The organism is Pseudomonas sp. P5_B2, from assembly GCF_056400445.1.
Genome location: NZ_JBFULH010000023.1, coordinates 1 through 54,526 on the forward strand (window position 1 = coordinate 1; position 54,526 = coordinate 54,526).

At 60.0% G+C, this 54,526-nt stretch carries 55 protein-coding genes and 1 riboswitch; of the genes, 25 read left to right on the top strand and 30 right to left on the bottom strand.

Annotated elements, in window-relative coordinates:
• Positions 1-56: 56 nt before the first annotated feature.
• Positions 57-440: an MAPEG family protein gene (locus AC1DRJ_RS04605; RefSeq protein WP_477801051.1), complete on the bottom strand. Its 384-nt coding sequence runs from the start codon at positions 438-440 to the stop codon at positions 57-59.
• A gap of 40 nt (positions 441-480) precedes the next feature.
• On the bottom strand, positions 481-1,314 hold the full coding sequence (locus AC1DRJ_RS04610; RefSeq protein ID WP_477801052.1) for an EamA family transporter: 834 nt from the start codon (positions 1,312-1,314) through the stop codon (positions 481-483).
• A 217-nt stretch (positions 1,315-1,531) separates the two neighbouring features.
• Between AC1DRJ_RS04610 and AC1DRJ_RS04615 the strand changes: the two genes are divergently transcribed.
• Positions 1,532-2,701, top strand: a complete 1,170-nt coding sequence (locus AC1DRJ_RS04615; RefSeq protein WP_477801053.1) for an MFS transporter — start codon at positions 1,532-1,534, stop codon at positions 2,699-2,701.
• Between the two features lie 120 nt (positions 2,702-2,821).
• On the opposite strand, the gene AC1DRJ_RS04620 is transcribed toward AC1DRJ_RS04615, so the two are convergent.
• Together AC1DRJ_RS04620 and AC1DRJ_RS04625 are read right to left on the bottom strand one after the other, a co-directional pair.
• Positions 2,822-3,706, bottom strand: a complete 885-nt coding sequence (locus tag AC1DRJ_RS04620) for a formate/nitrite transporter family protein (protein WP_477801054.1) — start codon at positions 3,704-3,706, stop codon at positions 2,822-2,824.
• Positions 3,707-3,911: 205 nt separating this feature from the next.
• A complete protein-coding gene (locus tag AC1DRJ_RS04625) occupies positions 3,912-4,316 on the bottom strand; it encodes an acyl-CoA thioesterase (protein ID WP_477801055.1) in 405 nt (134 codons plus the stop codon).
• Positions 4,317-4,522: 206 nt separating this feature from the next.
• A riboswitch (S-adenosyl-L-homocysteine riboswitch) is annotated at positions 4,523-4,625 on the top strand.
• Between the two features lie 23 nt (positions 4,626-4,648).
• On the opposite strand from AC1DRJ_RS04625, the gene ahcY reads away from it, so the two are divergent.
• The 4 genes from ahcY to AC1DRJ_RS04645 all read left to right on the top strand — a co-directional run bounded on the left by ahcY (position 4,649) and on the right by AC1DRJ_RS04645 (position 10,127).
• Positions 4,649-6,058 (top strand): adenosylhomocysteinase, encoded by a 1,410-nt coding sequence (gene ahcY / locus AC1DRJ_RS04630; RefSeq protein ID WP_477801056.1) that lies wholly within the window; start codon positions 4,649-4,651, stop codon positions 6,056-6,058.
• A 185-nt stretch (positions 6,059-6,243) separates the two neighbouring features.
• A complete protein-coding gene (gene metF / locus AC1DRJ_RS04635) occupies positions 6,244-7,089 on the top strand; it encodes a methylenetetrahydrofolate reductase [NAD(P)H] (RefSeq protein ID WP_477801057.1) in 846 nt (281 codons plus the stop codon).
• Between the two features lie 124 nt (positions 7,090-7,213).
• Positions 7,214-8,029 (top strand): substrate-binding periplasmic protein, encoded by an 816-nt coding sequence (locus AC1DRJ_RS04640; protein ID WP_477801058.1) that lies wholly within the window; start codon positions 7,214-7,216, stop codon positions 8,027-8,029.
• Positions 8,030-8,252: 223 nt separating this feature from the next.
• Positions 8,253-10,127, top strand: a complete 1,875-nt coding sequence (locus AC1DRJ_RS04645; protein WP_477801059.1) for a DEAD/DEAH box helicase — start codon at positions 8,253-8,255, stop codon at positions 10,125-10,127.
• A 293-nt stretch (positions 10,128-10,420) separates the two neighbouring features.
• On the opposite strand, the gene AC1DRJ_RS04650 is transcribed toward AC1DRJ_RS04645, so the two are convergent.
• The 3 genes from AC1DRJ_RS04650 to AC1DRJ_RS04660 all read right to left on the bottom strand — a co-directional run bounded on the left by AC1DRJ_RS04650 (position 10,421) and on the right by AC1DRJ_RS04660 (position 13,576).
• Entirely contained in the window at positions 10,421-11,005 is a 585-nt protein-coding gene (locus AC1DRJ_RS04650; RefSeq protein WP_477801060.1) for a YceI family protein, read from the bottom strand.
• A 32-nt stretch (positions 11,006-11,037) separates the two neighbouring features.
• Positions 11,038-11,589 carry a cytochrome b gene (locus AC1DRJ_RS04655; protein ID WP_007945455.1) on the bottom strand — a complete coding sequence of 184 codons (552 nt, stop codon included), beginning with the start codon at positions 11,587-11,589 and terminating at the stop codon, positions 11,038-11,040.
• A gap of 262 nt (positions 11,590-11,851) precedes the next feature.
• Positions 11,852-13,576, bottom strand: a complete 1,725-nt coding sequence (locus tag AC1DRJ_RS04660) for a flavin monoamine oxidase family protein (protein ID WP_477801061.1) — start codon at positions 13,574-13,576, stop codon at positions 11,852-11,854.
• Positions 13,577-13,799: 223 nt separating this feature from the next.
• Between AC1DRJ_RS04660 and AC1DRJ_RS04665 the strand changes: the two genes are divergently transcribed.
• Together AC1DRJ_RS04665 and AC1DRJ_RS04670 are read left to right on the top strand one after the other, a co-directional pair.
• A complete protein-coding gene (locus AC1DRJ_RS04665; RefSeq protein WP_477801062.1) occupies positions 13,800-15,206 on the top strand; it encodes an adenosylmethionine--8-amino-7-oxononanoate transaminase in 1,407 nt (468 codons plus the stop codon).
• Between the two features lie 225 nt (positions 15,207-15,431).
• On the top strand, positions 15,432-16,151 hold the full coding sequence (locus AC1DRJ_RS04670) for a 16S rRNA (uracil(1498)-N(3))-methyltransferase (RefSeq protein WP_477801063.1): 720 nt from the start codon (positions 15,432-15,434) through the stop codon (positions 16,149-16,151).
• A gap of 4 nt (positions 16,152-16,155) precedes the next feature.
• Here AC1DRJ_RS04670 and AC1DRJ_RS04675 read toward each other — a convergent pair whose 3' ends face one another.
• From AC1DRJ_RS04675 to AC1DRJ_RS04685, 3 genes are read right to left on the bottom strand one after another with little or no spacing between them, the layout of a single operon-like run.
• Positions 16,156-17,058 (bottom strand): transporter substrate-binding domain-containing protein, encoded by a 903-nt coding sequence (locus tag AC1DRJ_RS04675; protein WP_477801064.1) that lies wholly within the window; start codon positions 17,056-17,058, stop codon positions 16,156-16,158.
• A 37-nt stretch (positions 17,059-17,095) separates the two neighbouring features.
• Positions 17,096-17,446, bottom strand: coding sequence for a RidA family protein (locus tag AC1DRJ_RS04680; RefSeq protein WP_477801065.1), 351 nt, complete (start codon positions 17,444-17,446; stop codon positions 17,096-17,098).
• A 26-nt stretch (positions 17,447-17,472) separates the two neighbouring features.
• Complete coding sequence (locus AC1DRJ_RS04685) at positions 17,473-18,714, bottom strand: D-amino acid dehydrogenase (protein WP_477801066.1); 1,242 nt, start codon at positions 18,712-18,714, stop codon at positions 17,473-17,475.
• A gap of 109 nt (positions 18,715-18,823) precedes the next feature.
• On the opposite strand from AC1DRJ_RS04685, the gene AC1DRJ_RS04690 reads away from it, so the two are divergent.
• On the top strand, positions 18,824-19,741 hold the full coding sequence (locus AC1DRJ_RS04690) for a LysR family transcriptional regulator (protein ID WP_477801067.1): 918 nt from the start codon (positions 18,824-18,826) through the stop codon (positions 19,739-19,741).
• A gap of 18 nt (positions 19,742-19,759) precedes the next feature.
• Here the strand turns inward: AC1DRJ_RS04690 and trhA are convergent, their stop codons facing one another.
• Positions 19,760-20,377: a PAQR family membrane homeostasis protein TrhA gene (gene trhA / locus AC1DRJ_RS04695; RefSeq protein ID WP_477801068.1), complete on the bottom strand. Its 618-nt coding sequence runs from the start codon at positions 20,375-20,377 to the stop codon at positions 19,760-19,762.
• A 183-nt stretch (positions 20,378-20,560) separates the two neighbouring features.
• Here trhA and AC1DRJ_RS04700 point away from each other — a divergent pair, with 183 nt between their 5' ends.
• On the top strand, positions 20,561-21,475 hold the full coding sequence (locus tag AC1DRJ_RS04700) for a LysR family transcriptional regulator (protein ID WP_477801069.1): 915 nt from the start codon (positions 20,561-20,563) through the stop codon (positions 21,473-21,475).
• Between the two features lie 111 nt (positions 21,476-21,586).
• On the opposite strand, the gene madM is transcribed toward AC1DRJ_RS04700, so the two are convergent.
• The 11 genes from madM to AC1DRJ_RS04755 all read right to left on the bottom strand — a co-directional run bounded on the left by madM (position 21,587) and on the right by AC1DRJ_RS04755 (position 30,010).
• On the bottom strand, positions 21,587-22,351 hold the full coding sequence (madM, locus tag AC1DRJ_RS04705; protein ID WP_007945463.1) for a malonate transporter subunit MadM: 765 nt from the start codon (positions 22,349-22,351) through the stop codon (positions 21,587-21,589).
• A 1-nt stretch (position 22,352) separates the two neighbouring features.
• Positions 22,353-22,769, bottom strand: a complete 417-nt coding sequence (madL, locus tag AC1DRJ_RS04710; RefSeq protein WP_477801070.1) for a malonate transporter subunit MadL — start codon at positions 22,767-22,769, stop codon at positions 22,353-22,355.
• A 65-nt stretch (positions 22,770-22,834) separates the two neighbouring features.
• Entirely contained in the window at positions 22,835-23,746 is a 912-nt protein-coding gene (gene mdcH / locus AC1DRJ_RS04715) for a malonate decarboxylase subunit epsilon (protein WP_477801071.1), read from the bottom strand.
• Positions 23,743-24,363 (bottom strand): malonate decarboxylase holo-ACP synthase, encoded by a 621-nt coding sequence (locus tag AC1DRJ_RS04720; protein ID WP_477801072.1) that lies wholly within the window; start codon positions 24,361-24,363, stop codon positions 23,743-23,745. The genes mdcH and AC1DRJ_RS04720 overlap by 4 nt, the downstream gene beginning before the upstream one ends.
• Complete coding sequence (mdcE, locus tag AC1DRJ_RS04725) at positions 24,357-25,160, bottom strand: biotin-independent malonate decarboxylase subunit gamma (protein ID WP_477801073.1); 804 nt, start codon at positions 25,158-25,160, stop codon at positions 24,357-24,359. Before mdcE ends, AC1DRJ_RS04720 begins: the two co-directional genes overlap by 7 nt.
• On the bottom strand, positions 25,157-26,020 hold the full coding sequence (locus AC1DRJ_RS04730; protein WP_477801074.1) for a biotin-independent malonate decarboxylase subunit beta: 864 nt from the start codon (positions 26,018-26,020) through the stop codon (positions 25,157-25,159). Before AC1DRJ_RS04730 ends, mdcE begins: the two co-directional genes overlap by 4 nt.
• Entirely contained in the window at positions 26,013-26,312 is a 300-nt protein-coding gene (locus AC1DRJ_RS04735; protein ID WP_477789954.1) for a malonate decarboxylase subunit delta, read from the bottom strand. The genes AC1DRJ_RS04730 and AC1DRJ_RS04735 overlap by 8 nt, the downstream gene beginning before the upstream one ends.
• Entirely contained in the window at positions 26,312-27,175 is an 864-nt protein-coding gene (locus tag AC1DRJ_RS04740; RefSeq protein ID WP_477801075.1) for a triphosphoribosyl-dephospho-CoA synthase, read from the bottom strand. The genes AC1DRJ_RS04735 and AC1DRJ_RS04740 overlap by 1 nt, the downstream gene beginning before the upstream one ends.
• Positions 27,175-28,845 (bottom strand): malonate decarboxylase subunit alpha, encoded by a 1,671-nt coding sequence (mdcA, locus tag AC1DRJ_RS04745; protein ID WP_477801076.1) that lies wholly within the window; start codon positions 28,843-28,845, stop codon positions 27,175-27,177. The genes AC1DRJ_RS04740 and mdcA overlap by 1 nt, the downstream gene beginning before the upstream one ends.
• An 87-nt stretch (positions 28,846-28,932) precedes the next feature.
• The gene (locus tag AC1DRJ_RS04750) at positions 28,933-29,418 is read right to left on the bottom strand and encodes a hypothetical protein (protein ID WP_477801077.1); all 486 of its coding nucleotides are present in this window, start codon (positions 29,416-29,418) and stop codon (positions 28,933-28,935) included.
• Positions 29,381-30,010 (bottom strand): nucleotidyltransferase domain-containing protein, encoded by a 630-nt coding sequence (locus AC1DRJ_RS04755; protein ID WP_477801078.1) that lies wholly within the window; start codon positions 30,008-30,010, stop codon positions 29,381-29,383. Before AC1DRJ_RS04755 ends, AC1DRJ_RS04750 begins: the two co-directional genes overlap by 38 nt.
• Positions 30,011-30,443: 433 nt before the next feature.
• On the opposite strand from AC1DRJ_RS04755, the gene AC1DRJ_RS04760 reads away from it, so the two are divergent.
• The gene (locus tag AC1DRJ_RS04760; protein ID WP_477801079.1) at positions 30,444-30,824 is read left to right on the top strand and encodes a DUF6124 family protein; all 381 of its coding nucleotides are present in this window, start codon (positions 30,444-30,446) and stop codon (positions 30,822-30,824) included.
• Positions 30,825-30,990: 166 nt separating this feature from the next.
• On the opposite strand, the gene AC1DRJ_RS04765 is transcribed toward AC1DRJ_RS04760, so the two are convergent.
• The 6 genes from AC1DRJ_RS04765 to pilG all read right to left on the bottom strand — a co-directional run bounded on the left by AC1DRJ_RS04765 (position 30,991) and on the right by pilG (position 40,960).
• The gene (locus tag AC1DRJ_RS04765) at positions 30,991-31,458 is read right to left on the bottom strand and encodes a chemotaxis protein CheW (protein ID WP_477801080.1); all 468 of its coding nucleotides are present in this window, start codon (positions 31,456-31,458) and stop codon (positions 30,991-30,993) included.
• On the bottom strand, positions 31,451-37,348 hold the full coding sequence (locus AC1DRJ_RS04770; RefSeq protein WP_477801081.1) for an Hpt domain-containing protein: 5,898 nt from the start codon (positions 37,346-37,348) through the stop codon (positions 31,451-31,453). The genes AC1DRJ_RS04765 and AC1DRJ_RS04770 overlap by 8 nt, the downstream gene beginning before the upstream one ends.
• Before the next feature lie 30 nt (positions 37,349-37,378).
• Positions 37,379-39,454, bottom strand: coding sequence for a methyl-accepting chemotaxis protein (locus tag AC1DRJ_RS04775; protein WP_477801082.1), 2,076 nt, complete (start codon positions 39,452-39,454; stop codon positions 37,379-37,381).
• Positions 39,455-39,590: 136 nt separating this feature from the next.
• Positions 39,591-40,124: a chemotaxis protein CheW gene (locus AC1DRJ_RS04780; protein ID WP_477801083.1), complete on the bottom strand. Its 534-nt coding sequence runs from the start codon at positions 40,122-40,124 to the stop codon at positions 39,591-39,593.
• Positions 40,125-40,134: 10 nt separating this feature from the next.
• Positions 40,135-40,500 carry a twitching motility response regulator PilH gene (gene pilH / locus AC1DRJ_RS04785; RefSeq protein ID WP_027926574.1) on the bottom strand — a complete coding sequence of 122 codons (366 nt, stop codon included), beginning with the start codon at positions 40,498-40,500 and terminating at the stop codon, positions 40,135-40,137.
• 55 nt (positions 40,501-40,555) lie between these two features.
• Complete coding sequence (pilG, locus tag AC1DRJ_RS04790) at positions 40,556-40,960, bottom strand: twitching motility response regulator PilG (RefSeq protein ID WP_477801084.1); 405 nt, start codon at positions 40,958-40,960, stop codon at positions 40,556-40,558.
• 225 nt (positions 40,961-41,185) lie between these two features.
• Here pilG and gshB point away from each other — a divergent pair, with 225 nt between their 5' ends.
• From gshB to AC1DRJ_RS04825, 7 genes are all read left to right on the top strand, one after another.
• A complete protein-coding gene (gene gshB, locus AC1DRJ_RS04795; RefSeq protein ID WP_477801085.1) occupies positions 41,186-42,157 on the top strand; it encodes a glutathione synthase in 972 nt (323 codons plus the stop codon).
• Positions 42,158-42,263: 106 nt separating this feature from the next.
• Positions 42,264-43,163, top strand: a complete 900-nt coding sequence (locus AC1DRJ_RS04800; protein ID WP_477801086.1) for a TonB family protein — start codon at positions 42,264-42,266, stop codon at positions 43,161-43,163.
• Positions 43,164-43,342: 179 nt separating this feature from the next.
• Positions 43,343-43,915, top strand: coding sequence for a YqgE/AlgH family protein (locus tag AC1DRJ_RS04805; RefSeq protein ID WP_477801087.1), 573 nt, complete (start codon positions 43,343-43,345; stop codon positions 43,913-43,915).
• The gene (gene ruvX, locus AC1DRJ_RS04810; RefSeq protein WP_090178626.1) at positions 43,915-44,352 is read left to right on the top strand and encodes a Holliday junction resolvase RuvX; all 438 of its coding nucleotides are present in this window, start codon (positions 43,915-43,917) and stop codon (positions 44,350-44,352) included. The genes AC1DRJ_RS04805 and ruvX overlap by 1 nt, the downstream gene beginning before the upstream one ends.
• A 98-nt stretch (positions 44,353-44,450) precedes the next feature.
• On the top strand, positions 44,451-44,954 hold the full coding sequence (gene pyrR / locus AC1DRJ_RS04815) for a bifunctional pyr operon transcriptional regulator/uracil phosphoribosyltransferase PyrR (RefSeq protein WP_477801088.1): 504 nt from the start codon (positions 44,451-44,453) through the stop codon (positions 44,952-44,954).
• Positions 44,955-44,981: 27 nt separating this feature from the next.
• The gene (locus tag AC1DRJ_RS04820) at positions 44,982-45,986 is read left to right on the top strand and encodes an aspartate carbamoyltransferase catalytic subunit (RefSeq protein ID WP_477801089.1); all 1,005 of its coding nucleotides are present in this window, start codon (positions 44,982-44,984) and stop codon (positions 45,984-45,986) included.
• On the top strand, positions 45,983-47,254 hold the full coding sequence (locus tag AC1DRJ_RS04825) for a dihydroorotase (RefSeq protein WP_477801090.1): 1,272 nt from the start codon (positions 45,983-45,985) through the stop codon (positions 47,252-47,254). The genes AC1DRJ_RS04820 and AC1DRJ_RS04825 overlap by 4 nt, the downstream gene beginning before the upstream one ends.
• A gap of 169 nt (positions 47,255-47,423) precedes the next feature.
• Here the strand turns inward: AC1DRJ_RS04825 and AC1DRJ_RS04830 are convergent, their stop codons facing one another.
• The gene (locus tag AC1DRJ_RS04830) at positions 47,424-47,855 is read right to left on the bottom strand and encodes an NINE protein (RefSeq protein WP_477801091.1); all 432 of its coding nucleotides are present in this window, start codon (positions 47,853-47,855) and stop codon (positions 47,424-47,426) included.
• A 250-nt stretch (positions 47,856-48,105) separates the two neighbouring features.
• Between AC1DRJ_RS04830 and AC1DRJ_RS04835 the strand changes: the two genes are divergently transcribed.
• Positions 48,106-48,723: a C40 family peptidase gene (locus AC1DRJ_RS04835; protein WP_477801099.1), complete on the top strand. Its 618-nt coding sequence runs from the start codon at positions 48,106-48,108 to the stop codon at positions 48,721-48,723.
• 49 nt (positions 48,724-48,772) lie between these two features.
• Here the strand turns inward: AC1DRJ_RS04835 and AC1DRJ_RS04840 are convergent, their stop codons facing one another.
• Entirely contained in the window at positions 48,773-49,807 is a 1,035-nt protein-coding gene (locus tag AC1DRJ_RS04840; protein ID WP_477801092.1) for a type IV pilus twitching motility protein PilT, read from the bottom strand.
• Positions 49,808-49,864: 57 nt separating this feature from the next.
• Here AC1DRJ_RS04840 and AC1DRJ_RS04845 point away from each other — a divergent pair, with 57 nt between their 5' ends.
• The 7 genes from AC1DRJ_RS04845 to AC1DRJ_RS04875 form a co-directional block, all read left to right on the top strand.
• Positions 49,865-50,551 (top strand): YggS family pyridoxal phosphate-dependent enzyme, encoded by a 687-nt coding sequence (locus AC1DRJ_RS04845; protein ID WP_477801093.1) that lies wholly within the window; start codon positions 49,865-49,867, stop codon positions 50,549-50,551.
• Positions 50,552-50,575: 24 nt separating this feature from the next.
• Positions 50,576-51,394 carry a pyrroline-5-carboxylate reductase gene (proC, locus tag AC1DRJ_RS04850; protein WP_477801094.1) on the top strand — a complete coding sequence of 273 codons (819 nt, stop codon included), beginning with the start codon at positions 50,576-50,578 and terminating at the stop codon, positions 51,392-51,394.
• A 24-nt stretch (positions 51,395-51,418) separates the two neighbouring features.
• Complete coding sequence (locus AC1DRJ_RS04855; protein ID WP_477801095.1) at positions 51,419-52,006, top strand: YggT family protein; 588 nt, start codon at positions 51,419-51,421, stop codon at positions 52,004-52,006.
• Positions 52,006-52,296, top strand: a complete 291-nt coding sequence (locus tag AC1DRJ_RS04860; RefSeq protein ID WP_007945502.1) for a DUF167 domain-containing protein — start codon at positions 52,006-52,008, stop codon at positions 52,294-52,296. The genes AC1DRJ_RS04855 and AC1DRJ_RS04860 overlap by 1 nt, the downstream gene beginning before the upstream one ends.
• A gap of 178 nt (positions 52,297-52,474) precedes the next feature.
• A complete protein-coding gene (gene metX / locus AC1DRJ_RS04865) occupies positions 52,475-53,614 on the top strand; it encodes a homoserine O-succinyltransferase MetX (protein WP_477801096.1) in 1,140 nt (379 codons plus the stop codon).
• A 7-nt stretch (positions 53,615-53,621) separates the two neighbouring features.
• On the top strand, positions 53,622-54,242 hold the full coding sequence (gene metW / locus AC1DRJ_RS04870; protein ID WP_477801097.1) for a methionine biosynthesis protein MetW: 621 nt from the start codon (positions 53,622-53,624) through the stop codon (positions 54,240-54,242).
• A gap of 26 nt (positions 54,243-54,268) precedes the next feature.
• On the top strand, positions 54,269-54,526 hold a 258-nt coding region (locus AC1DRJ_RS04875; RefSeq protein WP_477801098.1), incomplete at its 3' end, for a DUF4426 domain-containing protein.

The following is a 54,526-nucleotide window of genomic DNA, read 5'->3' on the forward strand; positions in this document are numbered from 1 at the left end:
TCAAATGTGGGAGCGGGCTTGCTCGCGAAGGGGCCGGCAGAGTCACCGGAGTGTTGTCAGACCGACACCACAAAGAAACTGACAATCAACCCCATCCCCACAAACCACACCAACGACCRCAAAATCGCCCAGTCTGCCAGATAGCAAATGATGTACAGCAACCGGCTGGTGATGAACATCACCGACAGCACATTGATCGTCACCAACTCGGCATTTCCGGCCAGGTGCGCGACGATCACCGCCGCAGCGAATGCCGGGGTCACTTCAAAACTGTTCAGTTGTGCGGCATGCGCACGCCTGCCCAAACCCTCCAGCGAATCGAGAAAATCCCGGGGATCATGGTTGTCTTTCAACCTGTACCCGCCACTGGCCTTGGCAACACCCGTGCAGATATACGGCAGGAAAATCGCGATCAAAATGCACCACAAGGCAACCGTCATAAAGTAGTCCTTTCTTCAATTTTAGACATTCGGGTTTCGGTTAAAACTTCATCACCAACATGCCGATCAACACTAGCCCACAGGCCAGAAGTCGTGGCCGGCCGAACGGTTCCTTCAGGTAGCGCATGCCGAACAGCACCACCAGAATCACGCTGATTTCACGCAGCGCCGCGGCTTCGGCAATCGAGCCCAGCTGCATCGCCCACAGCACCAGAGCGTAACTGAACAACACGCAAAATCCGACCGCCAACCCCAGCCGCCACTGCTCGCGCCAGAACAGCATGAACGCCGGCCGTTTGCGCACCAGCGCCAATAATGGAAACGGCCAGGCGCTGAGCAGTGTGACCCAGACCAGATAATCCAGCGGGTGCGACCAGCGCCTCAATGCCTGGCCGTCGATGAAGGTATAACACCCGATGCACAGCCCGATCAGCGCCACCACCGGCAGCATCGACCAGGGCAAACGCGCACCACCCCCTCCCTGCCACAGCAGGCAAAGCATGCCGAACGGAATCAGCAAGATCCCGAAGACTTGCTGATTGGTCAGCACTTCCCCGGCGAAGATCAGCGTCAGGGCCAGCACCACCAGTGGCGACAGTCCGCGCATCAACGGATAAACCAGCCCCAGATCACCGACCCGATAGGCCTGGATCAGCAGATAGCGATAGAGCAATTCGAACGCCGCCGACGCCAGGATCCATGGCCAGATTTCAATCGGCGGCACGTTCACGAATGGCAACATCACGGCGACAAATAACATCGCCACACTGTCCATGCAGGCCACCACCAGCAAGCGTTCCGCACTGAATTTGATCAGGGTATTCCACGCTGCGTGCAACAGCGCTGCGACTAACACCAGTGCTGTTGCAAGCACGGCACACTCCTTTATTTGTTTTTGTTCCCTTCGGGAAGCGCCCAGATAATTGATTCGCCATATGTCGGCAGTGTTTATACTGCACGCGACCACGCCGCACTCAGTTGCGCACAGACTAATTCCAATAATTTCTGTCCATGCCCGCTCTCACCGAGAACGGTCATCGGCATGCGTATGCCTGATCACAGCGTCAAGACTACCGACAGAGACCTTGCGCATGCCACTCGCCTTGCTTGCCCTCGCTGTTGCCGCATTCGGCATCGGCACCACTGAATTCGTCATCATGGGCCTGTTGCCCGATGTCGCTCGCGACCTCGCCGTCAGCATTCCGAACGCCGGTTTGTTGATCACTGGTTATGCCCTGGGCGTGGTGTTCGGCGCGCCGATCCTTGCGGTCGGCACCGCCAACATGCCGCGCAAGGCGACATTGCTGGGGATGACGCTGATGTTCATCCTTGGCAACGTCTTGTGTGCCCTGGCGCCGAACTACGCCACCTTGATGGCTGCTCGCGTGGTCACTGCACTGTGCCATGGTGCGTTCTTTGGTATCGGTTCAGTGGTCGCGGCCGGCCTGGTTGCACCGAATAAACGGGCACAGGCCATTGCCATGATGTTCACCGGCCTGACGCTGGCCAATGTGCTGGGCGTGCCATTGGGCACCGCGCTTGGGCAATATGCCGGCTGGCGCTCGACCTTCTGGGCGGTCTCTGTGATTGGTGTGATTGCCGCTATCGCGCAATGGCGCTGGCTGCCGAAACACATCGCCATGGACAAGGCCAATCTCGCCAGCGAGTTCAAGGTGCTGGGCAAGGTCAATGTGTTGTTGGCGCTGGGCATGAGCGTGCTGGCGTCGACCAGTCTGTTCAGCGTGTTCACTTACATCGCGCCGATCCTGCAAGACATCACCGGCGTCAGCCCGCATGGCGTGACGATCATGCTGTTGCTGTTTGGCGTGGGTTTGACCGCAGGCAGCATGCTCGGCGGTCGACTGGCGGATAGTCGTTTATTGCCTTCACTGGTCGGTATGGCGCTGGCCGTGTTGGTGGTACTGGCGGCGTTCACCCAGACCAGCCACACGGTGATTCCGGCGGCGATCACGCTGGTGCTGTGGGGGATTTTTGCGTTCGCCCTTTGTCCGATCCTACAACTGTTGATCATCGACCAGGCGCACGAAGCGCCTAATCTCGGCTCCACGTTGAATCAGAGTGCGTTCAACCTTGGCAACGCTGCCGGTGCATGGATTGGTGGACTGGTGGTTGCCAGCGGCGCCGACCTGGCGGACTTGCCGTGGACCGGTGCGATGGTCAGCGGTTTGACCGTGCTGACGGCGCTGTTGTTTATTTACCTGCAGCGTCGTAGTGCGGCTGCGGTCAATGTGTCTGGCTGATTGACTGCTCTGCTGCTGAAATAGCTATCGTCGGCAAGCCGGTCTCGCTTCCACATGGAGAGTGTCTATTCCTGTGGGAGCAGGCCTGCTCGCGAAGAAGCTGACGCCGTGCACCTGTCTTCACCCCTCTTCGTGCTTGCGTGGATCCGGCGCCTGATCCGAACTCTTCTTCGGCGGCCCGCTCTCGCTGCGAATCTGCGCATGGCTGATCAGCGCAAAGATGCAGCTGCCGCCAATGATGTTCCCCGCCAATGTCGGCCCGGCGAACACCAGCCAGAAATCCTTCCACGGCAACTCGCCTGCAAACACCAGGTACGACACCTCGGCGGAACCGACGACGATGTGGGTGAAATCACCCAGCGCCATGAGGTAGGTGATGAGGATGATGATCCACATCTTTGCACTCTCCATGGACGGAATCATCCAGACCATGGTGGCGATCATCCAACCCGATACGATGCCCTTGGCGAACATTTGGCCGGTGTGGTTTTCCATGACTTTGCGGCCGATTTCGAGAAAAGCCAGATCGGTTTTGCTGTCGAAAATTGGCAGGTTCAGCATCACATAAGCCACCAGCAACGTGCCGCACAAGTTGCCCACCAGCACCACCGTCCACAGCCGCAACAATCGACCGAAGTTGTTCAATGTGGGTTTGGTCATGACCGGCAGCACAGCGGTCAGGGTGTTTTCGGTGAACAACTGCTGACGGGCGAGTATCACCGCGAGAAAACCGGCGCAGTAGCCGAAACTGGCGATCACCTTGAAATGCTCGCCATCCGGCAGCCGGGAGTTGAGCAACCCCATGGCCATCAGCGACAGGCCCATGGTCAGGCCCGCGGCCAGCGCCGACCACCACAGCGCCGCGACGCTGCGCTCGAGCTCCTGATCGCCTTGGGTGCGGATGATTTCGTGCAGCACCGCCGCACGGGGGGGCTGGTTTTTGTCGACTTCGTGCCGTTCTTCAGCCGAGAGGTTCGGGGTCTTGCCGTCTTTTGGGGTGTCCATAGCGTTCCTGAACCGGTGGCGTGTCATTTAGGTACGACACGCGTGGTTCGGAGCTGTTCAGTGGTGCGCTAAATCATCGCTAGCAAGTAGACCGCCTTCGCGAGCAAGCCCGCTCCCACATTAGATCTTCAGTGAACACAGCATTTGTGATCGACTGAAATTAAGTGTGGGAGCGGGCTTGCTCGCGAATGTCGCGCCACCGCTCTCACTCGGCAGCGATATCTTCCTGAAACTGGTCTTTGACGTATCTGATCTCAGTACGACCATGCGGCGCCGGCAAGCCATCTTCGCCCAGGTTGACGAACACCATCTTCTCTACCGTCAGGATGCTCTTGCGGGTGATCTTGTTACGCACTTCACACGTCAGGGTGATCGACGTGCGCCCGAACTCGGTGGCGGTGATGCCCAGCTCGATGATGTCGCCCTGGCGCGAAGCGCTGACGAAGTTGATTTCGGAAATGTACTTGGTGACGACGCGCTGGTTGCCCAGTTGGACGATGGCATAGATCGCCGCTTCTTCATCGATCCAGCGCAACAGGCTACCGCCGAACAGCGTGCCGTTAGGGTTGAGGTCTTCAGGTTTTACCCATTTGCGGGTGTGGAAATTCATATTCACTCCAGAGAAGCAGCTTTGAGCAGGCAAGCTGAAAGCTGCAAGTAAAAAGCCGGTCGACTCGTTCTTGTAGCTTGCCGCTTGCAACTGGTCGCTGCAACTCGCAACTTGTCGCTTGCGGCTTGCAACTTGAAGCTCAAAGAAAGCTATAATCGCCACCGTTTCAAAACGGTCATCTTCTGTTGATACCGTTTTCCCGCCACCTGTCCGAGGGGCGCTGCAGCAGGTTCGACCTGTCAGGCTCGGATGGGGCGTTGCTTGGCTGTGATCAGCCAGACACTAAACGCACAACGGCGCCCATTCGCATACATTACGAATGGAGGCTCTTCATGAGCGCTGTTATCACGCCTGCAGATTTTAACGATTACAAAGTGGCCGACATGTCCCTGGCTGCCTGGGGCCGTCGCGAAACCATTATCGCCGAATCCGAAATGCCTGCCCTGATGGGTCTGCGCCGCAAATACGCTGGTGAGCAGCCGCTCAAAGGCGCGAAAATCCTCGGCTGCATCCACATGACCATTCAGACTGCCGTGCTGATCGAAACCCTGGTTGCCCTGGGTGCCGAAGTGCGCTGGTCGTCCTGCAACATTTTCTCGACTCAAGACCAGGCCGCTGCCGCTATCGCTGCTGCCGGCATCGCGGTTTACGCCTGGAAAGGCGAGACTGAAGAAGAGTACGAGTGGTGCCTGGAGCAAACCATCCTGAAGGATGGCGCGCCTTGGGATGCCAACATGATCCTCGACGACGGCGGCGACCTGACCGAGTTGCTGCACAAGAAATACCCGGAGATCCTGGACCGCGTCCACGGCGTCACCGAAGAAACCACCACTGGCGTACACCGCCTGTTGGACATGCTGGCCAAGGGCGAGCTGAAAATCCCGGCCATCAACGTCAACGACTCGGTGACCAAGAGCAAAAACGATAACAAGTACGGCTGCCGTCACAGCCTGAACGATGCGATCAAGCGCGGGACCGACCACCTGCTGTCCGGCAAGCAAGCGCTGGTCATCGGTTACGGTGACGTGGGCAAGGGCTCTGCTCAGTCTCTGCGTCAGGAAGGCATGATCGTTAAAGTCTCCGAAGTTGACCCGATCTGCGCCATGCAAGCCTGCATGGACGGCTACGAGCTGGTTTCGCCGTTCATCGACGGCATCAACGACGGCACCGAAGCCAGCATCGACAAAGCACTGCTGGGCAAGATCGACCTGATCGTGACCACCACCGGCAACGTCAATGTTTGCGACTCGAACATGCTCAAAGCCCTGAAGAAGCGCGCTGTTGTCTGCAACATTGGCCACTTCGACAACGAAATCGACACCGCTTTCATGCGCAAAAACTGGGCGTGGGAAGAAGTGAAGCCACAGGTTCACAAAATCCACCGTACCGGCCCGGGCGCTTTCGACGCTCAGAACGACGACTACCTGATCCTGCTGGCCGAAGGCCGTCTGGTTAACCTGGGCAACGCCACTGGTCACCCAAGCCGCATCATGGACGGTTCGTTCGCCAACCAAGTACTGGCGCAGATATTCCTGTTCGGCCAGAAGTACGCCGACCTGTCGCCAGCCCAGAAAGCCGAGCGCCTGACCGTTGAAGTACTTCCGAAGAAACTCGACGAAGAAGTGGCCCTGGAAATGGTCCGTGGTTTCGGCGGCGTTGTGACTCAACTGACCAAGACCCAGGCCGACTACATCGGCGTGACCGTCGAAGGTCCATTCAAGCCGCACGCTTATCGCTACTGACAGCAGCTGCGAGCTACAAGCTTCAAGCGGCAAGTAAAAGCAGTTCGTTTACTTGAGATTTGAGGCTTTCAGCTTGTTTCTTCATCGCTATTACGCAGCCGCGAGTTGCATGCTTCAACTACAAGAGTCGGCGCTACGCCCTCTTGCAGCTTGAAGCTTGCAGCTTGCAGCTGGAGGTCCCCTCCATGTCCCAAGACCGTCGCTACAGCTTCGAGTTCTTCCCTACGAAGACCGATGCTGGGCATGAAAAGCTGCTCGCCACTGCCCGTCAGCTGGCCACGTACAACCCCGATTTTTTCTCCTGCACCTATGGCGCTGGCGGTTCGACCCGTGATCGCACCCTCAACACCGTGTTGCAGCTCGAAAGCGAAGTCAAAGTCCCTGCCGCACCGCATATGTCTTGCGTGGGCGACAGCAAGGACGACTTGCGCGGCCTGCTGGCCCAGTACAAGGCTGCCGGCATCAAGCGTATCGTTGCCCTGCGCGGTGACCTGCCTTCGGGCATGGGCATGGCCAGTGGTGAAATGCGCCACGCCAACGACCTGGTCGAATTCATTCGTGAAGAGACCGGCGATCATTTCCACATCGAAGTCGCCGCTTACCCGGAAATGCATCCGCAAGCGCGCAACTTCGAAGACGATATCGCCAATTTCGTGCGCAAGGCCAAAGCCGGCGCCGACAGCGCGATCACTCAGTACTTCTTCAACGCCGACAGCTACTTCTACTTTGTCGAGCGTGTACGGGCGCTGGGCGTGACTATCCCGATCGTTCCGGGGATCATGCCGATCACCAACTACAGCAAACTGGCGCGCTTCTCTGACGCCTGCGGCGCGGAAATTCCACGCTGGATTCGCAAACAGCTGGAAGCCTACGGCGACGATACCCAAAGCATTCAAGGCTTTGGTGAACAGGTCATCACCGAGATGTGCGAACGCCTGTTGCAAGGTGGCGCACCCGGCCTGCACTTCTACACACTGAATCAGGCCGAAGCGAGCCTGGCGGTGTGGAACAACCTGAAGCTGCCGCGCTAAAACAGTGCAAAACCATGAAAAGGCTCTGGCGAAATCCAGGGCCTTTTTTGTGGGAAGTGCCTTGTGCCAGAGCTTCTGGATCGGGGTTCTGGCTCTTTATGATTTCTCGTCGTAATCTCAGACCATGCCCCTGATTTCGCAATTTATGACAGTGCTTCTTTTTACTTGCCTGAGCTTTGCCGCCCGGGGCGAGAAGCTGCGCATTGTCACAGAGCCCTGGGCGCCCTACGTTTACGAGGAAAATGGCAATTTCTTAGGGCTGGATTACGAAACCACGGCCATTGTGTTCAAGCGCCTGGGGATCGAGGTGGAATGGCAGTTCCTGCCGTGGAAACGCTGCTTGTCGATGCTCGAAACCGGCCAGGCGGATGGTGCACTGGACATTTTCCACAGTGATGAGCGGGACGCGACCCTGCTCTATCCCGCTGAGCCACTCTCGGAAGTCGAATTCGTGATGTTCTACGCCAATGCCCGACCCTATCCGTTTCGCACCCTGGATGATCTGAAAGGCCTGACCATCGGCACCTCGCCGGGCTATCTCTACAGCAAGGACTTCAGCGAATCGCCGCTGTTCACCCGTGAACCGGCGCCGACCCATGAAGCCAACTTCGGTAAGCTGGTACGCGGGCGGATCGACCTGTTGATCACGGATCGCCGGGTCGGCCAACACTTGCTCGATCAACTGGGCATCCGCAACAAGATCACGGAAAACCCGGCCGTTATCAGTCACCAGAGCCAGTTTCTGGCGGTACGTAAAAATGCCGGTATGGATTTGCTGGTGCAACGTTTCGGTGCCGAACTCAAGCGTTTCAAGCGCGAGCCCGCCTACGCGGAGCTGAGCGCCCGTTACGGCGCGGAACCCGGTACGGCCATCAACGTCACCACGGCGACTGCGCCCCCTGCAAAAACCGTTGAGCAGCAGGAAAGCGGCGCGCAGTGATTGCTCTGTTATACTCCGGCCTTCCCGCCAGGCTCACGCCCGGACGCTCGGACTTGTTCAAGGCATCTAGACCCCGCTACAGCGCAGCTCTTCAGCCCGCGCGAGCACTCCAGACGAGCTTTCAAGGCCCAGCAGGACCGGACGGGATTGCGTTCCTCTTAAACGCTATTCGCGCCAGGCAAGACTCCCATTGGGCCAAGCCCTAACTAAAACAGGATTACTCATGTCCTTTGCTTCCCTCGGTCTCTCCGAGGCTTTAGTCCGCGCCATCGAGGCAGCGGGCTATACCGAGCCTACTCCGGTGCAACAGCGGGCCATTCCCGCCGTGTTGCAAGGTCGCGACCTGATGGTTGCGGCTCAGACAGGTACTGGCAAAACCGGTGGCTTCGCCCTTCCGATCCTGGAGCGGTTGTTCCCTAACGGTCACCCGGACAAATCCCAGCGTCATGGCCCGCGCCAACCGCGCGTACTGGTCCTGACCCCAACTCGCGAACTCGCAGCTCAAGTCCACGAGAGCTTCAAGGTCTATGCCCGTGACCTGAAGTTCGTCAGCGCCTGCATCTTCGGCGGCGTCGGCATGAACCCGCAGGTTCAGGCCATGTCCCGTGGTGTTGACGTGCTGGTGGCCTGCCCTGGCCGCCTGCTCGACCTCGCCGGCCAAGGCAGCGTCGATTTGTCCCACGTGGAAATTCTCGTGCTGGACGAAGCCGACCGCATGCTCGACATGGGCTTTGTCCATGACGTGAAGAAGGTGTTGGCCCGCCTGCCCGCCAAACGGCAGAACCTGCTGTTCTCGGCGACGTTCTCCAAGGACATCACCGACCTCGCCGGCAAGCTGCTGCACAACCCGGAACGCATTGAAGTCACGCCACCGAACACCACGGTCGAGCGAATCGAACAGCGCGTATTCCGTCTGGCCGCCAACCACAAGCGTTCGCTGCTGGCCCACCTGATCACCGCTGGCGCCTGGGAACAAGTGCTGGTGTTCACCCGCACCAAGCACGGCGCCAACCGCCTGGCCGAGTACCTGGACAAACACGGCCTCAGCGCCGTCGCGATCCACGGCAACAAGAGCCAGAACGCCCGCACCAAAGCCCTGGCCGATTTCAAGGCCGGTGAAGTGCGCATTCTGGTGGCCACCGACATCGCCGCTCGCGGTCTGGACATCGACCAGTTGCCACACGTGGTCAACTTCGAACTGCCGAACGTCGACGAAGACTACGTGCACCGTATCGGCCGTACTGGCCGCGCCGGTCGTTCGGGCGAGGCGATCTCGCTGGTCGCGCCGGACGAAGAGAAGTTGCTGAAAAGCATCGAGCGCATGACCAAGCAGAAGATTGCCGACGGCAACCTGATGGGCTTCGACTCAAGCGCTGTAGAAGCCGAAAAGCCTGAAGTTCGCGAGCGTCCGGATGTGCGTAACCCGCGCAATCCACGTGGCCCGCGCGGCGACGGCCCGAACGGCACCGGTGGTGGCGGCGGTCGTAAAGACAAGGGCAAGGACAAGGGTGGCAAGGAAAAACCTGCCGCCACTGGCCGTGGCGAACGTCCGGCGCGTGAACACAAGCCACGCGAAGGCACCCCGGCTCGCGAGCAACAGCGTCCGGCACCTCGCGCCGCCGCAGACCGTGCTCCGGACGAGTTCCTGGACGACGATGTCGATAACTTCGGTAACCGCGTTGATTACGTCCCTCAAGCCAAACCGGCTCAGGGTCGTGGTCGCCGTCCAGGTGCTCCGGCACAAGGCACAACCGCTGGCGCAGGTGCTCCGCGCACCGGCGGCAAGCCGCAGGGCCGCCAAAGCGGGCCGCGCAGCAGCGATGGCGCCACTACCGGCACGCCACCGGCCAAGCGCAGTGGCCCACGCAGCGGCGCTCCACGTGACGGTCAGGCCCGTCGCGAAGAAGGTCGCAACCGTCGCCCTGCTCGTGACGAGCAGCCGCGTTCGGAACCGGCCGTGCAGAACCCGCGCGGTCCTGCGCCGAAGATCATTCACAAGGAGTCGAAAACTGATCGTTTCCCGACTCCTGAGCAACTTGATCAACTGCCAGGCCGTCCGCGTGGCGAAAAACCAGCGTTGCTGACCCGCAATCGCTAAGTTTTTCCAGCCATAAAAAATGCCCCTGGTCTCACGATCAGGGGCATTTTTGTTTTCTGGAGCAGGCATAAATACTGAACTCACTAAAGATCAAATGTGGGAGCGGCGGTGCGACGATTCGACTTGCTCGCGAAAGCGGTCGGTCAGTCGACATCAATGTTGAGTGTTAAACCGCTTTCGCGAGCAAGCCCGCTCCCACAGTGGTTCGGTGGTGTATTTGAAGATTTTTATTCGGCAACAAAAAACGCCCCCGACCGTGAGATCGGGGGCGTTTTTTATGTCAGGCGCGAAAGTTATTTCGCTTTGACACCTTCAAACGTTACATAGATCTGGACTGCATCGGACGATGGGCCCAGGTCTTTCTGCTTGCCGAAATCGGAACGCTTGAGGTCGAAGGTGCCCTCGAAACCGGCACGGTAGCCGCCCCATGGATCCTTGCCTTCACCCAAGAAAGTCGCCTTGACCACGATTGGCTTGGTCACGCCAAGGATGGTCAGGTCGCCAGCCACGTCGGCAGTGTCTTTGCCAGCGGCGTTTTTGCCGGTGGGTTTGACGCTGGTGGAAACGAATGTAGCCTTACTCCCGTTCAGGAAGTCTTTGCTGGAGATGTGCTTGTCGCGCTCAGCGTTGTTGGTGAAAACGCTCGCAGTGTTCACGTTGAACTCGATCTTGCTGTCTTCTGGCTTGGCAGCATCAAAGCTGAACTTGCCGTCGATGTCCTTGAAAGTACCGGTTATGTAGCTGTAACCCAGGTGGCTGATCTTGAAATCAACGAAGGCGTGCTGGCCTTCCTTGTCGACGACGTAATCAGCCGCCATCACGTTGGCGGACAGCAGGGCCGAACCGATTGCCAGAGCAGCGAGTGTTTTTTTCAACATACTTTCTATTCCTTTGGAGTCGAGGTTGAACATCAGGCTTTGCGCCCCAGCATTCGCGTCAGGGTCACATCACGATCGATAAAGTGGTGCTTCAGTGCTGCCAACGCATGGAAGCCGGAAAAAATGACCAGCACCCACGCCAGGTACAAATGAATCACACCGGCGGTGTCTGCCTGATCCGGTAGTCCGGAAACCAGCGCAGGAACTTCAAACAGGCCAAACACCGGGATCCCGACGCCTTCTGCGGTGGAAATCAGGTAACCGGCAATCATCACAACGAACAAATTGAGATACAGAAACAAATGGCCGAATTTGGCGCCCAGGCGCGTCATGCGGCTATAGCTTTGCAGCGTAGGTGGCGGTGGGCTGATAAAGCGCCACAGCAACCGTAGGACCATGACAGCCAACAACACCAGACCAATGCTTTTGTGCAATTCCGGCGCCTCTTTGCGCCAAGTGCTGTAGTAGTCGAGATCGATCATCCACAAACCCAAAGCAAACAGACCGAAGACTGCCAGCGCCACGCCCCAGTGCATGAAGATGCTGACCCAGCCGTAGCGAGAGGTTGAGTTTCGTAGTTGCATTGCCAAGTCCTTGTAAGTGCTGGCCCAAGACTAACGAGTTATCTATCGAATTAAAGCCGAAAATTTTGCTTTGAAATATCGAGAAATACGATCAAGAGATTGAAATAGGTGTGTTAAGGAAAGATTAAAGACCACTGCGTGAGAAAAAATGCACTCCGACTAGAAAACACCTACTCCCCGGGCTTTATTCGATTCCCGCTACTGGTTTTCTTCAGGCATAAAAAAACGCGACATCTCTGCCGCGTTTTTTTAACCCCGACGCTTACTGCGCCTTGGTAACCGTTGTCGCTGTCGCAGCGGGTTTAGTCGCTGGTTTCTTCACCGGAGCCTTTTTGGCTTCGGTTTTGGCGGCAGGCTTCTTCGCCGGAGCTTTCGCCGGTGCCTTTTTGGCGGGCTCGGCTTTTACTGGCGTTGCAGGCTTCGGCGCTTCGACAGGTGCCGGTGCAGCTACCGGAGCTGGGGCCGGTGCGGGTGGAGTGACAGGCTCAGGTGCCTTGACCGGCTCTGCCTTCTTGGCGTCATCCGAACCACCGAACAGGTTGCTGAAGAAGTTACCTTTCTTCGCTGCCACCGCGCCGGCTGCCGCTGCGGTCGCCACTTTCGCCGGCTCAAACGACTTGCCCGCCGCCAAGTCTTCAACCTGACTGGCCGCACGCTGGCCGGTGCGCAATGCGCCTTCCAGGGTGCCTGGGTACAAGGTATCAGTGTGTTCGCCGGCAAAGGTTACACGCTGAATCGGTCGCTCCCACAGGCGCCAGTATTTGCTGATCTGGCCCGGACCGAAGGCCAGGTAAGCGCCGCCCATCGTAGGGTCGGTGCTGTAGCGGCGCAGTTCATAGCCGGTGAACGCACCACGCGCCTGCGGATAAAAGGCGTGCAGGCGAATCAGCACTTGATCGACGACTTGCTTGTCACCAAACGCCTGCATCACGCGTGCGTTGTCGCCAGCCAGGTTGATCACCACATTGGCGCCGCCCTTCGGTGCCGGCTCGATCCACAACATGCCAAGGCCGGTGTTACTGAAGATCTCGCCGGACATGCGGGCTTTGGGTTCCCACACCGGCGTCTTGAACTTCAGCATGATCTGGTCGTGCCAACCGTAGTTGGTGCCTTTGATGGCGTCCATATGCTTGGCATCCAGCGACGGGGTCATCTGGATCTTGCCCAGTGCGCGCAACGGCACGGCCAACACCACGTAGTCCGCTTGATAGCCGACGCTACCGACTTTGACGGTCACGCCGTCCTTGTCCTGAGTGATCGACGAGACCGGGGAGTTGGTCTTGATGGTTTTCAGCTGTTTGACGAAAGCGTCGGCCAGCATCGGGCTGCCGCCCACCAGTCGCGAAGCACGCAGATCACGATCGGATATGCCACGGTAAACACGGCCCTGTTGTGCGAAGTACAGCAACGACAGACGCGAAGGTTCGTCATAGCGGGTACGAATCTGCTGATTCACCAACTGACGGGCCGTGGTTGGCAGGTTCAGACGGTCGAGCCAGTTGGCCACGTTGATCTGGTCCAGCGCGAACAGTGTGTTGTTGGCGGCAGGGTTCTGCGGGTCGTCAATCGAGCGCGCCAGATCATCCACGGTTTTTTCGTAGCGCTTGAGCGCTTCGGCGGTGGCCGGTTGCTTGGTCGCCAGATCGGCGGCGGTGATGTACTCACCGTCGATCAGGTAGCTCGGCGTGCGCACGAATTCAGGGGCTGGCGTGGTGCTCAGCTTGAAGGTCGACACGTACTTGTTCAGCACAGGCTGAGTCTTGTCGTTACCGATCCACTCGCTGGTGGCCATGCCGGAGCGACCGCCCAGGCTCGATTTGGCTTCCAGCAGCGTGACCTGCCAGCCTTTGTTCTGCAACTCGTAAGCCGCGGTCAGGCCAGACAGCCCGCCACCGATCACGATTACGGTTTTATCCTTAGCCAGCGCAGACACGCTGAACAGCCCCAACATCACCAGCGCACAGGCGCGCAGCCAACCGACAGACATTCAGCGAACTCCGGAAATAAATGTGGAAAAAAGCAGTTTTACGAGTCAGTCGACTCCAAGAACCGCGAAGGATACGTCAGGCTTCAGACGCCCGCCAGCAACGTCTATCGGCCTATGTAAAGTAGCTCAATCGACACAATGGGTTGTCCCCACGCCACGCATTGCATAGGCTTGCGCGATTGTTTGCCCGCCTACGTCGCGGGTAGCCTCGAGGAGACAGAAAATGGGCCTGAATAAACAGTGGATGGAACGCGATCTCGCGGTGTTGTGGCATCCCTGCACCCAGATGAAAGACCACGAACAGCTGCCGTTGATCCCGATTAAACGCGGGGAAGGTGTGTGGCTGGAAGACTTCGAAGGCAAACGCTACCTCGACGCTGTCAGCTCCTGGTGGGTCAACGTGTTTGGCCACGCCAACCCGCGTATCAACCAGCGCATCAAAGACCAGGTGGATCAGCTGGAGCACGTGATCCTCGCCGGCTTCAGCCATCAGCCGGTGATCGAGCTGTCCGAGCGGCTGGTGAAAATGACCCCGGAAGGCCTGACCCGGTGCTTCTACGCCGATAACGGTTCTTCCTGCATCGAAGTCGCGCTGAAAATGAGCTTTCACTACTGGCTCAACCGTGGCCAGCCGAACAAGAAGCGCTTTGTCACCCTGACCAACAGCTACCACGGCGAAACAATGGCGGCGATGTCGGTGGGCGATGTGCCGCTGTTTACCGAAACCTACAAGGCGTTGCTGCTGGACACCATCAAGGTGCCAAGCCCCGATTGCTACCTGCGCCCGGATGGCATGAGCTGGGAAGAACACTCGCGTAATATGTTCGCCGCCATGGAACAGACGCTGGCAGAGAACCATGACAGCGTCGCGGCAGTGATCGTCGAGCCGCTGATCCAGGGCGCTGGCGGCATGCGCATGTACCACCCGGTTTACCTCAAGTTGCTGCGCGAAGCTTGCGACCGCTATGGCGTGCACTTGATCCACGACGAAATCGCCGTCGGCTTTGGCCGCACCGGCACCATGTTCGCCTGTGAACAGGCCGGTATCCGCCCGGACTTCCTTTGCCTGTCCAAGGCCCTGACCGGCGGTTACCTGCCGTTGGCGGCCTGCGTGACAACCGAGGATGTCTACAGCGCCTTCTACGATGACTACCCGACCCTGCGCGCCTTCCTGCACTCGCACAGTTACACCGGTAATCCGCTTGCCTGCGCGGCGGCCCTGGCGACGCTGGACATCTTCGAAGAAGACAACGTCATCGAGAACAACAAGGCGCTGGCCCAGCGCATGGCCTCCTCCACCGCGCACCTGGCCGACCATCCGAACGTCTCGGAAGTACGCCAGACCGGCATGGTGCTGGCCATCGAGATGGTCAAGGACAAGGCTACGAAAGAAGCCTACCCGTGGCAGGAACGTCGTGGCTTGAAGGTGTTCCAGCACGCACTGGAACGTGGTGCTTTACTACGACCGTTGGGCAGCGTTGTGTATTTCCTGCCGCCGTACGTGATTACGCCGGAGCAAATCGACTTTCTAGCCGAAGTGGCCAGCGAAGGGATCGACATCGCGACGCGCGACAGCGTCAGCGTGGCGGTGCCCAAAGACTTCCACCCCGGTTTCCGCGATCCGGGCTAGCAATCACTGAGGAACACTGTGGTGAAAGGGCTTGCCTGTGGCGAGGGGGCTTGCCCTCGTTGGGTCGCGAAGCGACCCCAAATCCGGCAACCTGGTTTCCCCAGATAAATCGCCTCAGCAGGATTTGCGACTGCTTCGCAGCCGAACTGGGGCAAGCCCCCTCGCCACAAAAAGCTACTCCGACACACTTACGATGCCGAACATTAGATTCAGTAGAGACCCAGCATGAGACTGTCCCGCTTCTTTATCGACGCCCCCCTGAGCACCGGCGAACACGAGTTGCCCGAAGCCCAGGCCCATTACATTAGCCGCGTGCTGCGCATGGCCGAGGGCGATGCGTTGCAGCTTTTCGACGGTTCGGGACACGAGTTTCGCGCCACGCTGGCGGAGGTTGGCAAGAAACGCGTCGTCGTGCAGATCGATGAAAGCTTCGCCGGGCAGATTGAATCGCCGCTGGCGATCCATCTCGGCCAAGGCCTGTCGCGTGGCGAGCGCATGGACTGGGCAATTCAGAAAGCCACCGAACTGGGCGTCACCGAAATCACCCCGATCTTCAGCGATCGCTGCGAGGTCCGGTTGAAGGACGAACGCGCCGACAAGCGCCGGACGCACTGGCGTCAAGTGGCGATCAGTGCCTGCGAGCAATGTGGGCGGTCACGGGTGCCGGTTATTCATCCGCCGCTGCTGCTGGCGGACTGGTTGAAGCAGACTGAAGCCGAATTGAAATTGGTACTGCATCCGGTGGCAGAGCCATTGGTCAGTCACGCCAAACCTTCCAGCCTGGCGTTTCTGATCGGCCCCGAAGGCGGACTGTCCGACGCCGAAGTCGAGCAGGCCAAAGCCAGCGGTTTCCACGCCGCCCGCCTCGGTCCGCGCGTGCTGCGTACCGAAACTGCGCCAGTGGTGGCGCTGGCGGTAGCGCAGCAACTGTGGGGCGACTTCTGACGCCTTACTGCACCGGATCGCTCGTCGGCTTGACGATGATCGCCTTGAGTTCACTGGTCATCGGGAACTCAAGGTTCAACCCCTTCGGCGGGATCGGCTGTTCAAACCAGCGCTGGTAGATGCCATTGATCTCGCCCGAGCTGTACAGATCGGCCAATGCGCCATTCACCAGAGCGAGGAATTGCGGATCATCCTTGCGCACCATGCAGCTGTAGATTTCCCGCGATTGTTCCTCGCCGACCACCACCCATTTATGCGGATCCCGCGCCTTGGCACGTTCGCCGTAGAGCAGTGCGTCGTCCATGTAGAACGCCGCCGCCCGACCTGACTGCAGCATCTGGAAGGCTTCGCCGTGATCCTTGGCGCTGATTACGAACATGTCGATTTTGTTGTCGACGTTGTAGCTCTTCAGAAAACGCTCGTTGGTGGTGCCGGCAGTGGTCACCACATTCTTGCCGCGCAGGTCGGCGAAGCCCTTGATGCCGCTGTCCTTGGCGGTCAGCAACTGGCCTTTGACATAGATGAAACCGTAGGAAAACGCCACTTGCTTCTGCCGTTCGGCGGTCACCCCGGTAGAGCCGCATTCGAGGTCGACGGTGCCGTTCTGCACCAGTGGAATCCGCGTCTGAGAAGTCACCAGGGTGTATTTCACTTTGAGTTCAGGCAGCGCCAGTTGCTGGCGGATGCGCTCGACAATCTTGCTCGCCAGATCCACTGAATAACCCATCGGCTGGCCCGTGTGATCGCCCACGTAGGAGAACGGCACCGACGCATCGCGATACCCAAGGGTGATGCTGTTGGCATTGGCGATCTTGCCCAAGGTGCCGGTCTGCGGCGTTTCATTGGCTTGAACCTGACTACCGAGCAACAGTCCGAGGGTGCAGCCGAGCAACGTGATTTTTTGCATTGTTATTCTCCGTTGTGGGTGTTGGGTACGGGTGGGTTCAGATGCGGGCCGCAGTGACGGTGATTTCCACCAACACTTGCGGGCGCGCCAGATCGGCCTGCACGGTGGTGCGGCTCGGCGCGTGTCCCGGTGACAGCCAGGCTGACCAGACTTCATTCATCGCCGCAAAATCGGCATTGATGTCCTTCAGATAAATTGTCGCGCTCAGCAAATGATCTTTGTCGCTACCGGCCTCGGCCAGCAACGCGTCGATTTTGGCCAGGACTTCGCGGGTCTGACCGCCAGCATCCAGGGCATCGCCCGGCACCTGGCCGGAGAGAAACACCAGATCGCCGAAGGTCACGGCGCCTGACAGGCGTGGGTTACTGTGAAAACGTTCAATGGTCATGACGGGGTCCTTTTTGACAGGGAAATTCAAGCGGCCGGGTGGCTGAAACCCAGCAGGTCAATGGAAGTCTGGCGCTGACTGATCAGCTCGCTGAGTAACTGGCCGCTGCCACAGGCCAGGGTAAAACCAAGCGCACCATGACCGAGATTCAGCCACAGATTGCGGTAGGCCGTAGCGCCCAAAAGTGGTACTCCGCTGGGGGTCGCCGGACGCATACCCGCCCACTCCACGGCGGCATCATAATCGCCGGCATTCGGGAAGGTGTCGCGGGCCTGGCGCTTGATCAGGCTCAAGCGTTCGGGATCGACGGCCGGGTCGAAACCGACAATGTCGACCATCGCCGCCACACGCAATTGCTCACCGATGCGCGCATACACGATCTTGCGGTCGTAGTCGGTGATGCTCAGCTCGGGCGCTTGGTGTTCGGCACCGATCGGCAACGTCAGGCTGTAACCCTTCAGGGGATAGAGCGGCAGCCGCAGGCCGGGCAACGCCAGCAGCGGACTGCGATGGCCGGCGGCGATCACGAGTTGCTCGACCGGCAACACCTCGGCACCCAACTCAATGGCAGTGACCGCGCCGTTGCGGTGATGAATCCCGGTCACCGCGTGGCCCAGGCGAAATTCGCAACGGCCGGACGCCTTCAGTCGCGCCACCAGTTGCTGACAAAAGCCATGGCAATCGCCGACCTCTTCGTCCGGCGTATAGATCGCGCCGACAAAAGGAGCATCGGCCAGTGCCGGCTCCAGCTGCGCGCACTCGGCGGTGGACAACACCTGCTGTTGCTGCGGATCGGCCAGACCTTTGCGCGCATGCCCGAAGCTGACGGGGTTGCGGAATGTCACCAGCTTGCCGTTGCGCCGCCAATGGAAACCGCTCAGCCCATCGTCTTCGCGCCAGGTTTTCAGCGTGCTCTGGCTGAACAGTGCCAGGCGCAGCAAATGCGCGGCGTTCTCACGGTTGACCGAACGGCGGCACGCGGCGAGGAACGATGCCATCCAGCGCCATTGCGCCGGATCGAGACGCGGGCGCAGCTTCAACGGCGAGTCGCCGCGTAGCATCCAGCCGATCGCCTGCAACGGCACGCCGGCATCCGCCAGCGGCGCAACGTAGCGATAGGACAACTGGCCACCGTTGGCGAAACTGGTTTCGCTGCCCAGCGAATCCCGGGCCTCGACCACCGTCACCTCGAAGCCGTCGCGCACCAGCGCATACGCCGTTGCCAGGCCAATCACGCCACCGCCGATGATGYACACACGCTGAACCATGTCCGTCCCTAAAACCGTTGTGAAGGCGAGGCCGAGGTTAGAGCCAGGTGACAGGCGGCGAACAATGAATAAAGATGCCGAACCCATAAACAAAGGTTATGGACTTGCCATGCGTCTTCGTCATATCGAGATTTTCCAGGCTATTCGCCAGACCGGGTCGATCAGTGCGGCCGCACAATTGCTGCACGTCTCCCAGCCGGCGGTGACCAAGGTGTTGCAGCACGCCGAGCAGCAACTGGGTTTTCCGTTGTTCCTGCGGGTGCGCGGCAAATTGCAGGCAACGCCGGAAGCGCTGGAGCTGGAGCGTGAAGTCGATAAGGTCACTGAAAGCCTGCAAGGTGTGCGGCGCCTGGCCCAGAGCTTGCGCCGCGAGCCGGGCCATAGCCTGCGCATTGGCGCCACCCCGGCGCTGGCCCTGTCATTGCTGCCGCCGGCCATTCACGAGTGGACCTCGCGCTACCCGGACATCGCCTGCGAACTGTCCAGCGCCCATAGCCGCGAACTGGTGCAGAACCTGTTGATGCGTGAAGTGGATGTCGCCCTGACGCTGCAACGACCGGATCATCCGGGGCTCAAGGCCCAGGCACTGGCGTCCGGCGTGTTGGTGGCGCTGGCGCCCGCGGGTTACTGGTCGGAGGCAGAGGCAGGCACACCGTTGCCACTGATGGCCCTGGCCGATGCCCCCTTGATTGGCCTGTCCAGCGCCGACCCGTTGGCGGCCCGGCTCGACAGTTACCTCGAAGCGGTGGAGCCGCCGCCTCGGGTGCGCATCGCGGTGCAGACCTATTCACTGGCCCGGGCGATGGTGGAATCCGGCGCCGGACTGGCGGTGATCGATCCATTCACCGCACTCGGCGCCTCCCCCGCCGCGACGACGATCCGCCCGTTGACCCCGCCGCTGCCCATCACCCTGTACGCGGTAACCCGCGCCACCGAACCGCCGCCCCACACCTTGAATGACTTGTTGCAGGTATTCAGCCGTCGCGCCCAAGAACAACTGGATCGTTTGATTCCGGCCCCTATTTAATGTGGGGGGGGCAGTAGCCTAAAGGACATAAAAGAAAATCGCCACAAAGTGCAGCAAGCTCCCGGCAATCACGAACAAATGCCAGATCCCGTGGGCATGCCGCAGCCGATGATCCAGGGCAAAAAAGATAATCCCCACGGTGTAAAAAATCCCGCCCGCCGCCAGCCACGCAAACCCCGCAGTGCCGAGCGCCGCGAGTAACGGCTTGACCGCCACCAGCACGATCCAGCCCATCACCGCGTAAATCACGATCGACAAAATACGTGCTTCCGAGCGCGGCTTGATCTCTTGCAGGATGCCGATCAGCGCCAGCCCCCAGACAATCCCGAAAAGCGTCCAGCCCCACGGCCCGCGCAGGGTCACCAAGCAGAACGGCGTGTAACTGCCGGCAATCAGCAGGTAGATCGAAAAGTGATCCACCTTCTGCATGATCGCTTTCTTGCGCCCACGCACGCTGTGATAAACGGTCGAAGCGCTGTACAGCACCAGCAAGGTGAAACCGTAAATCGACACGCTGACAATCTTCCACGGGCTGCCGTCCATGCTGGCGATGACCAACATCCAAACCACCCCGACCGTTGCTGCCACGGCCCCGACCAAATGCGTCCAGGCGTTTAATCGTTCCCCGTGATACATGCAGTGCTCACCTCAAAATTTGATGCAACATCGCGCAAACTGTGGGGACTGTCGAGTGGAACTAGGTTGCGATCAAAAATTCGCAGCCTCGTTTCACTCGACAGTTCCTATATAGCTCGTACATAGCTCCTACAAAACATCGCATGCGTGCACAATCGAGCCATTCCAATAAGAGTCCGGGCCATGCTGATCGATGAAGAATTGACCCTGAAAAAACTCGAGGTGTTCCTGGCCTTCATGCGCACCGGCAATCTGGCCAGGGCGGCTGCCGAGTTGCAGACCAGCAACGTCAGCGTGCACCGGGCGATCCACTCCCTGGAAAGCGCCTTGCGCTGCCCGCTGTTCAAACACGAGGGCCGTAACCTGACGCCACTGGAAAGCGCTTACGTACTCGAAGAACGGGCGCAGAAGCTGATTCAGGACGTGGTCGAAACCGTGCGCCTGACCCGCGAAGCCGCCGGTTTTTCCGCTGAACGCTTCAAGCTCGGCTCGCTGTATTCACTGACGGTCAAGACCGTGCCGCAGCTGATCATGGGCCTGAAAATCCGCCGCAGCGAACTCAACATCGACTTGATCCTCGGTTCGAATTTCGACCTTTTGTACAAGCTCAAGAACATGGAAGTCGACGCGATCCTGGTGTCGCTGGACGAGAGCGTCAACGACCCGGACTGCGAGCAGATTGCGCTGTTTTCGGATGACATTTTTCTCGCCACGCCAGCGGACTCAAAGTTTGCCCAACGAACCGAAGTCGACCTGGCCGAAGTGCGTGATGAGACGTTTATTACCCTGACGCAGGGCTTTGCCACGCACCAGGACGGTAATCGGGTGTTCAAGCAGGCGGGGTTCGAGCCGAAAGTGGCGATGCAGGTCAACGACATCTTCACCCTGCTGAGCATGGTCAGCTCAGGGGTGGGTTATGCGTTGCTGCCGGGGCGGATTGCGGCGGTGTATGAGAACCGGGTGAAGCTGATTCCGTTGCAGGAACGCTATCGGTTGCAGCAGCACATTGGCGTGGTGTTCTTGAAGGCCAAGGAGCGCGATCCGAACTTGTTGGCGTTGTTGGCAGAGTGCCGGATGTACGCCAATCGCCAGGCCTGAAACCGTGTCGCCCCCTTCGCGAGCAAGCCCGCTCCCACATTGGAWTGCGTTCCCCTGTGGGAGCGGGCTTGCTCGCGAAGGCGGCCGATCACTCAATAGAGAAATCAGCCCCTAGCCGACAATCCCGCGAACAATGAAGTACAACAACGAAGGCCCAAGCAAGCAGCCAAGCCCTGTGTGGAATGTCGCCGTCAACGCCCCATAAGGCACTAACCGCCGATCCGTTGCCGCCAGCCCGGCTGTCACGCCGCTGACCGTACCGGCCAACCCGCCAAACACCATCGCCGAACGCGGATTATCCAGGCCCATCCAGCGCGCCGCCATCGGCGTGCCGACCATCACCAGAATCGCCTTGATCAACCCGGTGGCAATCGACAACGCCATCACATCGGAACTGGCGCCAATCGCTGCCCCGGTCACTGGCCCGACGATGTAGGTCACCGCTCCCGCGCCGATGGTAGTCATGCTGATCGCATCACGATAACCAAACGCCCAAGCCATGCTCGCGCCGACAATGAACGGCAAAATGGTGCCCAGCAAAAGCGCAATCACACCAATCAACCCGGCCTTTTTCGCTTCGGTGGCCTGAACTTCGAATGCAGTGGCGACAATGGCAAAGTCGCGCAGCATTGCGCCGCCCATCAAACCAATGCCCGAGAACAATGTCAGGTCCGCAAGGCCTTTTTGCCCGCCGGTCATGGTTCCGCCAACCCACGCCAGGACCAGCCCGATAACAATGGCAATCGCCGAGCCGTGAATCCTCCCGAATGTCAGCCGCTTCGACAAGACAACCGATACCCACATGATTACGCCAACAAATGCGAACGCGGTGACCAGACTGTTCGTGGTCAGGCCTTTCTCGATGGATTCCCACATATCAACGACCTCCTACAGGTGTGCCGACCGGACTAATGTCCGCCGGTTCATCGGGCAAGGGTTCGCCTTTATGCGTCCGGCTGATCAAGGCAATGGTGCAGCCACAGAGCACCACCGAACCGATCGCCGCGAGCACTGCCACTGGCCCGCCATGCAAGGCAGTCACCACGTTTTGTTGAGCGGCCATCGCCACCACCACTGGAATGTACATGGCGCCCCAGAAGCCGACGCCCATCTCGCAATCCTTGGTCATGCCGCCGCGTTTTTGCATCCACAACCGCGCGCAAATCAGCAGGATCATCGCGATCCCGACTCCGCCGACATTGGATTTAACGCCCAGCAACATGCCCAGCGCATCGCCCATGATCACCCCTGCCAGCGTACAGATCGCCAACAGCGCCACACCGTAAATAATCATTGTTGTAGTCCTCAAAATGCATCGTCGAATGTTGTTTTTGTTGTTCGAAGGCCTGAGTCGGGGGTCTAGGGTTGGCGGCTTCCCTCCTCACGCAACAGCGCCTGCAAGGTATCGAGCCGCGCACCGTCGAAGGCAATCACGGTGCCCTGCTCGAACACCCGGCGCGCCAGCCCGGTCAGCACCGCACCGGGCGGCAGTTCGATCTGTAGACGTACGCCGCGCTCGTAAGCGCTTTGTACCGTGCCGCGCCAATCAACAACGCGGCACATGTTGAAAGCCAGGTCGTCGCGCAAGGCGTCGACGTTTATGATGGGCCGGGCGCGGCTGCCGCTCAGGTAACCCAGGGTCGGCGTTTTCAGCGGTACCTTGGCAAAGGCTTCGGCCAGGGTTTTAGCCGGCGCATCCAGCAGCGGACTATGCGACGGCACACTGACCGCCAGTCGTTTGGCCAGACCTGCTCCATGGTTTTTGGCCAAAAAAGCCACCGCCTTCATTGCCCCATCACTGCCCGCAATCACTATCTGGTTATCGGCATTGATATTGGCCAGGTACACCGGCGTGTCGATGCTGTGGACCTGCGCCAGCAAGCCTTCCACTGTGGACAACTCCAGGCCGATGATCGCGGTCATGCCGTAGCCCTGTGGATAAGCCTGCTGCATCAACTCGCCGCGCAGGCTGACCAGATGCAGCGCATCGCTGAAACTCAAGGCACCGGCCACCACCGCTGCCGGGTAAGCGCCGATGGACAATCCGGCCACGTAATCCGGCGCCATGGCTAATTGGCGTGAAGCCGCCACACCGGCGATCAACAGGCAAAGCTGAACCGCACGTGTCGACCGCAACGCTTCGGCGCTATCCAGCAACCACGCGTCTTCACCCAACACTTCACTCGCCTCGTTCACCGTCTCGCGCGGCAAACACTGGAGCATGCCCGGCTGCTGCGCGCCCTGGCCGGGGAACACCAGTAAACTGCTCACGCCGCTTGCTCCTGCAGGTTCCACGGATCAATCACCAGACAGGCTTCGGTGGCATTTTTCAACAATACACGCCGTGCAGAACCGGCCCATTCGCGCAGGGCCACAGCGCCGAACGGCGTCTGCAACTGCATGTCCACCGGGCACACAGCCGCATCGAGAATATTCACCAGTGCCTGCGCCTGAGAACGCTCCAGCGCTTGCGGCGTGCGCAGAATCAAGTCGAGATCACTGCCCTCGTGCAAGGCAACAAAGCCGCTGGCCAATTCAAACCCGGCGCTGCCGCTGACACCCCACACCCACCCACAGCCATCGAGTATCGGCCGCAGTTGATTGAGGGCGCGCAGTGCAGGCAAATCCCGATCCGTCGAAACGTGACAAAGATCCTCCGGTTTGACCCGACGCTGAACCCCATCGACCGGCATCACCGTCGCAAAACGCTGTTCACGCAAGCGCCCACGCACGCCGACCGCGACCAGACCCGGCGCGCTCACCGCACGCCGAACCACCACAGGCTGCCCCGCGCCGAGCGAGTCGACCACCCACACAGGCGCGTCCGCAGGCAACTGCTCCGGGATCATGCCCCAGAGCAGATCGTGGGCCATAAGCGTGATCACCACTGCGCTCTCAACAGTTGGCGAACCTTGCTCGACGCCCCGCGATTGCTCGCACCCAAGCGGCTGCTCAGATCGCGACCGCTGACGGCTACATCGCCAATTGCTTGATTCAAACATTCAGCCACCCGAGCCAGATCTGCTGCCGTCGGTTGCTCAATCTGTTCCACCGACAGGGTTTCCCACAACAAACCAAGACTGGCATAGCTGTCGATGTCATAAGCCATCGGCGGCACGCTCGCGGCCAGTGCTTCAAGTTCTTCAACGCTGCGCAAGGTCACTCGCGCCGCCGAAGCCTTGCCCATCGCATGCACCATTACACCCGGATCACGTAGCGCGATCAGTCGATTGGCCTGATAACCATGGGCCAGAAATGCGCCTGACATTGCCTTGCCCACCAGCAAACCAATCACCGCATGACCGGCCAAACGGGCGCGGGCATAACTGTCTGCCGCTCCGGCCAATGCCTGGTGAATGCCGAGGGCTTCTTCACGTCGACCATAAGCCTGGCTCGGCACATCGACGATGGCGATCAAGGCACGCTTGTGAGGTTTATCCACGTCAGCGGCGATCACTTCATCCACAGCCTTGGCCAAACCCCAGCCTTCCAGCAAACCAACTTCACCATTGCGAGCGCGGACGAAACGGTTGTCGGGGTCGGCAACCACTGCAATAAACCGCACCGGTTGGTCGCCCAATACTCCGTCGGCCACCTTCAAAGAAGCAGGCAAACCATCAATCGGGTTCGCACCGGTACTCAAGGCGTTGAACCAGTTCAAACCTCTCAGCGAGTAAGTGCTCATGAGCGCTCTCCTTGATACAGATCGCGAACCACTGACGGCTCGATTTGCGGTTCAGCGTCCAGCCGCGCCAAACGTTGCAGGAACAACCCGGCCTGTTGGCTACGGTGCTGCGCCGGCAAACCTTGCTTGAGCAATTCGCACACCTGCTGCTGAATCTGCGCCACATCATCGGCGCTATAACGATCCACCAAACCGCTGGCGAAACGCTGCTCGCCGCCGGTCAGGCTCCAGATGAAAGGACGGTCGCGGGAGTCGTATTCCTCAAGCCCGGCTTCCTGTTCGATGACTTGCGGGCCGTTCAGGCCGAGGCGCGCTTCCTGGGTCACCAGCAAATAACTGCACAACCCGGCGGCAATCGACATCCCGCCAAAGCAGCCGACACTGCCGGCCACCACACCAATCACTGGTTGGTATTGGCGCAGATCGACAATTGCTGCATGGATATCGGCGATCGCCGCCAGCCCGAGGTTGGCTTCCTGCAAGCGCACGCCGCCAGTTTCCAGCAGCAATACAGCGCGGGTGGGGGTTCCGTTGCGGTTATCTTCAGCGGCCAGTTCCAGCGCACCGGCAATCTTCGCCCCGCCGACTTCACCGAGGCTGCCGCCCTGGAATGCACCTTCGATGGCAGCGATCACCACCGGCAAACCACCGATGCTGCCCTTGGCGATCACTACGCCGTCATCGGCTTGCGGCACCACGCCCTGGCGCTCCAGCCATGGCGACATGACCCGCTGAAACGGGTCGAGCAACTCGCGGAACGTGCCGCTGTCGAGCAAGGCCTTCGCCCGTTGCCGAGCACCGAGTTCGACGAAGCTGCGTCTTTGCAGGTATGGCTGCGAGAGTTCTGCGCTGTCAGTCATGGCTGATCTCCTCAAAGCCTTGCTCCAGACGCAAGCGCACCACGCCCGGTGTCGCGCCGAAATCGTGGATATCAATCGCCATCGCCGGCGGTGTCTGACCGTCGAACATACGCGCAAACAGATGTTGCCAGCGCTGCTGCGCGCCGTTGACCGAGGTCTGCACATTAATGGTCAGCTTGCCGGCCTGACCCGGTTCGATCAGCACTTCCAGATCGCCCGAGCCGACACAGCCCACCAATGTGCGACCGCGTGGCGGCTGCCCGGCGGGGAATTCAAAAGATAAGGTTTCCATCAAAAAACTCCCTGGATAAGGCTGTCAGCCGACTCTATGCGGTCGATGAACAGGCAGGCTGCGAGCAAGTCGGCAGCACCACCGGGCGAGGCATTCAACGCGATTAATTGTTCATCCAACTCATGCAAACGGCGGCGACCGGCGAGGCTGGCGCTGCCACCCGCGTCGAGTACGGCCTGGGCGCCAAGTTGCATGGTTTGCAGGCCCTCTTCGCCCGCTCGGTAGAGCACGCAGGTATCGGCCAGTCGGGTCATGATCGCCAGCAAGGCATCGAGCCGGGCGTTCTGTTCACCGTGGCCGGCGGCGCGGCTGTGTTTGAGCTGCGGCAATGCCCGTTGAACCACAGAAGGGAAACCGAGTTGTGCTTCTTCACGGGCACCGCGGGCGCCGTAACGCTGGGCGACTTGGGCGCCGTGGCTTAGAGGTCGTGGTGCGTAACGGTCATCGAGTAACGCCAGGCGTGCGGCGCGCAGGTTGATGGAACCGGCCGGCTCAAGCGCCGCAGCAGTGACCAACAGGCCCAGAGCCCAGATCGCCCCGCGATGGGTATTCACACCGCCCGTGGTGGCGAGCATCGCTTGCTCCCCTTCCCGGCCAATCCGTCCCACCGCTTCGCGCAGCGGCAAACCGATTTCGCCAAATTCGATAGCGGCTTCGGCCATTTCCTTGAACGCGGGCCAGAGTGACAACGCCGAGGCGTGCATCAGCCCCAGGTGCAAATCGGTGTGCGCGCCGTTGCCACGACGGTCGACCAGCGCCGGTTTCGGCGACAGGTCCGCTTCGTCTATCAGCGCATCCACTGCCAGGTCCGCCAAACGCTCGGCCAGAGTCAAGGTTTTCGGTTGCAGGTTAAGTGCGTGCATTACCAGCTCCTGAACTTGGCGGGCGGGTTGTAAAGGCCACCGGACCACTCGACCAGATCAGCCACGCTTTTCGCTGCGAGCAGTTCGCGGGTGGCGTCGGTTCGGCGGATGCCGAGGTCTTCTGGCAAGGCAATCAACCCTTCGCGGCGCATGCGCGCGGTGTCTTTCGGGTTGTGACGCAGGCCGATGGCGGTCACCCCGGCGACGGCGGCAATCATCGCCTGGCGTTCTTCCAGCGAACGCGCCTTGTACAGATACGCGATGCCTTCTTCGGTCAGCAGGTGGGTGACGTCATCGCCGTAAATCATGATCGGCGCCAGCGGCATACCACTTTTCTTTGCCACTTCCACCGCGTCGAGGGTTTCGACGAAGGTCGGTTTTCCGCCCTCCTGGAAGGTTTCGACCATTTGCACCACGAGTTTTTTTCCGCGTTCAAGCAAGGCTTCAGGCGCATCGTCGTGACGCATGTCGAGCCAGGCCGGCGTGCTGTGACGGCGACCCCGCGGATCGTGGCCCATGTTCGGAGCCCCGCCGAAACCGGCCAGGCGTCCACGGGTCACGGTGGAGGAATGGCCATCGCCGTCGACTTGCAAGGTCGCGCCGATAAACAGGTCCACGGCGTATTGCCCGGCCAGTTGGCAGAACATCCGGTTGGAACGCAACGAGCCGTCGCGCCCGGTGAAGAACACGTCCGGCCGCGCGGCGATGTAGTTTTCCATGCCCAGTTCGGTGCCGAAGCAATGCACGCTTTCGACCCAGCCGCTTTCAATCGCAGGGATCAAGGTCGGATGGGGATTGAGCGTCCAGTTGCGGCAGATCTTGCCTTTGAGTCCGAGGGATTCACCGTAGGTCGGCAGGATCAACTCGATGGCGGCGGTGTTGAAACCGATGCCGTGATTCAGGGACTGCACGTTGTGTTTTTCGTAGATACCACGAATCGCCATCATCGCCATCAGCACGTGTACGGGCTTGATGTGCCGCGGGTCGCGGGTGAACAGCGGTTCGATGTAAAACGGTTTGTCGGCCACCACCACGAAATCGACCCAGGACGCGGGGATGTCGACACGCGGCAAGTCGCTGACATCGTCGACCAACTGGTTGACCTGAACGATGACTATTCCATCGCTGAACGCAGCCGGTTCAATGAGTGCGGGAGTGTCTTCGGTGCTCGGCCCGGTGTAGATGTTACCGGCGCGGTCAGCCATGAAACCGGCAGAAAGCACGACGTTGGGAATCAGGTCGACCACCAGCCGCGCATAGAGCTCGATGTAGGTGTGAATCGCGCCGATTTCCAGCAGGCCGTCTTCCAGCAACTGGCTGATGCGCAGGCTTTGGGTACCGGCGAAGGAGAAGTCGAGCTTGCGTGCGATGCCGCGTTCGAACAGGTCCAAATGCTCGGCACGGCCGACGCTGGGCATGATCATGTGCAGGTCATGCAGCTTGGCGGGATCCGCCTTGACCAGTGAGCGGGAAAGGAAATCCGCCTGCTTCTGGTTATTGCCCTCCAGCACCACGCGGTCGCCGGGCAGGATAAGTGCTTCCAGCGCCGCGACTATTTTGTCGGTGGGCAGAACCACACCGTCGACGAGATGCTTGACCAACGCCAGACGCCGCTGCTTTTCGCTGCGCCGCCGCGTCCATCGCGAGTCGGGGGATATTGTTGTTGTCATGACCACTCCACGGGTTCGCTGTCGTGGGAGTCACCTTAGGAGTGTTGGGTGGGGGCATCAATCAAGCTGAGCGGTGGATCGTTACGGTCAGGGTAATGGTTGGTTGGAGATATCTGTTGCCTGGACTGGCGCCTTCGCGAGCAAGCCCGCTCCCACATTGGATCGGCGTACACCACGAACCAGCAACTGCTCAGCGCTTTCCAACAACTGCGCCAACAACGCCGGATCTTCACCCATGTAGCCCTCGTACTCCGCCAGGTTTCGTCGCTCATGGCACAGCGCGAATAACCGAACCTGCACTTTGCCAATATCAGCGGTATGAACCAGGCACTGAAACACCAGGTATCTCTTGTCTGAACGGTAACCACACAAGCGAAGAGCCGTCAGAGCCAAGGCATGGGCAACGTGGTAAGCCAGGTCAAAACGGCTTGCGAAGGAAAGCGAAGACGTTTGCGCATCTTTCAATCGATCCACAGCGGAACGCATCAGTCCTTCGCACTCCTTGCGATCCGGCGGCTCGGCTTTCAGGCCACCGCTACGTAACAGGTTCTCCAGATTCTCGTTGCTGCCCATCCTTGGACTCCAAAGGGTTTCCCCCCATCAGGTTGATCTTTTCCTGCTGTGCCACCCGCACGACAAAGCTGTTTTCAGCCGCCAGTTTTGCGGTCCAGTCGTCGGGGGTGTAGAGCGTCGGGTTGAGGACGCGGCCCAGTTGTTCTTCCAGAGGCATGAGCCGCTCCATCACTTCACTGTAGTGGAGGCTTTCGCCGATCAGCATGAGATCAATGTCACTGGATGCGTTTGCCGAGTCCTTGGCAATTGAACCGTACACAAATGCCCAGGTGATCTGCTCGGCAAAGGGTTGCAGCGCCTGGCGTAAAGGCTCGGCAATACCAAAAGTCTTGCGGACGATGCCTGACAGTTCGGCATAGATCGGGCATTGCGGATTGGCTTGATAGTGGGTCTGGTTGCCCTGACGGCTCAGGTTCAGCACGCCGGCCTGCTGCAATCGATCCAGCTCGCGCATGAGGCTGCCTTTACCCACTTGAGCCCAGCGGGCGATCTCGTTGGCGAAAAAACTGCGGTCGGGTTTGCTGAACAACAAGCCCAGCACTTTTTGCTGAGTGGTCGTGAACAGGGCTTCGCTGAGGGAAAGGTTTTTCACAGTGGCAACCGATGAGTCCCAAAAAGGGAACGATAGGTCCCTTTTTGGGACTTTTCAACTTTCGCCGGTCGATTGGGATTTTGTGTTTAAAAGTTTGTTCGCTGGAAGGGTGTGAGGCTACACAGTCCGGCGGCGCCGCCTACAGCAATGCCGGAAGCCGCTGACTGGTGGGGTTTTGCGTTGAGCTATATCGTTTGTGGGTCGCTGCCAATTCAGCGACCGGGCGTGGAACCCCGCGGTGTTGAAGGCGCAAAAGCGCCCCTCATGACGTATGCTTGCGCACCTTTAATGTGTGCACTCCGTTATGGCGGCTGTGCGCGGGAGACCTTCGGGTCTGCCGGGTTTCTCCACCTCGGGTTCCAACCTGCGTACAGCTGCCACCCCTTCGCGTGGAACCGATGGAGCAGCTGAAAACCATTACTGGAGGTTCACTATGTTCAAAGTCACTCCCAATCCCCCGGAAACCGATACCGATTCCGACGCCCCCCTCGAAGCCGAAAAACTCAAGGAAGCCGCCGACCGCGCCTTCGCCCATTACTTCCCTCCTGCCAGCGGCAAACCATCGAGACGCCGTAACAAGTCCCAGCTCTTCACGGTATGCCCCGACATCGACGCCGAAGCCCTGCTGGCCAACGCCTCTGAAGACATGCTGTCGATCAGCGCGATTACTGCCGATCTGGCGGACGATGTGGAAGGCTCACGCCGCTCGGTCGCCTTGGCGATCAGCCGAATGGCGGATGGGGTTCAGTTGTTGGTGGAACGGGCGTTGGACCACTACGAGGTGTTGCAGATGCAGTTGCGCGCCAAGGTCTAGCGCATAACCCCTGTGGCGAGGGGGCTTGCCCCCGTTCGACTGCGCAGCAGTCGCAAGACCAAGCCCTGCGGTATGTCTGGAAAAACCGGATTGCAAGTTTTGGGGCCGCTGCGCAGCCCAACGGGAGCAAGCCCTCGCCACTCAAGCCCCCTCTCCACAGGGTCAATCAGACCAACCCGGCACTCACCAGTAACTCCTCCAGCGCCAGCAAGTCCGGCACTTTAGCCACTTGCTCGCCCACCTGCACCGCCGCTTGTTCCAGCGGGCACAGCGGCACATCGACATAACTCAACTGACTGTCGAGCTTGTACGACCGAGGAATCCCCTGCACCAGCAACGCAATGAACTTCAACTCTGCCCGCCCGCCCAGCGCATTGAGAATCACGATCCGCGCGCGCTCACCGATCACGACTTTATTACCGCAGGCCGATTCAAAACTGAGCAACGGAATCTGCCGATCACGCCACTTCACCAACCCCAGATACCAGGGCGGCGTATCCAGATCGAACGCCCCCGGCTGATAGTCGATCAGCTCCGCCACCGCGACGTTGGGCACGATCAGGTTGCGGTCGGCCAAGGGCAACAGCAGGCCGGTGAGGTTGTTGGTGCGCTGGTAAAAATGGTCATCAAGCATGGGATTTGCTCCACAGGGCGATGCTTTCGAGCAGCACCGATTCCTGGTACGGCTTGCCGAGGTAATCGTTGACGCCGATGGCCATCGCGCGGTCGCGGTGTTTCTGGCCGGTGCGCGAGGTGATCATGATGATCGGCAGGTGCTGCAAACGCTCGTCAGCGCGCACCTGGGTCGCGACTTCGAAGCCGTCCATGCGCGGCATCTCGATGTCCAGCAGCATCAGGTCCGGCATGTGCTCTTCGAGCAGCAACATTGCATCGACCCCGTCCTTGGCGGTCAGCACGTTCATGCCGTGGCGTTCGAGCAAACGGCTGGTGACTTTGCGCACGGTAACCGAGTCATCGACCACTAGGACCAGCAGTGGTTTGTGATGCTCGATCTCGTTGTCCTGGGGCTGCGCCTGTTGCGGCGCAGGCGCCTGCATGGCGCGGATCGGCGCCAGCAAATCAAGAATAAGCACCACTCGGCCATCGCCCAAAATCGTCGCGCCGGACAAGCCCTGCACCGCCGCGAACTGCGGGCCGAGGCTTTTCACCACGATCTCACGGGTGCCGGCCATGGAGTCGACCTGCACCGCAATGTGCCGCTCGTTGCATTGCACCAGCAACACCGGCAACGGCAGGCTTTGCCCCAGCAGTTTCGGACGGGTGCTGGTTTTCAGCAACTCGCCGAGGTAGCACAACTCATAGTCCTGCCCGGCGTAGTTGTACCTTGGAGGATCGAGTCGGAAATGCCCTTCCAGTTCGTTGGGCAGCACACGAACGATGCCGTCGATGGTGTTCAGCGGGATTGCATATTGATCTTCAGAACACTGCACCATCAGCGCGCGATTGACCGACACGGTGAACGGCAGGCGAATGCGGAAATGCACGCCCTGCCCTGGCACCGAGTCGATGACCATGGTGCCGCCGAGTTGGCGAACTTCTTCATGGACCACGTCCATGCCAACGCCACGCCCGGAAATCTGGGTGATCTTCTCGGCTGTGGAAAACCCCGGTTGCAGGATGAACTGCAAGACGTCGCGATCACTGATATCGGCGTCCGCCGCCAGCAAGCCGCGCTTGATCGCCTTGCGTCGCACCGCGTCCAGCGGCACGCCCGCACCATCGTCGCGGATGTCGAAAATCATGTCACCGCCTTCGCGGGACAAGTCGAGGGTGATCAGCCCCTTGGCCGGTTTGCCGGCCGCAACTCGCACCTCGGCCGATTCCAGGCCGTGGTCCACGGCGTTGCGCAGCATGTGTTCCAGCGGCGGCGCCATACGCTCAAGGACGTTGCGGTCCATCTCGCCTTCGGCATTGCCGACAATGAATTCCACGTCCTTGCCCAGTTCGCTGGAGACCTGCCGAACGATGCGCTTCAAACGCGGCAGCATGCGTTCGAACGGCACCATGCGCGTGCGCATCAGGCCTTCTTGCAACTCGGTATTGATGCGGCCCTGCTGTTGCAGCAGGTTTTCCGCGTCCTGGTTGCGCCGATCGAGGGTTTCCTTCAGGTCCAGCAAGTCAGAGGCCGATTCGAACAGCGCACGTGACAGTTGCTGCAATTGTGAGTGGCGGTCCATTTCCAGCGGGTCGAACTCTTCGTAGCCCAGGCGTTCGGCGTCGACTTGCTGGCGGCTGAGAATGCGCCCCTGGGTTTCGGTATCGAGCCGGCGCAATTGGTCGCGCATCCGCTCGATGGTGGTTTCCATCTCGCTCAGGGTGACCTGCGCATCGTTGACCTGTTGTTCGATACGGCCACGGAAGATTGAAGTTTCACCGGCCAGATTGACCAGGTCGTCGAGCAGTTCCGCCGAGACCTTGACCATGTCGGCGCCCGCTTCCGCTTGTAATGCCGGTGTTTCTGGCTTGGCGACTGGCGTTACAACGGCCGGTTGTAGCACGGCCGGATGGCTGAAGTTCTTGATCGCGTCGATCAGTCGGTCAGCAGGCGGCAATGGCTGCCCGGCGCGGGTCGCATCGAGCATCTGCGCCAACCGGTCGTGACTGCTTTGCAGCAACGTGAACAGCGCTGCACTCGGTTGCAGCGCACCCGCTGACAGGCTTTCGTAAAGAAATTCCAGCTCATGGGCAAGGTCGCCAATCGGCGCAATTTCCACCATGCGTGCGCCGCCCTTGAGCGTGTGCAGGTCACGCAGCAGGGTTTCCATTTCTTGTCGGCTCGACGGCTCGGCCTGCCAGCGCACGAGCGCGGCGCCAGAGTTTTCAATGATGTCGAAACCTTCCTCCAGGAAGATCTCCAGCAACTCGGGATCATGCCCCGGTGAATCCTGGACCGGCGCTGGTTCCGCCAATTCGGTGGCGTTCGCATTGCCCTGACGAAACTCGCGAATCGCCTCGATCAGCTCGCCCGGGTTCCCCAGCGATTGTTGGTTCTGCAACTGATCAAGCAGCACGGCGAGCCGGTCATGGCTTTGTAGCAGCAACTGCGCCAAGGTTTCACTGTGGTGGTAACGGCGGTCCACCAAACCTTCGTACAGGCTTTCCAATTCATGGGCGAGATCGCCAACCGGCTGGACTGCGGCCATCCGCGCCCCGCCCCTGAGGGTGTGCAAATCCCGCTGCAAGGACAACAGCGGGGAAGCGTTGCCCGGATCACTCAACCAGCGCTGCAGGGCCTGGCCGGCACTTTCGAGGATATCCACCGCTTCTTCGAGGAAGATCGAAACGATTTCATCATCCAGATCCACCTGGGTCGCCGCTTGCTCTAGTTCAGCGGTGGCGCTGCCCAGCTCGCGGATGCTCAGGGTACGGCTGCCATCACTGCGAATCAGGCCCATGGACAACGGATCCAGACTTTCATCCAGCAAACCGCGCAAGGCCCGGATACGTTCCGGTTGCGGGTTGATTTCCTGGCCGGCGGCCAATTCATCCAGCATGTTGATCAGCGCTTCGTGAGCCTGTTGCGCCTCATGGAAAAACCGCTCGCTGACCGCCAGGCTGCTCTCTTCCACCGCGCCGTACAGGTCGAGCAAAGCTTCGCAGAGCCCGTCCACCGGATGCAGGTCGGCAAGGTGCGCGCCTTCGCCAAGCGTGGTCAGCTCGTCGAGCAGCGCGGTCAGCTCCTGACGCTCGCCGGGATGCTGCTGCCAGCGCTGCAACAGGCTTTCGGCGTCCAGCAGGATGTCCATGCCCTGGGACAGGAAGTTGTTGATCAACTGCGGATCGCGCTTGGTTCGCAGCGCGGTATTGGGCGTGCTCGACAGGGTTTGCAGACGCTCAGCGAGCAACGCCTGGGTGCGTTCGATCAATGGGCCGGCGCCGCGTATCTGCGCCAACGGATCCGTCTTGAGCTGTCGCAACCCGAGCCGGAACAACCCCTCGGCTTCCAGCAACAGTTCGACTTCGTCCAGGTCCAGTGCGATCAGGTGCGCCTTGTACTCGCGGGCCAGTTGATCCAGTGCCGTCGCCAGCTCGGCAATCGGCAAGACGCCGGCCATCGAGGCGCTGCCTTTGAGCGTGTGCAGCGCCCGTTGCAACTCGTCGCTGGCCTGAAGCGGCACATGCTCGGCGGCCTGATCGAGAAAGCGGTTGAGGCTGGCCAGATGGGTTTCGGCTTCTTTCCGGAAGATCTCCAGCAACAGCGGGTCAAGGGCCGCGACGTCCTGGGTATCTTCATCGCTGGCCGGCGCCTCTCCCTTGGCAAGGGCATGCGCACGCGCGGCCAACTGATCGACATCATTGCGCTGACGTTGGGCATTGCCGGCGTATTCGGCCACCAGTTCCGGCAGCAAATCCAGTGCTTCGGTGAGCAGTTGTTGCACGGCGGCCCCAGGCGCGATGCTGTCCTCCAGCACACGGTTGAGCAGGTTTTCCACCGCCCAGGCCAGCTCGCCCAGCACCAGCGCCCGGACCATCCGGCCACTGCCTTTCAACGTGTGGAAGGCTCGGCGCACCTCACTCAAGGCAGACTTGTCATCCGAGTTGGCTGCCCAGCGCGGCAAGTATTCCTGGAGAATATCCAGAACTTCATCGGTCTCTTCGAGAAAGACATCGCGCAGCTCATCGTCAACCGGCTCTTCACCGGCGGGCGGCGGCAACAGACTGCCCGGGGTGTTCAGGGCGGGCGGGTTGACGGAAGACACGGGGTTGGCCAGCACATCGGCCAGCGACTGCACGATCTCGGGGTCATCGAGTTCCTGCATCTCCTGCATCACCCGGGCTTCACTCGGGCTGAGCACATCGTCGAGCATCGGCACTTGCTGTTCGCTGGGGAAAAACCCGAGCGACGCCAAACTTTTCTCGGCGACATCAAGCAGTTGTTCGCCCGGTGCTTCAGGATCGTCGCCAAGGCGCTCCAGGTAATACTCGATGCTGGTCACCACGTCGGCCAGGCTGTCGAGTTCCTGCCAGTCGGGCTGGTCCGGCTCCACCAGCAAATGCTCGCGGATGAAGTGATTGCAGGTTTCGATCAGGCTCGCTGCACGGCTCAACGGGATCATCGACAACGCGCCGCGCACTTGGGTCAGCAAGGCTGGCAACGCCTGCAAATGCTGGCGATCCCAGTCGGCGTCGATGTAGTCGACGATCATGTCCTTGGCCTGCTGCAGACAGATGCGCGCTTCGCGGATGACGATCTGGTGGATCTGCGTCAGATCGGTGGTCGGCAGGCGACTTTCTTCCTGACTCTCAGGCTCTACCGTGCCCATCATGCCGGACAGATTGGCTTCGACGTAGAGCAAGGCACCCGCGACGTCCATGAGGATCGCGTCGTTGGGTTCGCGTTGGCCCTGAGCCAGGCTCAGCACCACCGCCAGTTGATCGATGATGACTTTGCGCGGCTGACCAAACCCCAGCACCGCCAGGGTGTCGGCGATTTGCCGCAGCGGTGCCAACAGACTCTCGAGGTCCGAGGTGTGCTGGCGGTCGCTGCGCACGAACAGGTCCAGGCGCTCCTTGACTCGCACCAGCTCTTCACAGAGCGCAGCCAGCACCGAGCGCATGGCATCGCGGTCGGGGCCGGCCAGTCGCGCCCGTTCTTCATCGACCATCGCGCTGTCGGGCAACGCGTCGTCCAGTGAGTAGCGATCTTTCATGGTCAGCATCTGCCCGGTGGGATGGTCGGCCTTGGCAATGTAGAACAGTAAACTCTTGATCAGCTCCGGCGGTGCCGGTTGATTGATGGCGTGGATGCCTTGTTCGAGCAAACGCTTGAGTTCATGGTCGGCCTCCTTGAACAGGCTGCGCAACGCCGGACTGTTGGCGATTACGCCAGCGCGCATGCCTTCGACCAGCGCCGACGCGACTTGCCACAACGGGCTCAAAGGCGCACCCGCGCACACCCCTTCGAGGTGTGAAAAAACCCTCGTCATATAGTCGAGGTGGGTGTGGTCATCCTGTTCCCGCAGCAATCCGACCAAGGCCATTTGCAGCATCTGCCGCAATTTGCGCAGCACATTGGCGAAATCCGCAGGCTCCAGCAGTGCCAGCGCTGCGTCGTCCAACGGTGGCAGTTCCACCAGTTGCGGGCTGAACAGGCTGGTTTCCGAGAGCAGGGTGTCCCCCCGGGCACTGCGCAAATCGTTGAGCAGCGGCAGCACCACCAAGGGTAGGTCACGGCGCGCACCTTGCACCCGGTCGAGGTAAATCGGCAGTTGCCCGAGGGCTTGCATCAACAGGTGCAGCGCCTCGTCACGATGGCTGACGCGGTTGTGCTGTAAGGCACTGGCCAACTGCTCCATTTCTTCGGCGAGCAGGGCCGCACCGTAGAACTCGACCATCTGCAAACTGCCGTGCACCTGATGGATGTACGCCAGGCAATCGCTCAAGGCGTACAACGCCTGCGGGTCATCAAGCAGGGTTTCGATCGCTTGATGGGCCTGCTTCAGCGTTTCGGCAATCTCGCCTTTGACCCACTCGAGGGCCACATAGTCGTGCCGATCACCCATAACCACTCCAGTCCCTACGCCAATCAAAAATCATACGCCTGTGGACGGCTCACGCTTATCCGCCGCCTTTACCTTGGCTGCCGGCAAGGTGAAGCCGGACACCGAACGCCGCAGCTGGCTGGCCATTTTCGCCAGGTTGCCGATGCTCTCGGCGGTGGCGGTGGAGCCGGACGAAGTCTGCGAGGTGATCTGTTGAATCACATTCATCGTCAGGGAAATCTGCCCGGCCGAAGAGGTCTGTTGCTGTGCCGCGTTGGAAATACTCTGGATCAACGCGGCGAGGGTCTTCGAGACACCTTCGATTTCTTCCAGGGCCACACCGGCATCCTGCGCCAGACGCGCACCGCGCACCACTTCGGTGGTGGTCTGCTCCATGGAAATCACCGCTTCGTTGGTGTCCGTCTGGATCGCCCGCACCAGGGTTTCGATTTGCCGGGTTGCGGCGGACGAGCGCTCGGCCAGGCGCTGGACTTCATCGGCCACCACCGCGAAACCACGACCGGCGTCACCGGCCATCGACGCCTGGATGGCCGCGTTGAGCGCGAGGATGTTGGTCTGGTCGGCAATGTCATCGATCAGGCTGACAATGTCGCCGATTTCCTGCGACGACTCACCCAGACGCTTGATGCGCTTGGCCGTGTCCTGAATCTGCTCGCGAATGTTGTCCATGCCGTGGATGGTGTTGTGCACCACCTCGTTGCCCTTGTTGGCAATTTCCACCGAACGCTCGGCCACCGCCGACGATTCAGCGGCGTTGGCCGAGACCTGATCGATGGACTGGGCCATGTCGTTAATGGCCGTGGAAGCTTCGGATATCTGCTGCGCTTGATGCTCCGATGCCTGCGCCAGATGCATGGCGGTGGCCTGGGTTTCCTGTACGGCGGCAGCCACTTGGCCGGCAGTCAGGTTGATGGTCGCCACCAGGTCGCGCAATTGGTCCACGGAGTAGTTGATTGAGTCGGCAATGGTGCCGGTGAAGTCTTCGGTTACCGACGCCGTGACAGTCAGATCACCGTCGGCCAGGTCTTCGATTTCGTCCAGAAGCCGCATGATCGCGTTCTGGTTACGTTCGTTCTTTTCGGCGGTTTCCCGAAGCTGACGGTTGGTTTCACGAACCATCACCAGGCCGATCAGGATGATCGACATCAGGGCCAACAGACCCAGTACGTAACCGCCAATGGTGTCGACATTGCGCCCGCCGGCGAGGTTTTCGAAACCGATTGCCAGGTGCGAGGCTTCGTCGAGCAGGGTTTGCGACAGGGTGAAAATGTTGGTCGCTGACTCGCGGACCTTGAACAGTTCGGGCGAGGTTTCGAGGATTTCATCCACCGAGCCGGAGACGAATTCGAACAGTTCGGAAATCTCGCTCAACCGGGCGCGGGCATCTCGGTCTTCGACCTGGGTGATCCTCAGCGCCACATTGCCCTGAAGCATACCGTTGAGCACCTGGCCGAAACGTGCGGCGTCACGACCGAAAGCATCGGCAGCCTGCTGTGAGTTTTCGTCGCCGGACAGTACGGTGTTCACCGCACCCAAAATGCGCTCTGCCAGCAGCGATTGACGCTGGGCCACCGCAACTTGCGCAGCCGGCGCCCCACGCTGCAGGAGGATTTCGACGACTTTCTCGTACTCGACCTGCAACTGCGGCACGGTTTCGGCCAAGGTCGCGGCGACCTGATGCAACGACAGCACGGTCTGCTCGCTGGAGAGGATCGCGTCGGTATTTTTCAGCAAGCGCTCCCAATCGAGCTGCACGGCGCGCATTTCCGGGCGCACCGTGGACGGCGCTGGCGGCAGGCCAGTGGCCGGGTCGCCCTTCTTCAGGTAACCCCAACGCAGTGCAAAGTCATTGCGCGCATCGCTGAGCAACTTGAACGCGGCCGCTTTGCCGGCGGCGGCTTCGGTGGCGTTTTTGGCGATGCGCTGGGACAGCACGCGCAGCTCGCCGGCGTGGCCGATGTACTGTTTGTCGTACGTGGCCTGGGTGTTGAGGTAGGCGAAATTGGCGAACAGCAGCATGATGAACACGATCAGCGCGATAAACAGCGCGACGATCTGCGAGCGGCTGCGCGATCCTTCTGGCTTGCCTGCTTTTATTTTTATCATCGGTAACCAACACCCTTTAGAGCTTGCCGAAGAACCTGTGGGAGCGAGCCTGCTCGCGATTCAGGCGCCCCGGTGTCTCAGGAACACCGCGTTATCGTTCAATCGCGAGCAGGCTCGCTCCCACAATGGACCGGGTTTACAGCGCGACATGCATAAAGCCTTGCGACTGCGCCAATGCAAACGGGCTGAACACTTGCCAGGTCTGCTCACGCTGGAACTGGCCTTTGACGAACGTCGACATTGGCCCACTCCACTGATCTGCTGGTTCCAGGCTGTCCTGGGCAAAGTGCTGCAAGCCGAAGACTTCGTCGACCAGCAACCCGGCAAACACCTCGTCATGCTCCACCACCAACACCCGCCGCTGCTTGCGCGCCGCCGAGACTTCGTGGCCAAAGAAACCGTACAAGTCCATGATCGGCAACAATCGCCCACGCAGGTTGGCCACCCCTTTGACCCAGGGTTTGACACCCGGCAACTGAGTAAAACGCGGTTCATGCAGGACTTCGCTGACTTCGCCCATCGGCGCGACGTACCACTGCTCGCCCAAGCGAAAACCGATGCCGCTCCAACTGTCCTGCCGGGTCGGCTGCGACGGTAGATCCGCCGCCAGCAGACGACAGCGCTGGTCGATCTGCAGCAGCAGTTCAAAAGCCGTCAACGATTCGCTCATGGACGGACGATCAACCGGCCAACACGTTGTTCAGGGTTTTGATCAGGGTCTCTTCATCGACCGGCTTGGTCAGGTAATCCTTGGCGCCCTGACGGGTGCCCCAGACTTTGTCGGTTTCCTGATCCTTGGTGGTGATGATGATCACTGGGATGTGCCCGGTGTCCGGGTCTTTGGTCAACTGGCGGGTTGCCTGAAAACCGTTGAGGCCGGGCATGACGATGTCCATCAGCACAGCGTCGGGTTTTTCCTGACGGGCCAGGGCCACGCCATCGGCACCGTTTTCAGCTTTCAACACTTCGTGACCGTGCTTTTCCAGCATGCCGGTCAGTTTGTACATTTCGGTCGGCGAATCATCGACGATCAGAATACGTGCCATGGTCTTCCCCATTCTTGTCGGCGCGGCCCGTTGGCCGAGCGTCACTGTGCGTGTCCTACTGCGGCAAAACGGCGGCGAAGCCCGGAACATGGGCCTGGATCGCGCTCAGCAGTTCTTCCTTGCTGAAAGGCTTGGTCAAAAACTGGTCGGAGCCGACGATGCGCCCCTTGGCCTTGTCGAACAACCCGTCCTTGGACGACAGCATAATCACTGGCGTGGACTTGAACGCACTGTTGTTCTTGATTAAAGCGCAGGTCTGATAGCCATCCAGACGCGGCATCATGATGTCGACAAAGATGATGCCGGGACGGTTATCGGCAATCTTGGCCAGCGCATCGAAACCGTCGATGGCCGTAATGACTTCACAACCCACATTCTTCAACAGCGTTTCGGCGGTGCGACGAATCGTCTTCGAATCGTCGATCACCATGACCTTCAAGGCGCTGGAATGCTGATCCATAAATGCTCTACCGTCGCCTTWGCGAATCAAATTGTCCGTGTGGTGGCTCGAAACCCTTGAAGCTCAAGGGCCGGCACGACATGGCAGCCTTTTTAGCACAGTCTCCAAATGCAATCTATCGGCCGGCCTGCGCGGTGGTTTTTCCTTGACCGGGAACACACTCAGCGCCACTCTGACGCCACTTTTTGATGTCCTTTCGGACCACCCATTTTCGAGGAAAAACCCATGAGCGTTCGCGTCGGGATTGTCATGGATCCTATTGCCAGTATTTCCTATAAAAAGGATAGCTCGCTGGCCATGCTGCTGGCCGCGCAAAAGCGCGGCTGGGAACTGTTCTATATGGAACAGCGCGATTTGTACCAAGGCGAAGGTGAAGCACGGGCGCGTATGCGGCCACTGAAGGTATTCGCCAACCCGGAAAAGTGGTTCGAACTGGGCGACGAAAGCGACGCGCTGCTGAGCGATCTGGACGTGATCCTGATGCGCAAGGATCCGCCGTTCGACATGGAGTTCGTTTACTCCACCTACCTGCTGGAGCAAGCCGAGCGCGCCGGGGTGCTGGTGGTCAACAAGCCGCAGAGCCTTCGTGACTGCAACGAAAAGCTGTTCGCCACGCTGTTCCCGCAGTGCACGCCGCCGACCGTGGTCAGTCGTCGCGCCGATGTACTGCGCGAATTCGCCGCCAAGCACGGCGACGTCATCCTCAAGCCGCTGGACGGCATGGGCGGCACGTCGATCTTCCGTCACCGTGCCGGCGACCCGAACCTGTCGGTGATTCTGGAAACCCTGACCGCGCTGGGCACCCAGCAGATCATGGGCCAGGCGTACCTGCCGGCAATCAAGGACGGCGACAAGCGCATCCTGATGATCGACGGCGAGCCTGTGGATTACTGCCTGGCGCGCATTCCCGCCGCCGGTGAAACCCGCGGCAATCTTGCTGCCGGGGGACGTGGTGAAGCCCGTCCATTGACCGACAAGGATCGCTGGATCGCAGCACAAGTGGGCCCGACCCTGCGTGAAAAAGGTCTGTTGTTTGTAGGCCTGGACGTGATCGGCGAGCACCTGACCGAAATCAACGTCACCAGCCCGACCTGCATCCGCGAAATCGACAACGCCTTTGGCACCGACATTGGCGGCCTGTTGATGGAGGCCATTGAGAAGCAGCTGCAAGCCGCAAACCGCAAGCCGCAAGCTTGAAGCTGATTGCCTACTCCTTGTCGCTTGAAACTTGTAGCTTGAAGCTAAAAACCAACATTGCGTTATCATGCCGAGCCCATAAAAACGCGATGTTGGTTTTTTTGCCATGACACTTCCGTCCGATCTGCCCGCTGAACTCGCCCATCGTGGCGTGCGCCCGGCTGATCGCCTCGGTTTTACCCTGTTTCTAGCGGCGTTGATTCACGTGGCGTTGCTGTTGGGCGTCGGCTTTACGATGGTCGAGCCCCAACAGATCAGCAAAACCCTGGAAATCACCCTCGCCACCTTCAAAAGCGACAAGAAGCCCGAAAAAGCCGATTTCCTTGCCCAGGAAAATCAGCAGGGCAGCGGCACCCTGGATAAAAAGGCCATCCCCAAGACCACCGAGGTCGCGCCTTTCCAGGACAACAAGGTGCAAAAAGTCACGCCGCCGCCCGCCGCCAAGCCAGAAGTGCAGGAAGCGCCGCCAAAGGCTGCCGTGACTACCGTCGCACCCAAGCCGAAAAAAGCGGCGGCCAAGAACGAAGAGGTCAAACCGCAAGTCAAACCCGCGGTGCCTGCACCGACTTTCGACAGTTCCCAGCTGTCCAGCGACATCGCCAGCCTCGAAGCGGAGCTGGCCAACGAACAACAGCTGTACGCCAAGCGCCCGCGCATCCACCGCTTGAGCGCAGCCTCGACCATGCGCGACAAAGGCGCTTGGTATAAGGACGAATGGCGCAAGAAGGTCGAGCGTATTGGCAACCTCAACTACCCCGACGAAGCCCGACGCAAACAGATTTACGGTAATTTGCGGTTAATGGTGTCGATCAACAGCGATGGCTCGCTGTATGAAGTACTGGTGCTGGAGTCGTCCGGGCAACCGCTGCTGGACCAGGCGGCACAGCGGATCGTCAGGCTCGCGGCACCTTTTGCGCCGTTTACCGGCGATCTTTCGGACATCGACCGCCTGGAAATCATCCGCACGTGGAAGTTTGCGCGTGGGGACAGACTCTCCAGCAACTGATCGCCACAAATCCCCTGTGGGAGCGGGCTTGCTCGCGAATGCGGTCAATTATTCAACATTGATATCGACTGACACGACGCCTTCGCGAGCAAGCCCGCTCCCACATTTGATCTGTGTCGACTGCCAAATTGCGGCATCCCAGCTTGTCAGTTCGCCCCTCGAACGCCACACTATCGTTCATGAAAAACGTCAGCCCCAGCTACCTCAAGCATCACTTCCTGATCGCCATGCCTCACATGGCCGACCCGAACTTTGCGCACACCTTGACTTACATCGTCGAGCACACGGCCAATGGTGCCATGGGGCTGGTGATCAACCGCCCGCAAGACCTGAATCTGGCCGAGATCCTCGAGCAACTGCGCCCGGACATCGAGCCGCCAGCGCTGTGCCGGCATGTGCCAATTTTCATCGGCGGCCCGGTACAGACCGATCGCGGCTTTGTCCTGCATCCCAAGGGCCAGAGCTATCAGGCGACCGTTGATCTGGAAGACGAACTGTCCCTGTCCACCTCGCAGGACGTGCTGTTCGCCATTGCCGACGGCGTGGGCCCGGCGAAAAGCCTGATCGCCCTGGGTTACGCAGGCTGGGAGCCCGGACAGCTGGATGCCGAACTGGCCCAGAACGCCTGGCTGACCTGCCCGTTTGACGCCGACATCCTGTTCAACACCAGCAGCGAACTGCGCCTGGAAGCGGCGGCCAAGCATTTGGGCGTCAACCTCAGCCTGCTCACCAGCCAGGCGGGGCACGCCTGATGGCCCTGCGTCTGATTTTGGGTTTCGACTACGGCACCAAGCAGATCGGCGTTGCGGTCGGCCAGGTGATTACAGGCCAGGCCCGCGAGCTGTGCACCTTGAAGGCGCAGAACGGCATTCCCGACTGGAATCAGGTCGAAGCCCTGATTAAAGAGTGGAAACCCGATGCGGTAGTGGTCGGCCTGCCCTTGAACATGGACGGCACCCCGAGCGACATGTGCCTGCGCGCGGAAAAATTCGCCCGCCGCCTGAACGGCCGCTACAACCTGCCCTTCTATACCCACGATGAACGCCTGACCACGTTTGAAGCCAAAGGCGAACGACGTGATCGGGGCGGGCAAAAAGGCAGTTACCGCGACAACCCGGTGGACGCCATCGCCGCCGCCCTGCTGCTGCAAGGCTGGCTCGACGAAAACAGCGCACTGTTCGAGTCCTGAAGCAACGAATCCTCAAGAGCCGCTGCAAGCGACTCTTTATAGCGACAACCCGAGCCACCCCACAAGCAGCATCGGCTCGGGCCCAAGAAGGAGCAACCATGAGCCTGCCCAATCCCGCCGAACTGATCAGCCAGATGGCGATCCGGCTTAACGCCCACCTGGCCAAACGAGCCATCAGCGAACCGCGTTACATCGGTATCCGTACCGGCGGTGTCTGGGTCGCCCAAGCCTTGCTCGATGAACTGGGCAGCGACTCGCCGCTCGGCACCCTGGACGTTTCCTTCTACCGAGACGATTTCAGCCAAAGCGGCTTGCACCCGCAGGTTCGCCCGTCGGCGCTACCGTTCGAAATCGAAGGCCAGCACCTGGTGCTGGTCGACGACGTGCTCATGAGCGGCCGGACCATCCGCGCGGCGCTGAACGAACTTTTCGACTACGGCCGCCCGGCCAGCGTAACGCTGGTCTGCCTGCTGGACCTGGACGCCGGCGAGTTGCCGATTCGCCCGAACGTGGTGGGCGCGACGCTGTCGCTGGCCGCCCACGAGCGGGTGAAACTGTCCGGCCCCGAGCTCAAGCTTGAACTGCAAGACCTCGCCCTTTAATCCGCCCTATTGAGAGTCCCCCTCGCGATGACGCCTCTAGATACCAAGCGCCCGCTGCAGCTCAATGATCAGGGCCAGCTGCGCCACTTCCTCTCGCTCGACGGTTTGCGCCGCGAGTTGTTGACGGAAATCCTCGACACCGCCGACTCGTTCCTCGAAGTCGGCGCCCGGGCAGTGAAGAAAGTCCCGTTGTTGCGCGGCAAGACGGTGTGCAATGTGTTCTTCGAAAACTCCACCCGCACCCGTACCACCTTTGAACTGGCGGCCCAACGGCTGTCGGCGGACGTGATTACCCTGAACGTGTCGACCTCATCGGCGAGCAAGGGCGAAACCCTGCTCGACACCCTGCGCAACCTTGAAGCCATGGCCGCCGACATGTTTGTCGTGCGCCACGGTGACTCCGGCGCCGCGCACTTCATCGCCGAGCATGTGTGCCCGCAAGTGGCGATCATCAACGGCGGCGACGGCCGTCATGCTCACCCGACGCAGGGCATGCTCGACATGCTCACCATCCGTCGACACAAGGGCGGCTTCGAAAACCTCTCGGTGGCGATCGTCGGCGACATCCTGCACTCGCGGGTGGCGCGCTCCAACATGCTGGCGCTGAAAACCCTGGGTTGCCCGGACATTCGCGTGATCGCGCCGAAAACCCTGCTGCCGATCGGCATCGAGCAATACGGCGTGAAGGTCTACACCGACTTGGCCGAAGGCCTGAAAGATGTGGACGTGGTGATCATGCTGCGCCTGCAACGCGAGCGCATGGCCGGCGGTCTGTTGCCGAGCGAAGGCGAGTTTTACCGCCTGTTCGGCCTGACCACCGCACGCCTGGCCGGGGCCAAGCCGGATTGCATCGTCATGCACCCGGGACCGATCAACCGCGGGGTGGAGATAGAATCGGCGGTGGCCGACGGTCCGCACTCGGTGATCCTCAACCAGGTCACCTACGGTATTGCGATTCGTATGGCCGTGCTGTCCATGGCCATGAGCGGGCAGACTGCGCAACGTCAATTCGAGCAGGAGAACGCCCAGTGAAGCTCAGTATTCTCGGCGCCCGCGTGATAGATCCAGCCACTGGCCTGGATAAAATAACTGACATCCACATTGAAGCCTGCAAGATCATCGCCCTTGGCGCCGCTCCGGCCGGTTTCGTTGCAGTAGACACCCTCGACGCCCAAGGCCTGGTTGCGGCCCCCGGCCTGGTTGATCTCAATGTCGCCCTGCGCGAGCCGGGCTACAGCCGCAAAGGCTCGATTGCCAGCGAAACCCGCGCCGCTGCTGCTGGCGGCGTCACCAGCCTGTGCTGCCCACCGAAAACCAAACCGGTGCTGGACACCTCGGCTGTGGCCGAACTGATCCTCGACCGCGCCCGTGAAGCCGGCAACACCAAGGTCTTCCCGATTGGCGCCCTGAGCAAAGGCCTGGACGGCGAACAGCTGGCTGAACTGGTCGCGTTGCGCGATGCCGGTTGCGTGGCCTTTGGCAACGGTCTGGAGAGCTTCCGCAATACCCGAACCCTCTGCCGGGCGCTGGAATATGCAGCAACGTTCGACCTGACGGTAATCTTCAACTCGCAAGACCACGACCTGGCCGAAGGTGGCCTGGCCCATGAAGGTCCGACTGCCAGTTTCCTCGGCTTGGCGGGCATTCCGGAAACCGCTGAAACCGTGGCCTTGGCCCGTGACCTGTTGCTGGTCGAGCAGAGCGGCGTGCGTGCGCACTTCAGCCAGCTCACCAGCGCTCGCGGCGTGGCCCTGATCGCTCAGGCTCAGGCCCGTGGGCTGCCGGTAACCGCCGATGTGGCGTTGTATCAGCTGATCCTGACCGATGAAGCCTTGATCGACTTCAGCAGCCTCTATCACGTGCAGCCGCCACTGCGCACCCGCGCCGACCGCGACGGCCTGCGTGAAGCAGTGAAATCGGGCGTAATCTCAGCCATCTCCAGCCATCACCAACCGCACGAACGCGATGCCAAACTGGCACCGTTCGGCGCGACAGAGCCCGGCATCAGCAGTGTTGAATTGCTGCTGCCGCTGGCAATGACGCTGGTGGAGGATGGTTTGCTGGATCTGCCGACGTTGCTGGCGCGCTTGAGTGCAGGGCCAGCCGAGGCACTGCGTTTGCCGGCCGGCAAGCTGGCGGTGGGTGGACCGGCGGACATCGTGCTGTTCGACCCGGCTTCTTCAACCGTTGCGGGTGAAACCTGGCTGTCCAAGGGTGAGAACTGCCCGTTTATTGGGCATACCCTGCCGGGTGTAGTGCGCTACACCTTGGTGGATGGACGGATTAGCCACCAGGCGTAACACCGTGGTGAGGGGGTTTGTGTGGCGAGGGGGMTTGCCCCCGTTGGGTCGCGAAGCGGCCCTAACACCTGCAATTGCGGTACATCAGATATACCGCATGCAATGTTTTACGACTGCTACGCAGCCGAACGGGGCGATGCGGCGTTCCGACAAACCCCCTCACCACAACTTACTTGAAAGCGCCTCTGTTCTGCGCGTTACGCAGCGAAACCTGGTCATTCAGCGTCCAGAAGTCATACAACACCCCGACAAAGAACAACCCGCCCGTCACCAGGTACAGCAGGCCACTGATCCACTTCCCCTGATACATCCGGTGTACGCCGAACACCCCGAGAAACGTCAGCAGAATCCACGCCACGTTGTATTCGATAGGTCCAGCGGTGAACCGAAGGTCAGCTTCACGGTCCATTGCCGGGATCAGAAACAGGTCGATCAGCCAGCCAATCCCCAGCAAACCGAAAGTGAAGAACCAGATCGTCCCGGTAACCGGTTTGCCGTAATAGAAGCGGTGAGCGCCGGTAAAACCGAAAATCCAGAGCAGATAACCAATCACTTTGCTGTGCGTATCTTGATGCGCGGTGGACTGTTGATAGCTGTTCATGAAGGACCTCGACTCACACGATAGATAAATATTCTTTAAATCTTTGTGACTTTTTTACAGGTTGCCGACGTATGGCAAATCCTGCAGTGACTCCTGCCAAACCCTTATACCACCTGACTTCTGTCGGACAATTGCGGCAATCTGCCGCTTGTTTGGTTCCATTTKCCACCATGTTGAATCGACCAACGGCCTCGGAAGGGCAAAAAAAGCTGTTATAAAGTTGCGCGTTCATACCTACGAGCCCTGCCTAATGCGTTCATTTTTAAAGACATGGCTAACCATTTGCCTTTTGATGCCACTGGCCGCCCACGCCACCAATCGTGAGCAACGTCTTCCAAACGTTAATGGTTACACCCCAAAATCCCATGTTTCTGCTCCTTCGAGCAAAAACAAACAAACAGCAAAAAAATCGATCCCGCTGAGCGACAACAGCAAATTTGTACCGCCTATGGCGAGCAAGGAAAGCAGCAATGTGCTGAGCCGTGCCGTCAACGTCCTCGGTACTCCGTATCGTTGGGGCGGCAGCAGCCCAAGTAAAGGGTTCGACTGCAGTGGCCTGGTGAAGTATGCGTTCAACGACGCCACTTTTGACCTGCCGCGCACCTCGAACGCCATGGCCARMGGTCAYGGCGAGRAAGTCGAKCGYRAGGATYTGAAGCCGGGCGACCTGATTTTCTTCAAMMTCAAGAGCCGTCGRGTCAATCACGTTGCCATCTACCTGGGCAACGAYCGCTTCATCCACGCACCACGCCGTGGCAAGTCGGTGAGCATTGATACGCTGAAGAAGCCGTACTGGGAAAAGCACTACGTAGTTGCCAAGCGGGTTCTGCCTAAAGAGCAGAATCAGATGCGCGTCGTTCAGCGTTGATGCGACACCGCTCGTTCCCACGCAGAGCGTGGGAACGATCGACTTCCTGTCAGAAGTTATCCGGCGACCGTGCCTTCTCCCGCGCATGCTCGCGACTGATCAAGCCCTTGGTCACCAACTCCTTCAAGCACATATCCAGCGTCTGCATTCCCAGATTCCCACCAGTCTGAATCGATGAGTACATCTGCGCGACCTTGTCTTCGCGGATCAGGTTACGAATCGCCGATGTACCGAGCATGATCTCGTGCGCCGCAATCCGCCCACCTCCAACCTTCTTCACCAACGTCTGTGACACCACCGCCAGTAACGACTCGGACAGCATCGAGCGCACCATCGACTTCTCATCCCCCGGAAACACATCCACCACCCGGTCGATGGTTTTCGCCGCTGACGTGGTGTGCAGCGTGCCGAACACCAGGTGCCCGGTCTCGGCAGCGGTCAGCGCCAGGCGAATGGTCTCCAGGTCACGCATCTCCCCCACCAGGATCACGTCCGGGTCTTCGCGCAGCGCCGAGCGCAAGGCGGTGGCAAAGCTGCGCGTATCGCGATGCACTTCGCGTTGGTTGATCAGGCATTTGCGCGATTCGTGGACGAACTCGATCGGGTCTTCGATGGTGAGGATGTGGTGATGGCGATGGTTGTTCAGGTAATCGATCATCGCCGCCAAGGTGGTGGACTTGCCGGAACCGGTCGGGCCAGTCACCAGCACCAGCCCGCGTGGCGCGTCGGTAATCTTGCGAAACACCTCGCCCATACCGAGGTCGTCCATGCTCAGGACCTTCGATGGAATGGTGCGGAACACGGCGCCTGCGCCACGATTCTGGTTAAAGGCGTTGACCCGGAAACGCGCCACACCGGGCACTTCAAAGGAGAAGTCGGTTTCCAGGTGTTTCTCGAAGTCCACCCGCTGGGTGTCGTTCATGATGTCGTAGATCAGCCCTTGCACCTGTTTGTGGTCCAGGGCCGGCACGTTGATGCGTCGCACATCACCGTCGACGCGGATCATCGGGGGCAGGCCGGCGGACAAGTGCAGGTCGGACGCGCCCTGTTTAGCGCTGAATGCCAGCAGCTCAGTGATATCCATAGCGCCCCTCAATTCCAGTAGAATGCCGCCAACCTTCAGACCGCTGGCGCACATTGAATGTCCACGATAGCAGACAACATTGCTCAGGTAAGTTCACGCATCCGTGCCGCCGCCCTGGCCGCCCGGCGCGATGAGCACAGCGTTCAGTTGCTGGCCGTGAGCAAGACCAAACCCGCCCAGGCCCTGCGTGAAGCGTACGCCGCCGGCTTGTGCGACTTTGGAGAGAACTACCTGCAGGAGGCCTTGGGCAAACAGCTCGAATTGGCCGACCTGCCCTTGATCTGGCACTTCATCGGCCCCATTCAATCGAACAAGACTCGCGCTATCGCCGAGCACTTCGCTTGGGTGCATTCCGTGGATCGCTTGAAAATCGCACAACGCCTGTCCGAACAACGGCCTGCCGATTTGCCGCCACTGAACATCTGCATCCAGGTCAATGTCAGCGGTGAAGCCAGCAAATCCGGCTGCACCCCGGCCGACCTGCCGGCGCTGGCCAATGCCATCAGCGAATTGCCACGCCTGACGTTGCGCGGGTTGATGGCGATTCCCGAGCCGACTGATGATCGTGCCGAACAGGATGCTGCTTTTGCTGCCGTGCAAAGCCTGCAAGCGAGTCTGAACCTGCCGCTCGACACACTTTCCATGGGCATGAGCCATGACCTTGAGTCGGCTATTGCCCAAGGCGCCACTTGGGTCCGTATTGGTACGGCCTTGTTTGGCGCCCGTGATTACGGACAGCCTTGACCACTTTCTTTCTAAGGACCTGACATGAGCAAAACTCGTATTGCCTTTATCGGTGCCGGCAACATGGCCGCCAGCCTGATCGGCGGCCTGCGCGCCAAAGGTCTGGACGCCTCGCAAATCCGCGCCAGTGATCCGGGTGTTGAAACCCGCACCAAGGTAGCTGCCGAACATGGCATTGAAGTCTTCGCCGACAACGCCGACGCCATTCAAGACGCCGACGTCGTCGTATTGGCGGTCAAACCCCAGGCGATGAAACTGGTGTGCGAAGCGATTCGCCCGAGCCTCAAGCCGCATCAACTGGTGGTGTCGATTGCCGCCGGCATCACCTGCGCCAGCATGAACAACTGGCTTGGCGCCCAACCGATTGTGCGCTGCATGCCCAACACCCCGGCGCTGCTGCGTCAGGGCGTAAGCGGCCTGTTTGCCACCGCCCAAGTGAACGCCGATCAACGCCAGCAAGCTCAAGAGCTGCTGTCGGCCGTGGGCATTGCACTTTGGTTGAACGAAGAGCAGCAACTGGACGCGGTCACCGCCGTTTCCGGTAGCGGCCCGGCGTACTTCTTCCTGCTGATCGAAGCCATGACCGCCGCCGGCGTGAAACTTGGCCTGCCGGCGGACATCGCCGCGCAACTGACCCTGCAAACCGCGTTGGGCGCCGCGCACATGGCAGTCGCCAGCGATGTCGATGCCGCCGAACTGCGGCGTCGTGTAACGTCGCCTGCGGGCACCACGGAAGCCGCGATCAAATCGTTCCAGGCCGGTGGCTTCGAAGCCCTGGTCGAAACAGCACTCGGCGCCGCTGCGCATCGCTCGGCCGAGATGGCTGAGCAACTCGGTCGCTAATCAGCTCTTACAAAGGAATCAAAGATGCTCGGACTCAATGACGCTGCCGTTTTCATCATTAAAACCCTTGGCAGCCTGTACCTGCTGATCGTACTGATGCGTTTCATCCTGCAACTGGTGCGTGCGAATTTTTACAACCCACTCTGCCAGTTCATCGTCAAAGCTACGCAACCGCTGCTCAAGCCACTGCGTCGGGTCATCCCGAGCATGTTCGGGCTGGACATGTCGTCGCTGGTGCTGGCGCTGATCGTGCAGATGGTGCTGATCGCCATCATCCTGGCGCTCAAAGGCTTCATGGTCGACTGGCTACTGTTGGTGCCATGGGCTCTGATCGCGCTGTTCTCGCTGTTTTTGAACATTCTGTTCTACGCAATGATCATCAGCGTGATTCTGTCCTGGGTCGCTCCGGGCAGCCATAATCCGGGCGCCGAACTGGTCGCGCAGATTACTGAACCGGTACTCGCACCGTTCCGCCGGATCATCCCGAACCTGGGCGGTCTCGACATTTCGCCGATCTTCGCATTCATCGTGATCCAGTTGCTGCAAAGCTGGCTGATCCCGCGCCTGGCCTACTTCGCCTTCATGCCGCAAGGGCTGCTCGGCCTGATCTGATGAGTTACTTTCGCTGGGACGGTGACGACCTGATTCTGGAGTGTCACCTGCAACCGGCGGCCCGCAGTGATGATTTCTGCGGGCTGCACGGGGATCGCCTGAAGATCCGCCTGACCGCGCCGCCGGTTGAAGGCAAGGCCAACGCGTATCTGATGGCGTTTCTGGCCAAGGCGTTTGGGGTGTCCAAGAGCCAGGTCAGCTTGATCAGCGGCGAGTTGAACCGGCAGAAACGGGTGCGGATTTGTTCGCCGAAGAAACTGCCGGAGTTGCCCGGATTGACCCTACCTTGATCGTTCCCACGCTCCGCGTGGGAATGCAGCCTGTGACGCTCCGCGTCACTGCCGAAGCAGACGCGGAGCGTCAATTGAGGCATTCCCACGCAGAGCGTGGGAACGATCATGGGTAGTCGCTTGCTGCTAGGGGCAGCGGTCTTTAGACTTACGCCTCATTTCAACGAGAGCAGGGTCGATGCCAACTGCCTTTCCCCCCGATTCTGTTGGTCTGGTGACGCCGCAAGTGGCGCACTTCAGCGAACCCCTGGCCCTGGCCTGCGGGCGTTCGCTTCCAGCGTATGACCTGATCTACGAAACCTACGGCACGCTGAACACCACGGCGAGCAACGCCGTGCTGATTTGCCACGCGCTGTCCGGTCACCATCACGCTGCCGGTTTTCACAGCCCCGACGACCGTAAACCCGGTTGGTGGGACAGCTGCATCGGCCCCGGCAAGCCGATCGATACCAGCAAATTTTTCGTGGTCAGCCTGAACAACCTTGGCGGCTGCAACGGTTCTACGGGTCCGAGCAGCATCAATCCTGACACCGGCAAGCCCTTCGGCGCCGATTTCCCGGTGCTGACCGTGGAGGACTGGGTGCACAGCCAGGCGCGTCTGGCCGACCGCATCGGCATCAGCCAATGGGCAGCGGTGATTGGCGGCAGCCTCGGCGGCATGCAGGCGATGCAATGGAGCATCACCTACCCCGATCGCATTCGCCATTGCCTGGCCATCGCCTCGGCACCCAAGCTGTCGGCGCAGAACATCGCCTTCAACGAAGTGGCGCGCCAGGCCATCCTCACCGACCCCGAGTTTCACGGCGGTTCGTTCCAGGAAGCGGGTGTGATCCCCAAGCGCGGCTTGATGCTGGCGCGGATGGTCGGGCACATCACCTACCTGTCCGATGACTCGATGGGCGAAAAATTCGGCCGTGGCCTCAAGAGCGAAAAGCTCAACTACGACTTCCACAGCGTCGAGTTCCAGGTCGAAAGCTACCTGCGCTATCAAGGCGAAGAGTTCTCTGGGCGGTTCGACGCCAACACTTATTTGCTGATGACCAAAGCGCTGGACTACTTCGACCCGGCAGCCAGCTTCGACGACGACCTGGCGAAAACCTTCGCCAACGCTAAAGCCAAGTTCTGCGTGATGTCTTTCACCACCGACTGGCGCTTCTCCCCTGCCCGTTCGCGGGAACTGGTGGACGCGCTGATGGCCGCCAAGAAAGACGTCTGCTACCTCGAGATCGATGCTCCGCAAGGCCACGACGCCTTCCTGATTCCGATCCCGCGTTACTTGCAGGCATTCAGCAATTACATGAACCGCATTACGTTGTGAGAAAGCCATGAGAGCTGATCTGGAAATCATCCAGGAATGGATCCCCGCCGGCAGCCGCGTGCTCGACCTCGGCTGCGGTGATGGCGAACTGCTGACCTGGCTGCGCGATAACAAGCAAGTGACCGGCTATGGCCTGGAAAACGACCCGGACAACATTGCCGAGTGCGTGGCCAAAGGCATCAACGTCATCGAGCAGGACCTGGACAAGGGCCTGGGCAACTTTGCCAGCAACAGCTTCGACGTCGTGGTCATGACCCAGGCACTGCAAGCGGTGCACTACCCGGACAAAATCCTCGAAGAAATGCTGCGTGTCGGGCGCCAATGCATCATCACCTTCCCCAACTTCGGTCACTGGCGCTGCCGCTGGTACCTGGCGAGCAAGGGCCGGATGCCGGTTTCGGACTTCCTGCCGTACACCTGGTACAACACGCCGAACATCCACTTCTGCACTTTTGCGGACTTTGAAGCCTTGTGCCGCGAACGTGAAGCCAAGGTCATTGATCGGCTGGCCGTGGATCAACAGCATCGGCACGGGTGGGCCAGCAAGCTATGGCCTAATCTGTTAGGCGAGATCGGTATTTACCGCGTCAGCAGCCCAGGACTTGCAGACCACAAGGTCGCGGTCTGACCCGCCACATTCCGAGGAGAACGATCATGGTTCGTCTAGCGCTGTTTTTACTCACTGCCTGCCTGAGCGTCACCACTTTTGCCGCTGACACAATCAGTCCCAAGCGCGAACAAACATTTGGTGACGTGACGGTGTACTACAACACCTTCAACTCGACGTTCCTGACACCGGACATCGCCAAATCCGTCGAGCAGGCGCGTAGCAAAAATCTGGGCATGATCAACGTTTCGGTGATCAAGGACGGTAAACCCCTGATGGCGCAGGTCACCGGCACTGTCAAGGAT

Bases quoted from the DNA above. Each gene is read 5' to 3' on its own strand.
- AC1DRJ_RS04675 (WP_477801064.1), bottom strand. From the start codon at position 17,058: ATGCAAAAAATCACGTTGCTCGGCTGCACCCTCGGACTGTTGCTCGGT.
- AC1DRJ_RS04860 (WP_007945502.1), top strand. From the start codon at position 52,006: ATGAGTTACTTTCGCTGGGACGGTGACGACCTGATTCTGGAGTGTCAC.
- metX (WP_477801096.1), top strand. From the start codon at position 52,475: ATGCCAACTGCCTTTCCCCCCGATTCTGTTGGTCTGGTGACGCCGCAA.
- AC1DRJ_RS04820 (WP_477801089.1), top strand. From the start codon at position 44,982: ATGACGCCTCTAGATACCAAGCGCCCGCTGCAGCTCAATGATCAGGGC.
- AC1DRJ_RS04620 (WP_477801054.1), bottom strand. From the start codon at position 3,706: ATGGACACCCCAAAAGACGGCAAGACCCCGAACCTCTCGGCTGAAGAA.
- AC1DRJ_RS04690 (WP_477801067.1), top strand. From the start codon at position 18,824: ATGCGTCTTCGTCATATCGAGATTTTCCAGGCTATTCGCCAGACCGGG.
- AC1DRJ_RS04805 (WP_477801087.1), top strand. From the start codon at position 43,343: ATGAAAAACGTCAGCCCCAGCTACCTCAAGCATCACTTCCTGATCGCC.
- madM (WP_007945463.1), bottom strand. From the start codon at position 22,351: ATGTGGGAATCCATCGAGAAAGGCCTGACCACGAACAGTCTGGTCACC.
- AC1DRJ_RS04760 (WP_477801079.1), top strand. From the start codon at position 30,444: ATGTTCAAAGTCACTCCCAATCCCCCGGAAACCGATACCGATTCCGAC.
- metF (WP_477801057.1), top strand. From the start codon at position 6,244: ATGTCCCAAGACCGTCGCTACAGCTTCGAGTTCTTCCCTACGAAGACC.
- AC1DRJ_RS04615 (WP_477801053.1), top strand. From the start codon at position 1,532: ATGCCACTCGCCTTGCTTGCCCTCGCTGTTGCCGCATTCGGCATCGGC.
- AC1DRJ_RS04650 (WP_477801060.1), bottom strand. From the start codon at position 11,005: ATGTTGAAAAAAACACTCGCTGCTCTGGCAATCGGTTCGGCCCTGCTG.
- AC1DRJ_RS04700 (WP_477801069.1), top strand. From the start codon at position 20,561: ATGCTGATCGATGAAGAATTGACCCTGAAAAAACTCGAGGTGTTCCTG.
- pilG (WP_477801084.1), bottom strand. From the start codon at position 40,960: ATGGATCAGCATTCCAGCGCCTTGAAGGTCATGGTGATCGACGATTCG.
- ahcY (WP_477801056.1), top strand. From the start codon at position 4,649: ATGAGCGCTGTTATCACGCCTGCAGATTTTAACGATTACAAAGTGGCC.
- mdcA (WP_477801076.1), bottom strand. From the start codon at position 28,845: ATGACAACAACAATATCCCCCGACTCGCGATGGACGCGGCGGCGCAGC.
- metW (WP_477801097.1), top strand. From the start codon at position 53,622: ATGAGAGCTGATCTGGAAATCATCCAGGAATGGATCCCCGCCGGCAGC.
- mdcE (WP_477801073.1), bottom strand. From the start codon at position 25,160: ATGAGCACTTACTCGCTGAGAGGTTTGAACTGGTTCAACGCCTTGAGT.
- AC1DRJ_RS04660 (WP_477801061.1), bottom strand. From the start codon at position 13,576: ATGTCTGTCGGTTGGCTGCGCGCCTGTGCGCTGGTGATGTTGGGGCTG.
- AC1DRJ_RS04625 (WP_477801055.1), bottom strand. From the start codon at position 4,316: ATGAATTTCCACACCCGCAAATGGGTAAAACCTGAAGACCTCAACCCT.
- trhA (WP_477801068.1), bottom strand. From the start codon at position 20,377: ATGTATCACGGGGAACGATTAAACGCCTGGACGCATTTGGTCGGGGCC.
- AC1DRJ_RS04670 (WP_477801063.1), top strand. From the start codon at position 15,432: ATGAGACTGTCCCGCTTCTTTATCGACGCCCCCCTGAGCACCGGCGAA.
- AC1DRJ_RS04735 (WP_477789954.1), bottom strand. From the start codon at position 26,312: ATGGAAACCTTATCTTTTGAATTCCCCGCCGGGCAGCCGCCACGCGGT.
- AC1DRJ_RS04655 (WP_007945455.1), bottom strand. From the start codon at position 11,589: ATGCAACTACGAAACTCAACCTCTCGCTACGGCTGGGTCAGCATCTTC.
- AC1DRJ_RS04750 (WP_477801077.1), bottom strand. From the start codon at position 29,418: ATGGGCAGCAACGAGAATCTGGAGAACCTGTTACGTAGCGGTGGCCTG.
- pilH (WP_027926574.1), bottom strand. From the start codon at position 40,500: ATGGCACGTATTCTGATCGTCGATGATTCGCCGACCGAAATGTACAAA.
- AC1DRJ_RS04730 (WP_477801074.1), bottom strand. From the start codon at position 26,020: ATGACTGACAGCGCAGAACTCTCGCAGCCATACCTGCAAAGACGCAGC.
- AC1DRJ_RS04845 (WP_477801093.1), top strand. From the start codon at position 49,865: ATGTCCACGATAGCAGACAACATTGCTCAGGTAAGTTCACGCATCCGT.
- AC1DRJ_RS04830 (WP_477801091.1), bottom strand. From the start codon at position 47,855: ATGAACAGCTATCAACAGTCCACCGCGCATCAAGATACGCACAGCAAA.
- ruvX (WP_090178626.1), top strand. From the start codon at position 43,915: ATGGCCCTGCGTCTGATTTTGGGTTTCGACTACGGCACCAAGCAGATC.
- AC1DRJ_RS04840 (WP_477801092.1), bottom strand. From the start codon at position 49,807: ATGGATATCACTGAGCTGCTGGCATTCAGCGCTAAACAGGGCGCGTCC.
- AC1DRJ_RS04740 (WP_477801075.1), bottom strand. From the start codon at position 27,175: ATGCACGCACTTAACCTGCAACCGAAAACCTTGACTCTGGCCGAGCGT.
- madL (WP_477801070.1), bottom strand. From the start codon at position 22,769: ATGATTATTTACGGTGTGGCGCTGTTGGCGATCTGTACGCTGGCAGGG.
- pyrR (WP_477801088.1), top strand. From the start codon at position 44,451: ATGAGCCTGCCCAATCCCGCCGAACTGATCAGCCAGATGGCGATCCGG.
- proC (WP_477801094.1), top strand. From the start codon at position 50,576: ATGAGCAAAACTCGTATTGCCTTTATCGGTGCCGGCAACATGGCCGCC.
- AC1DRJ_RS04765 (WP_477801080.1), bottom strand. From the start codon at position 31,458: ATGCTTGATGACCATTTTTACCAGCGCACCAACAACCTCACCGGCCTG.
- AC1DRJ_RS04775 (WP_477801082.1), bottom strand. From the start codon at position 39,454: ATGATAAAAATAAAAGCAGGCAAGCCAGAAGGATCGCGCAGCCGCTCG.
- AC1DRJ_RS04665 (WP_477801062.1), top strand. From the start codon at position 13,800: ATGGGCCTGAATAAACAGTGGATGGAACGCGATCTCGCGGTGTTGTGG.
- AC1DRJ_RS04780 (WP_477801083.1), bottom strand. From the start codon at position 40,124: ATGAGCGAATCGTTGACGGCTTTTGAACTGCTGCTGCAGATCGACCAG.
- AC1DRJ_RS04800 (WP_477801086.1), top strand. From the start codon at position 42,264: ATGACACTTCCGTCCGATCTGCCCGCTGAACTCGCCCATCGTGGCGTG.
- AC1DRJ_RS04855 (WP_477801095.1), top strand. From the start codon at position 51,419: ATGCTCGGACTCAATGACGCTGCCGTTTTCATCATTAAAACCCTTGGC.
- AC1DRJ_RS04770 (WP_477801081.1), bottom strand. From the start codon at position 37,348: ATGGGTGATCGGCACGACTATGTGGCCCTCGAGTGGGTCAAAGGCGAG.
- AC1DRJ_RS04640 (WP_477801058.1), top strand. From the start codon at position 7,214: ATGCCCCTGATTTCGCAATTTATGACAGTGCTTCTTTTTACTTGCCTG.
- gshB (WP_477801085.1), top strand. From the start codon at position 41,186: ATGAGCGTTCGCGTCGGGATTGTCATGGATCCTATTGCCAGTATTTCC.
- AC1DRJ_RS04680 (WP_477801065.1), bottom strand. From the start codon at position 17,446: ATGACCATTGAACGTTTTCACAGTAACCCACGCCTGTCAGGCGCCGTG.
- AC1DRJ_RS04645 (WP_477801059.1), top strand. From the start codon at position 8,253: ATGTCCTTTGCTTCCCTCGGTCTCTCCGAGGCTTTAGTCCGCGCCATC.